Below are 56,240 nucleotides of genomic sequence, written 5' to 3' on the forward strand. Positions count from 1 at the left end.
GCCTGCGACCGACATCACAGGCATAAGGATGGAAGAGCGGGAAAGTATGCTTTTTGGTTCAGAGACAGATGATCCGGTTGTGAACCAGCTTCCGGATCCGACAGTTGTCAAAGACTGTCTCTTTCTGGACCAGATCAAGCGCGAGAAGGGCGTTTGGTGAATGCCTTGGCAGTAAGAGGCGATGAAGGACGTGATACTCTGCGATAAGTCATGGGGAGCCGAGAATAGGCTTTGATCCATGAATTTCCGAATGGGGGAACCCACCTGACAGTTCGATATTGTTACCACGGTAGCCAATATCTTGCTGAACCAGGTACTTAAAACCTGAATACATAGGGTTTTAAGAGCAAACCCGGGGAACTGAAACATCTAAGTACCCGGAGGAAAGGACATCAATTGATACTCCCTTAGTAGCGGCGAGCGAACGGGGACCAGCCGAGCCAGATAAGTGACTGGAATGCGTTGGGAAGCGCAGCCATAGCGGGTGATAGCCCCGTACAGGAAGCTTTGATGGACGTATTAAGTAGGGCGGAACACGTGAAATTCTGTCTGAAGATCGGAGGACCACCTTCGAAGGCTAAGTACTCCTTACTGACCGATAGTGAACCAGTACCGTGAGGGAAAGGTGAAAAGCACCCCGACGAGGGGAGTGAAACAGTACCTGAAACCGAACGCCTACAATCAGTTGGAGGCCCCTTGAGGGCTGACAGCGTACCTTTTGTATAATGGGTCATCGACTTGGTCTCACGAGCAAGCTTAAGCCGCTAGGCGAAGGCGCAGCGAAAGCGAGTCTTAATAGGGCGAATGAGTTCGTGGGATCAGACCCGAAACCGAGTGATCTAGGCATGGCCAGGTTGAAGGTGCGGTAACACGCACTGGAGGACCGAACCCACATCTGTTGAAAAAGATCGGGATGAGCTGTGCCTAGGGGTGAAAGGCCAATCAAACTCGGAGATAGCTGGTTCTCTGCGAAATCTATTTAGGTAGAGCGTCATCCGAATACCCCGGGGGGTAGAGCACTGGATGGGTAATGGGGCCCCACAGGCTTACTGATCCTAACCAAACTCCGAATACCCGGGAGTACTAGATGGCAGACACACTGCGGATGCTAACGTCCGTAGTGGAGAGGGAAACAACCCTGACCTCCGGCTAAGGCCCCCAATTCATGGCTAAGTGGGAAAGCAGGTGGGACGACCAAAACAACCAGGAGGTTGGCTTAGAAGCAGCCATCCTTTAAAGATAGCGTAACAGCTCACTGGTCTAAATAAGTTGTCCTGCGGCGAAGATGTAACGGGGCTCAAGCCATGAGCCGAAGCCGAGGATGCACATAGTGCATGGTAGCAGAGCGTAGTGTGACATAGTCTCATGTCTCCTTACTTCCTTCGGGAAGATTGGAGACAAGAGGCTTTCGATGAAGCCGGGGCGTGAGCCATCCGGTGGAGAGATCACTAGCGAGAATGATGACATGAGTAGCGACAAAGAGTGTGAGAGACACTCTCGCCGAAAGTCCAAGGGTTCCTGCTTAAAGCTAATCTGAGCAGGGTAAGCCGGCCCCTAAGCCGAGGCCGAAAGGCGTAGGCGATGGGAACCAGGTTAATATTCCTGGGCCAGGAGGATGTGACGGATTGCGACTGTAGTTCAGCCTTATCGGATTGGTTGGGCTGCTGAGCAGTCCCTGGAAATAGCCCTCCATCAGACCGTACCCTAAACCGACACAGGTGGACTGGTAGAGAATACCAAGGCGCTTGAGAGAACGATGTTGAAGGAACTCGGCAAAATACCTCCGTAAGTTCGCGAGAAGGAGGCCCGGGTTCAAGGCAACTTGGATCCGGGGGCACAAACCAGGGGGTGGCGACTGTTTATTAAAAACACAGGGCTCTGCGAAGTCGTAAGACGACGTATAGGGTCTGACGCCTGCCCGGTGCCTGAAGGTTAAAAGGAGGAGTGAGAGCTCCGAATTGAAGCCCAGGTAAACGGCGGCCGTAACTATAACGGTCCTAAGGTAGCGAAATTCCTTGTCGGGTAAGTTCCGACCTGCACGAATGGCGTAACGACTTCCCCGCTGTCTCCAACATCGACTCAGCGAAATTGAATTGCCTGTCAAGATGCAGGCTTCCCGCGGTTAGACGGAAAGACCCCGTGCACCTTTACTACAGCTTCGCACTGGCATCAGGATTGTGATGTGCAGGATAGGTGGTAGGCATCGAAACCAGAACGCTAGTTCCGGTGGAGCCTCCCTTGAGATACCACCCTTCGCACTCTTGATGTCTAACCGCGGTCCGTTATCCGGATCCGGGACCCTGCGTGGCGGGTAGTTTGACTGGGGCGGTCGCCTCCTAAAGCGTAACGGAGGCGCGCGAAGGTTGGCTCAGAGCGGTCGGAAATCGCTCGTTGAGTGCAATGGCAGAAGCCAGCCTGACTGCGAGACTGACAAGTCGAGCAGAGACGAAAGTCGGCCATAGTGATCCGGTGGTCCCGAGTGGAAGGGCCATCGCTCAACGGATAAAAGGTACGCCGGGGATAACAGGCTGATACTGCCCAAGAGTCCATATCGACGGCAGTGTTTGGCACCTCGATGTCGGCTCATCTCATCCTGGGGCTGGAGCAGGTCCCAAGGGTACGGCTGTTCGCCGTTTAAAGAGGTACGTGAGCTGGGTTTAGAACGTCGTGAGACAGTTCGGTCCCTATCTGCCGTGGGTGTAGGATACTTGAGAGGAGTTGCCCCTAGTACGAGAGGACCGGGGTGAACGATCCACTGGTGGACCTGTTATCGTGCCAACGGTAGTGCAGGGTAGCTATGATCGGAAAGGATAACCGCTGAAGGCATCTAAGCGGGAAGCCCCCCTCAAAACAAGGTATCCCTGAGGGCCGTGGAAGACCACCACGTCAATAGGCCGGAGATGTAAGTGCAGCAATGCATTCAGTTGACCGGTACTAATCGCCCGATAGGCTTGATCTGTTCCAGTAACAGACAGTCTCATAAACACCAAAAAGCAAAACGAAACCTGGACAAAACGTTGATCTGAAACCTTCCGCTTTTGGAAAGCGCCCCGTGACACAACGGAGCTCGCAATACCAAAAGCCGGAAGCTTTTGGTATTTACTCGGTTTGGTGGTCATAGCACGAGCAAAACACCCGGTCCCATCCCGAACCCGGAAGTTAAGTGCCGTCGCGCCAATGGTACTTGGGCTTAAGCCCTGGGAGAGTAGGTCACCGCCAAACCTAGTAAATACCAAAATAAATTCTCTCTAACGATCATAACCAACAATCTCCGCGGGATGGAGCAGCCCGGTAGCTCGTCAGGCTCATAACCTGAAGGTCGCAGGTTCAAATCCTGCTCCCGCAACCACTGAAATCTGCAAAGCAGACAAGCCAGCGTCCCAAGGGGCGCTTTCTTGTGTTCCACCAGTGCCTTGAAACATCCGGGACACCTCTCCCCGGATCTCAATCGCAACACCACCCTCTGCCTGCGGGTCGCCCCAGAAGCGGACTTCGCCCAGAAGCTCCCGCAAAAGCGCATTCGCCTCGACCATATGATCGCTGCCGGTCAGCAGCTCTTCCAGACGTGCGACCTGGGCACGGTAGATCTCCTCCAGATCCTCCCGGGAAGGCACAGTGAAACTGTTCTCTTCGGAAATCTCCGCGAGTTCCGCCCGGAGCGCATCGCGCTCCGCCTCCCTCGCCTTCAAGCGCTCCATGAGGGCGGCGCTGGCGTCATCTCCTTCGAGCCGATCCAGCAGGCGTTCGATTGCGCCTTCCGCTGGATTGATCGCGATCAAATCGCGATTGGCGGGCCGCTGTTACCAATAAACTTGGACAGATCATTTCATGCGAAACATTGCGATGCGCAGGAGAGTGAATATGGCTGACACCGACAAAAATGGCTGGGATGCCATCATCATCGGCTCTGGTATGGGCGGCATGGCTGCAGCTGCCGCGTTGTCGAAGCTCGGGCACAAGGTGCTTTTGCTGGAGCAGTACCAGACGCTCGGCGGCCTGACCCACAGCTTTTCCATGGAGGGTTTCTCCTGGGACGCGGGTATCCACTACCTCAACTGCGTCGCGCCCGAAGATCGTGAACGCCACATGCTCGACTGGCTCTCGGATACGCCGATCAAGTTCACCTCCATGGGGGCCATATATGATAACCTGCACATCGGCGACGCCCCGCCGCTGTCCCTATCGCGGCCCTTCGGGGCGCAGGAGCGCGATCTCAAAGACCGCTTTCCGGACGAAACCAAGGCCATTGAGGCCTGGATCGCGGCGCTCAGAGAGGGCAGGCAGGCGGCTTTTACGGTAACTTCGACACGCGCCATGCCCGGGATCATCGGGTCGGCGATGAAGTGGTGGCACGGCCATGCCATCGACCGATGGTGTAAGCGGACAACGCAGGAAGTCATTGACGAGATCACCGACAACCCTGACCTCGCTGCAGCTTTCGCCGCGCAATGGTTCGACCACGGCGGCAGGCCCAGTAAGGCAAGCTTTGCGATGCACGCACTGATCACAGGCTCCTATCTGGAGAGTGGTGCCTGGTATCCGGTGGGCGGCGGTGCGGCTTTTGCCCGACACATCCTGCCGACGATCACCAAAGCCGGGGGGGCGGCACGGGCGAACACACGGGTTGAAACACTGGTCATCGAGAATGAGCGGGTCGTTGGGGTACGCACGGCAGCGGGAGAGGAAATCCGCGCCGGAGCCGTGATTTCTGATATCGGTGCGCGGGAAACGGTGAATAGCCTCCTGCCCGAGGGCTGTGGACATCAGGACTGGATTGAGCAAATCCACGCCTTGCCTCACTCGGTTGCGCATTTCAGCCTGTTCATCGGCTTTGAGGGCGATATCGAGGCTGCCGGAGCGACCCGCTCGAACCACTGGATATACCCGGGCGGAAAGGTCGATGTCGTCTGGGCCGACGCACCAGACACTCCGCCCGAGGGCATGTTTGTTTCTTTTGCGTCGCTCAAGGACAGCGCCCACGATCCCGGCCCATCCCGGAAATACGCCGGGGAAATCGTGGCGTGGACCGATTGGTCAGTCGTGGAAAAATGGGCCTATCTGGAGCCGGGCGCACGAGGGGCGGACTATCAGGTCTTCAAGGAAGCGGTCGAGGAAACCCTCTTTGCGCAGTTCGAAACACATTTTCCTGACCTCGCCAAGCTCGTGGTGTTCCGTACTCTTTCGACGCCACTCTCGACCGAAGCGATCACTGGGCATCACCATGGTGGGTTCTACGGAATCGATGTCACACCCGAACGCGTGCTAAGCGACGCGCTTCAGGCAAAGACCCCGGTGCCGGGCCTCATCCTCGCAGGTCAGGACGTATTGAGTCCGGGAATCCCCGGTGCCCTCTGGGGGGGGATTTTCGCTGCGGCCAGCCTCGATCCGAAAGTTTGGCGCGAACTCCCAGGTTAGACGGTGGTTTAAGTTGGAGTGCATCTCTCTGAGGTTCGCCACAGTGGGCTTTCAAGCAGACTGGACCTGTCGCAGATTTTTTGATGTCGGAAACCAATAAAGATAGCAGGCCAGGCCCATATGGCAGTGACAGTGCTCACATACGCGCCGAGCCCTTTCAGCGGCAACGGCGGGGTAGAGGAAAGCCTCATGATCTTTTAGGTTTACGCGGCTCTAGTGAATGCCTGAAAGCACACGAAAACGTGATGTGACCTATCTCTTTCATTCGCAGCCTTCTGGCGCGTAGTCTATCAGGCCGTTAGCAAGTTCGACATTTTTCCGCACAGAAAAACAGTTCCAAGCCGCGTCCGACACTGTCGGCGGAGGCCCATCCATTTTGCGGCGTGCACTTTGTATGCGCGCCTTTAGACAAGACCCATTTTCTATAGGAACCCTGTCCACATGGTCACACGAACCTCATCGCAAACCTTCCCGACCCTGGGGTCTGAATTCCTAGTCAATACCGAGACGGCTTCCAGTCAAAGGCAGCCCAGCGTGGCGGCGCTGTCGGGTGGCGGATTCGTCGTGACATGGGAAACAAGAGATCAGGACGGCGATGGTGCTGGAATCTATGGCCAACGCTATGACGCGGATGGGGCTGTGATCGGTCCTGAATTCCTTGTCAATACATATACAGTTGGCGATCAAGCTATCCCAAGCGTGACGGGGCTTAATGCTGGAGGCTTTGTCGTCACATGGCACTCAGCCGACGGGATCGGGAATACCGAGGGCATCTTTGGCCAGCGCTATGATGCGGCCGGGGTTGCCGTCGGTTCTGAATTCCAGGTCAATACTGAAACCACAGACAACCGGTATTATCCCAGCGTCACGGCCCTTTCGGATGGCGGTTTCGTCGTAACATGGCAATCAAGTGCTCAGGACGGCGACGATTTTCTCTACGGTGGAGAAGGGGCGGATACTCTTGATGGAGGCCGGAGGCATGACGCGCTTTTCGGAAGAGCCGGTGACGATAGTCTGATCGGTGGCTGGGGTCAGGATACCCTGAAAGGGAACTCCGGCTCTGACACTCTGAGGGGGTCGCAGGGTAACGATGTACTGTTTGGCGGCAAGGACGACGATCTTCTCTACAGCGGCCAGGGGAGGGATAATCTTGACGGTGGTAGCGGTCATGATGAACTTCTTGGCCGACGCGGCGATGATACCCTGCACGGTGGACGTGCACAGGACACGCTCAAAGGCGGTTTCGGGGATGATCTGCTCACCGGGAGCTTCGGGGCGGACAGGTTTGTATTCGGCCGTAATGTCGGCAACGACACGATCACGGATTTTGATTACGGCTCCGACACCATTGAAATCACCAGGGGGGCAGAGGCCATGAACGAAATCACGTTTGCCCAATCGGGTGACGACGTCCTGATAACGTTTGCCGAGACCTCTGTGCTGGTGGAAAACATCGCGGTCGATGACCTGAACCTCGCGGAGACTTTCCTCTTCACCTGATCGGACCAGCAGCCCGCTGATGAAGCCTCGCGGCAGCCTCCTATACTGAAGGCTGCCAGTGGGATGCTGGCAGCACACAGCAAACCTACAAGCACGACGTCTCGTGCTGCCAAACCTACCCGGAAGCCCGCGCCCAGTTTGCGAAGTGCTCCACTTCGGCAAAGCGCGGATGATCGGCGCGGCTCACTGCCCAGAAGGTTCTGCCGGGCAAGTCCGTATCGGATAGGCGCACCAGCTGCCCGGTGGTCATAGCAGAGGCGGCCAGAACGCTGGACGCCAGCACCACGCCCTGACCTGCAAGCGCCGAGTCAATGGCATGGATTTCCTCGGAAAAGTGCTGTGTAACCTCTGGTGCCTCCCCCGTAAGCCCGGCAGCGCGGCACCAGCGTTGCCAGCTGGGCGCCGCTTCTGCGCCGCCACTCCAGCGGTATTCGATCAGCGGCAGGCGCAGGATACCGGCATCGTCGTTGACCGGACAGCGGCGCAGCAGGTCAGGTGCGCAGAGCGGGATCAGGCTGTCTTCGAACAGTGGCAGCCATCGGCCCAGCGGTTCGGGTTGGACGGCGTAGCGCACCGCAAAATCGACATCGCCACCGGACAGGTCCACCGGTCGGTTGTCAGCCTCGACCTTCAGGTTCATCCCGGCCTCGCTGCGCAATGCAGGCAGCCGCCGCATGAGCCAGAGACTGGCGAAAGCCACCGTGACGGAAACCGTCAACGGGCGGTCCGTATCCCGCTCGGAAATCCCGGCGATGGTGTCGGCTATTCGGTCGAAACTCTCGCGCAGCACCGGATACAGGGCCTCGCCTTCTGCCGACAGGCGGATCGGGCGCGGATAACGATGAAAGAGTTTCACCTCTAGGATCTCTTCCAGCTGGCGGATCTGGTGGCTGATCGCGGTCGGCGTCAGGTGAAGCTCAGCGGCGGCACGGGCAAAATGCAGGTGTCGGGCAGCGGCTTCAAAGGCGCGGAGTGCGTGTAGCGGAGGCAGTCGCCGCATTGATCTTGTCCTTTCCGTTTGGGTGCAGCCTGGATGAATCCTATTCATCCAGACCCTGAGATATTCGCTTTCGCCAGTGGGTTGGCCACTTGGTAGGCATGGCGCGAAGTGGAAAAACTCAGGAGATTTCCCATGCCCACTCTGTTGCGAATTGATGCAAGCGCCCAGCTTGAAGAACGCTCCCTCACGCGTCATCTGACCGGGCTGTTCACGAAAAACTTTCTGGCTCAGGCACCGGAGACGAAAGTCATCACCCGCGATGTCGGCTTGAACCCGATCCCGGCGATCGACCATAAATTCATTCACGCGGCCTTCACCTCACCCGAAGAGCGCGAGCCGTGGATGATCGAGCGCCTGGCGCTGTCTGATGAGCTGGTCGATGAGGTGATCGCGGCGGATATCGTCGTCCTGGGCGCGCCGATGTACAACTACGGCATGCCGACCGCCCTGAAAGGCTGGATCGATCATATCGCACGGATCGGCCGGACCTTTTCCTTTGATCTGGCGCGCGGCGACACCCCGATTGAACCGATCCTGTCGGGCAAGCGGCTGGTGGTGCTGTCCTCGCGCGGCGAGTTCGGCTTTGCCCCGGGCGGTGTGCGGGCGCATCTCAACGCGCTTGACCCGGCGCTGGCGGCCTGTGCGCATTACTTCGGCGTAGCGCAGGCGGATATCGATACCATCGCGATCGAATATCAGGAGTTCAAGGACGCGCGTCACGAGGCCTCGGTTGAAGCGGCAGAGACCCGCACCCGCGCGCTGGCCGCGAAACTGGCCGGTGCAGCGGCAGAGGCCGCCTGAGACACCCGTCTGGGGCGGTAAAATCGGGGGGTGCGGATTTCGATCCGCGCCCCCTGTGTTTTGTGCAATCCGCTGCAAACCGGTTCACTCAGCGTCCTGATGCAACAGGACTTCCAGCGCGCTCGGTTGCGCATCCTCGCCATTGATCGGCAACAGGTCCATCGGGCAGCAGGAAATCACCACCACGGCGTCCATTTCCGCACGGAACAGCACGTGATCGCCCTTGCTCGAAACCGGAGCCCGCCACTCCATCGCGCCGTCATCGACCACCGGCGTGTTCATCCAGAGGTTCAGCGGGCAAGGCACCGATGTCGGGCGCAGGCCGATGGCCCCCAGCGCCATGCGCAGGTTGTCGGTGCAATTGTCGTGATAGCCCTCGTGGCCTAGTTGCGCGTAGCGGTGCACATCGCAGGAAGCGACCAGCGTGTCGTGCACGCCGGGCGAAGTGTCCTCAACCAGCGTGAGGATCGGGCGGCGGCGGTTGGTCACCAGCGCATCGCCGGGGCGCGGCGACACGCGCCGCAGCGTCGGGCGCAGGTGCTCCATCGACAGGTATTCGTTGCAGTCGCCCTCGGCAAAGGCCCAGAAATCGCCGATCTGGCTGCCGTCGCGGTTGATGACCGACAGCAGTTCGCCCTTTTTCACGCGCATTGCCCGGCCCTGACGGGCGGGAATGGTGTAGGTGGTACCGGCACTGAGGCGACCATCCTCCGCAAGGGTCTGATGCGCGCTCGGGTTCTCACCGTCGGGCCGTGCGGCATCAAAGGGGGTGTTGAGGGTATCCATCTTCATTTCTCCATCAGGACAGGATGTGGGTAGGGGACGGCAGGCTCGCGGTGCGGCTGCCAGGCGCCTTCGGCCTCCTGGCTGGCGGCATAGGCGGCGATCTCTTCCAGCGGTGCGAACCAGACATCGCCGCGCGACAGCACCTCTTCGAGCCAGCGCTCCACCACCCGCCAGCGGGCCAGCCGCCCGGTCAGGAACGGGTGCCAGATGCCGATCCAGAGGCCACCGGCCTCGTATTGCGCTTCGAACTCGTCAAACGAGGCCTCCAGCCCGCGGCGCGGCGACATCACCGGCATCTTGTAGCCGATCTCGTCGAAATGCGCGAAAGGCGGCCAGTCGTCGCTGCCCCAATGCACCGGCAGCTCGTAGAGAGAGCCGGATGCGGTGTCGATCCGATAGGGCAGATCGTCCGCCATCATTGAGCTTTCATAGGTCAGCCCGTGTTTCACCGCGAGCGACAGCACCTCCGGGGTGACGTTATAGACCGGGGCGCGATAGCCGCGCGGGGTGCTGCCGGTCATCTTCCGGTGCACCTCGAGCGCCCGTTCGAACCAATAGGTCTGTTCCTCGGCGCTCTGTTCGGCGGGGTCTTCGTGCAGATACCCGTGGTGGCCGATCTCATGGCCCCCCGCAAGGATCGCCTCGACCGTCGCGGGGTATTGCTCCATCACCCAGCCGGGTATGAAGAAGGATTGTTTCAGCCCCAGCCGCCGGTAGGTGTCCAGAATGCGTGGCACGCCGGAATTCGGGCCATAGCGGCCCATGCTGATCGGGTAGAGGCGGCGGTGCCCGTCGTCGGGGCGGGCGATCTGGATCAGGCTGTCGGCATCGACGTCAAAGGTGATCGCACAGGCACAGCGGGCGCCGTTCGGCCATTTTATCGGGTTTCGGATCATGTCACACTTCCTTTTGCATCAGCAGCGTTTCGACCATTACGGCGGTGGCGAGCAGAGTGCGGTCGCTGTCCGGCGCGCCGACCAGTTGCAGGCCGACCCAGCAGCCCGCGTCCGTCTTGCCGACGGGCAGGGAAATGGCGGGCAAATCCAGCAAGCTGGCGGGCATGGTCAGGCGGAGCGCCGCAGCATTCGTTGCGGCAAAGCTCTCGGGATCTTCCAGCAGCGGCGCCAGATGCGGGGCCTCAATCGCAGCCGTCGGCAGAACGTAGATGGCATCGGAGGCTCGTACGGTTTTGCGCAGCGCCTGCGCTCCCTCTTTGACGCGGGCGATCTTCTCGGGGTCCAGATCGGCGGAGGCGCGCAGCCGCACCGCGACAAAGGGATCGAGGTGGCGGGCGTTCTCGGTTTCCAGCAGATGCCCGTAGGTCTCAACCGCTTCGACAGCGCCCGGCCAACCGCCCGCACGGATCAGCGCCAGCGCCTCGGCGAGCGGCGACTGCCTGAAGTGCTCCATCGACACGCCCGCCTGCGCGAGCGCCGCGACTGCCTCTCTGCAGCGCTGAGCGACCGGCGCGGCAACACCGCCTTCGTCGAGCACATCGCTGAGAACCGTAAAACGTCTGGCGGCCTCCGGGCGGGCGCTGTCGCCGGACAGAATGGCATCCAGCTCGATGATATCGCTGACCGAGCGGGCAAAGCTGCCAACCGTATCATAGCTGGGCGCGAGCGGCATCACGTCGCTGATCGGATAGCGGCCGCGCGTGGGGCGAAAGCCCACCACACCCTGAAACGCCGCAGGCACCCGGCAGGAGCCAGCGGTATCGGTGCCGACAGCGAGGCGGGTGATCCCGCGCGCAACAGAGGCCGCAGCCCCCGAGGAGGATCCGCCCGGCACCCGGCCGTCGAGAAGCGGGGTGCCGTGATGCGGGTTGTAGCCGATGCCGGAGAAGGCCAGCTCGGATTGATTGGTGATGCCGATGCTGACCAGACCGGCCTTGCGGGCGCGCGTCACGACCTCTGCATCCGCTGTGGCGGGGGCTGAGGGACGCCAGTGGGCGGAGCCAGCCCGCGCGGTGACGCCGTTGAGCGCGAACATGTCCTTCCAAGAGAGTGTGGCCCCATCGAGGGGGCCTAATTTCTCTGTGCGATCATCGCTTTGACGGGCTTCCGCGCGGGCACGGTCCGGTAGGAGGGAGAGGAAAATCTCTCCCTCCTGTCCGGCTCTTTTCAGAGCCTCCATGGTATTGTCGAGAACAGAACTCATGCGGCCCTCACCTTGGCGCCTGCTTCCGATCGCTGCGCGCTCTCCAGAATAAAGCCGTCGCAGGGGTGCCAGGAGGCATAGACCCGCGCCCCGGTGCTTGCGTCCAGCTGCTCGAGCTCGCGCTGCTGGACTTGCGCCACCAGGCTGTGGCCGGATGCGGTTTCGAGATGCAGATTGACGACCGCACCGGCGAACTCCTCGGACACCAGCGTGCAGGCGATTTCGTTCTCGCCCCAGCCCGGGTTGACGGTCACAGAGATCCTGTCCGCCCGTACAGCCAGATCGGCGCTGTCGCCTTGTGTCAGTCCGCTGCTGTCGGCAAGCTGGACCTTGCCGTCGCGTGTTTCCAGAAAGCGTTTGCCGTCCTCCTTGCCGGAAATCCGTCCCTCCAGCAGGCTGATCCCGCCGACGAATTGCGCGACGAACTTGCTGCGTGGGCGCAGGAAGATGTCCTGCGGGCTGCCGATCTGCTCCACCCGGCCGCCGTTCATGATCACCACGCGGTCCGCGAGCGAGAAGGCCTCGGAGTGGCTGTGGGTGACATAGACGAATGTGATGCCAAGCTCGCGCTGAAGTTTTTTCAACTCGCCCTGCATCTTGATCGCCATATGAGCGTCCAGCGCCGAAAGCGGCTCGTCCAGCAGCAGCACTTTGGGCTCCAGCACAAGGCTGCGGGCCAGAGCGACGCGCTGGCGCTGACCGCCTGACAGCCGCGCGACATTGCGGTCTGCGTAGGTGGAAATGCCCAGCCGCTCCAGCCAGTCATCGGCGCGACGACGGCGCTCTGCAGCGGCAACGCCGCGCATCTTGAGCCCGAACTCGACGTTTTCCCGCACGGTCATGAAGGGGAACAAGGCCAGGCTTTGCCAGACCATGGGGGTTTCCCGTTCCCAGACCGGCAGTTGGTCGATCCGGTTGCCCGCAAGGGTGATCTGGCCACGGTCTGCGGTTTCAAGACCGGCAAGCATGCGCAGGCTCGTTGTCTTGCCACAGCCGGACGGCCCCATGATTGCGATGAACTCACCTTGCGCAATGTCCAGCGAAAACTCTTCGACGGCGACGAAGTTGCCATAGGACTTGGCAAGCCCGTCCAGTTTCAGATGTGTGTTGGTCATGATGTCTCCTCCTTGGACATGGCGCCGCCGCTCTGGCTCAGGACCACGGCAAGCGCGATCAGAACCAGCGTCAGCGTGACGGAAAAACTCAATGTGCCGATAACGTGGATGGTGGGATCGACCTGCCCCTGAAGGGTGGTCAGAACCGCAACCGGAATGGTCTGGTTCAAACCGCCCGTGAACCAAGAGATCACATACTCGTCGAATGATACTGCAAAGGTGATCAGGAAGGCAGCGAGAATGGCGGGCAGCGTGTGCGGCAGCACGATGCGGGCGAGCGCGGAATGCGGCAACGCACCCAGGTTCTGCGCTGCAGTTTCCAGCGTCTCATCCAGCTGCGCCAGCCGCAGACGGCAGACCGCCATCGCAAAGGGCGCGGCGATCACCACATGCGCGGCAACTACGGCCGCAAGCGTGCCGGCTATGCCGATGCGGGAGAAGAAGGCCAGCATGGCGAGGCCAAGGATAACCAGCGGAACCGTCGGCGGCAGCAAGGCCAGCGCGAGCACGGCCTTCTGTCCAAAGAACCGGAAACGATAGTCCGCGTAGGCGGCGGCAAATCCCAGGGTTGTGGCGATCAGCGCGGTAATCCCGGCAACCGTCAGGCTGTTCCAAAGGGCCTCTAGCATGGCACGATCGGTCAGGACCTGCGCGTACCATTTGGTGCTGAACCCGGACATATCGAGGCTTGGGAAACGGTCGGCACTGAAGGAAAACAGGACCGCCGACAGGATCGGTGCGTAGAGCAGCAGGAAAACCAATGCGAGTCCGGCAATCCAGAAGGCTTTTGGCAAGGCGTGTTTCAGATGCGGAGGCATGTCTTATCCTTTCTCGCGATAGGCCCAGAGGACGGTTACAAAGGCGGTGACCAGCAGGCTGGCGATCATCAGCAGCGACACCACGGCGGCGCGCGGCCATTGCTGACCGGCCCGGACAAGGTCGGTCACGAGGATCGGCAGGGTCTGGAAGGTGCCACCGCCCAGATAAGAGGCGCTGACGAACTCGGCATAGGACAGCAGGAAGGCGAACAGCAGCCCCAGCGTCAGCCCGGGCCGGGCCGCAGGCAGGATGACGCGGAACAGGATGGCTCCGGGACGCGCGCCAAGGTTGGCAGCAGCCGAAATTCCGGTCCGGTCCACATTGGCAAGGGCGATGGTTTGCAGGATCAGTACGACCGGCAGCGCCAGAGTTGCGTGGCCGAGGAACAGCGCGAAATAGGTGTTGAGAAGGCTCTCCCCCTTGCCGCCCAACGCCTGCACGATGGAGGAAATCACGCCGCCCTCGGTCAGGAAGACCTGCCAGGAATAGATGCGGACGAGGTAGCTTGTGAAAAACGGCGCAATCGCAAGTCCCAGCAGCACCAGTCGCTGGCGCGGCGCTGCGACAAAGGCCATCGCGTAGGAGGCCGGAAACGCCAGCAGCGAAATCGCGACAGCGCTGGCCATCGACAGCCCGTAGCTGCGCCAGAAGCTGGCCCAGAGGAAATCAAGGCCCAGAACATAACGCCAGGCCGACAGCGTGGCGTCCGGTGTCAGCCGATAGTTCACCACGGACCAGAAGGAAATCGCCACCAGAAGGCCAAGCGGCACTGCAAAGAACAGCAGCAACCAGGCAGGCAGCGGCAGGACCCAAAGCGCCTGCCAGGCACGATTGAAGAAGAAGTGGAAGCGGCGCCCCGAGGTGCGGGCCGGGAAAGCAGGGGAAGTCATGTCGATATCTCCGATAGGGCTGCGGCCCCGGCGAGTGCGCCGGGGCCGGACCGGACATCAGGCGTTCTTGTAACGCGTCCAGGCGTCGTTCCAGGTCTCCAGCGATTGCTGGACCGGAAGCTCCCGCAGGCGGATACGCCCGGCGCGGATTTCATCGAGCGCATTGGGGCCGTTAAGCACCATGTTCTGACGCTGTGCCTCGCCCGGCAGTTCATCATTCAGTCGCGCCCAGCCCGCCCGTGTCGGGATCATCGCCGGATAGGCCTTGAGCGTGGCGGTCTTCACCTGTCCTTCGGGGGACAGCATGTACTGGATGAATGTTCGGGCCAGATCCTGGTTTTCCGACCGCGTGCCAATCGACAGCGACTCGGTCCATTGCAGGCCGCCTTCCTCGGGGATGGTCGTGGTGACATCCGCGCCATCGCGCGCCAGCACGCCGGTGATCCAGTCCCCGATGCCGGGGATTGCGGAAACCTCGCCCGAGCGCAGCGCTGACAGCATCCCGCCGTAGTCATAGAAACCGCGCACCTGCGGTCGGAGCGACATCATCGTCTCGGTCAGTTCCGTCCAGTGCGCCTCATCCAGATCAAACGGTGACGCGTTGCCATTGAGAAGGCTCAGCGCGCCCAGGTTGGGCAGATGCCAGTCAAAATGGCCGATCCGCCCCTCATGCTGAGAACCCCACATGCTGCGATAGCTGCGGGCTTCCGCCTCGCTCATCGCGGCGCGGTTATGGGACAGGCCGAGGAAGCCGAACCGCAGGAAGACCGCATAGGGCTGACCGTCGAACCAGTGACCGCGGAAGTTCTGGAACTCCGGGAAAAAATCGTCGAACGGGTAATCCTCGGGTGTCAGCGGTTCAATGAAACCCGCCTGCTGCAATTGGACGACGTATTCCGCGTCCGACAGGATTACATCGTAGGTTCCGGCCGGAGACTGCGCGATTTGCGCGAGCATCTGGTCGCCGCCGACATATTCCTTGGCGCGGATGCGAACGTTATGCGCCTCCTCGAAGGCGCCGATCACATCCGGGTCGGCATGGCCCGCCCAGGTGAGCATCGACAGGGTGCGACGGCCCTGCGCACGCAGGATGGCCGGGCTGGCGATGGCGGCGGCGGTTGCAAGCCCCCCCTTGATCAACTGGCGCCGGGTGGTGATAATGTTACGTGTCATTTGTTCCTCCCTTTTCATTCCACAAGCTTCAGAAAGAGGAGGCCGAAAAACAAATGACCATTCTTCAGGCCATGCTGAGATTTCCTTTCGCCGGTGAGAAACACCATGCGTAAACTACTGCCGTTAAACGCAATTCGCGCCTTCGAAGCGGTTGCCCGGAGGCTGAGCTTTGCCGATGCAGGGGACGAACTCGGCGTCACCGCGACCGCTATCAGCCATCAGATCAGGCATCTTGAAGCCTACCTTGGGTTTCAATTGGTGGAACGCCGTCCGCGTCAGATCGCCCTCACGCCTGCGGGGCAGGAGTTGTTTCCCAAGCTGCAGACTGCCTTTGATACCCTTGGCGAAGCCTTCGCGATGCTCGACAAGGACGTCGAGCAATCTCTGGTCCGGGTCACGACAACGTATGCCTTTGCGGAACGCTGGCTGGTTCCGCGTCTCTCAGATTTCTTCGACAAGCATGGCGACATCCGGGTCGAAGTCGAAACCGATGACGACGTTCTGGACTTGCGGACTGGTCGACTGGACCTGGCGATCCGATATGGCCCCCAGTCCGCCGCGAATGAGGAGGCCGAGATTTTGGTCTCGGACCGCTACCTCCCAGTCAGCCTGGCCGATCAACCGGAGACCGGCGCGCAGGACAGTCGGTTGCTGGGGTATCGCTGGCGCAATGCCGACATGGGAGGCCCCACCTGGGAGGAATGGTTCAAGGAAGCCGGGGAAACCTTCCCGCCCGATCGCATTACCCGTTTCAGTGATGAAAGCGCGGCGTTCAATGCGCTGGATCAGGGGCTGGGGTTGCTGTTGTCCAGCAGCGTGCTTGTCGATGAAGGTCTGAAATCCGGTCGCTACCGGCAAATCCAAGGGCCTGAGCTGCAAGGGTTTGACTATTGCCTCGTGCTCAATCCGCTGTCGCGCAACAAACACGGCGTCAAGATCTTCGCCGAATGGCTCAGGCAAGCCGCTAAATAGGCTTGAGACCAAACATCTGGCCGTAATCCGCCACCTATTAATGGCTGGTACTATCCGAGATCGATCTACGTGATCGGCAAGCACATCATTTCTGGTGAAGCCTCGACACGCTCTATCAGACCTCGCACAGGCCCCAGTGTCTCCTTTGCAGTATTGCAGGTCCGCACCCACAGACTTGTTTGTCCTGCTATTTTTCTCCTATGCGGAGTGCCTCGATCTCTGATGCCAGGCTTCGGGCAAGGGCTTCGATTTCCCGCTCGTCCGTTCCCTGATGATGCTCGAGGCGCAAGACATTTACGTAGGCCTGAAAACGGCGGGCGAGGGTAGAGCAATCGCTATCGGCAGGGATCTCCCCGCGTGCTCGCGCGGCTTCGAACATCTGCCGGAACCCGTCCCGCATCAGGGTCAGGTAGACCTCAGATTGGGCCGCGATGGCCGGTTCGGTGGATCGTGTCGCAACGATGGTCTTGACCAGCATGCAGGCTTGTCGGGCGGCATCCTCCTCGGGCAGGGCTGCAAAACCATGCAGGTAATCTGCCATCCCCTGCAACGGTGAAGAGGCCTTGGCGATCCGCTCCCGGAACAGCGCCCGGAACCGGTCAGTATAGCGCTCCATGGCAAGGAGATAGAGGTTCTCCTTGCTCTTGAAGGCGGCATAGATGCTGCCGGGTTTCATCGACAGCGCCGCTTCGAGATCCTTGAGAGAGGTCGCGTGATACCCCCGTTCCCAGAATAACGACATCGCGGCGTCCAGGGTCGCGTCTCGGTCATAGGGGGCAGCACGCGCCATAATCAGGCCTCTTGTTTTGCCAGGTGGTCCAGAATGCGTGAGTAGTTTTCAACGCCTTGTGCACCGGTGACAAGATGCTGACGGTCAAACACCATGGCAGGCACCCCGCGCACGCCCTGTTGCAGCCAGAACCCTTCGCGTTCGCGGACTGTGGTGGCGAAACGTTCATCCTGCAGCACGGCCAGCGCCTCTGCCCGGTCGAGCCCGATTTCGCCTGCGACATCGGCCAGAACCTCGGGATCCGACATATTGCGGCCATCGGTGAAGTGAGCGGAGAAAAACGCCATTTTCAGGTCGTGCCCGCGCCCCTGTTCCTCCGCCCAATGCAGCAGCTGATGCGCGGCAAAGGTGTTGTGCATGCGGGTGTCTTCGGAAAAGGCGAAGCTAAAGCCAAGGTCATTGCCAAGCTCAGTCATCTGAGCCCGGGCCTGTTCCGATTGCTCAGGCGTGGAGCCGTATTTTTCGATGATATGTTCGCGCATGTTCTGCCCTTCGGCAGGCATCTCGGGGTTCAGCTCGAAGGGATGCCAGTGGATCTCGTGGTCTGTTCCGGTCTCTTTCAGCGCCTGTGCCAGCTGACTGAAGCCGATAATGCACCACGGGCACATCACGTCTGAAATGATATCGATGCGAAGGGGCTGATCCGTCATGTTGAGTCTTTCGTGTTTGTGCGTGTTGTTGGCCAGGGGCAGAGCGCCCCTGGCGCATAGTGCATGGATGATCAGAACCGCAAGTCAGGTTTTCACGCCAAAGATCGGCCAGGGCCATAGCTAAGGCACGGACACGCCGCGTGTCACCCTGTGCGGTATGTCCGGGGAGATCGCATCCCGACCGCCCCGGACAGTGTCATCAGGCGGCCTTTTCGTCAGCGGACCATGCGAATTTCTCGAACACGCTGTCGACCGGAGTATCGGCCAGGTGGTTGGTATAGTTCGACATGATTTTCTGGCTGTAGCCAAGGACGACTTCTAGGATCTGACGCTTGGTGAAGCCCGCATCAAGGAAAGCCTGAACCTCTTCCGGGCTCAGGACACCGCGCTGACGCACGACCTGCAGGGTGAAGGTCCGCAGGGCTTCGAGATGGGCATTGGGCAGCGGCGTGCCGTTGCGCAGCGCGTCGGTGATCGCATCATCGACGCTCATGCTCTTGGCGATCCCGGTATGGGCCGGAACGCAGTAGTGGCATTCGTTTTCGACATTCACCGTCTGCCAGACAACCGTCAGCTCATCTGCGTCGAAACTGGAGTTGGAGAATAGTTCATGCACGCGCTGGTAGGCTTCCAGCAGGCCGGGCGCTTCGGCCATCACGGCGTGCAGGCCAGGGATAAAGCCAAATGCAGCCTTGGAGTTGGCGAGCATGGGCTTGGCGTCTGCGGGGGCGGTTTCTTCGGTGTGCAGCTGGAAGTTGGTCATGGTTGGTGCCTTTTGGTTGGATTGGAGACGTCAGATCTCTGCGCGGCTGCGATCGCCGCGTGGCGACCTATCTAAAGAGTTTGAGTGATCACTCAATGTGGAATTTGAGCAATCACTCAAATGTGACTCGTGAGGTTGCGACTTGGTGGAGAGGTTATCCCCCTGAGGCTCCTTTGGGCGCACAGCTATAACAATTCGGCATATCTGGTTGATTTTCGCGTCTCGGCGAAACGGCGGTAGGTTCGAAGCATCGCCAGCATTGGTGATGCTCAACAATGATCGGTGGCCTGGCCTTGCGTGCCGGACCCAAAAATCGCCGCCGAACCGCTATCAGGGAGATATCCGAGATGAAACCTCAATCCAAGCTGACCGGGATCGGCGCCGCTCTTGCGGTTGCATCGCTCGCAGCAACCGCAGGCCAGGCCGAAATCCAGAGCGTCCAGATGAATGTCCTGGGGTCTGTTTCCTTCTTGTCGTCCTATGAAAACTACGAACAGGCATTCTGGGACAAGCACTTGCCCGAAGCCTCGGGGGGACGGATCACCGCCAATGCCCGCGGCTTTGACCAGATGGGTTTGAAGGGCGGCGAAATCTTGCGCCTGACCGGCCAGGGGGTGGTGGATGTCAGCACCACGGTGCTTGGCTATACTGCGTCGGATGATGCCCGCAACGAGGCCGCCGATCTTGCCGGTCTGGCCCCGACTGTGCACACTGCCCATGCGATCGCCGAAGCCTATGAGCCGGTTCTGGATTCCTATTTTGCGGACAAATACGGCGTGAAGGTCCTGGCCACCTGGCCCTATCCGGCGCAGGTTCTTTACTGCAACAGCGAGATCAAGGACCTCAGCGATCTGTCCGGCAAGAAGGTCCGCACCGGCAATCGCACCCTGTCGGAATTCGTGTCGGCGCTGGGCGGCACCGGGGTAACGATGGCCTTTGCGGATGTGATCCCCGCGCTGCAGACCGGGGTGGTGGACTGCGCCATCACCGGCACCCTGTCAGGCAATTCGGCCAAGTGGTTCGAGGTTTCGACCCATCTTTATGCGCTGCCCGTCGGCTGGAGCACGATGGTCACCACTGCGAATCTTGGTTTCTGGAACCGGCTCAACCCGGAGACCCAGTCCTTTTTGCAAGAGGAGCTGAACACGCTGGAAGCCGACATCTGGAAAGGTGCGGGCGAGGAAACCCAGGACGGCATCAATTGCAACGTGGGCATTGAACCTTGCGAGGTCGGGACCAAGGCCGACATGACGCTCGTCTCGGTCACCGAGGAAGACTACAAGCTCCTGGAGAAAATTACCCGGGACGTCATCCTGCCGAAATGGGCCGAACGCTGTGGCAAGGATTGCGTGGACGAGTTCAACCGCACGATCGGTCCGGTCGTCGGGATGACCGTGGAAGTGAACTGAGATGTCGCGTCACGAGACGACAGATACCCAAACTCCAGAGGCGGGAACGCCTCTGGACCGGGTGCTGAACGGCGCCCGCAGGCTCAGCCGCCTTGCCACCTGGGTTTCCGGCCTTGCGCTGGTCGTGATCTGTTTCCTGGTCATGGTTGAGGTGCTCCTGCGCAAGTTCTTTGGTGTGACCCTTGGCGGTATGAACGAGATCACCGGCTATGTGCTGGCGGTCACGGTCTCCTGGACCCTGTCATTTGCTCTGCTGGAACACGCCCATATCCGCATCGACGTTCTCTACAATATCGCGAACCGGCGTGTCCGCGCGCTGCTGGATCTTCTAAGTCTCGGCGCAATGACCGGCTTCATGCTCCTGGTGACCTATTGGGCCGGACAGCTGTTGAAAAACAGCATTGATTTCGGATCGCGTTCCAATTCTGCGCTGCAAGTGCCGCTGTGGTTGCCGCAATCCCTGTGGGTGGCTGGGCTTGTCTTCTTCGTTCTGACGTTGCTGCTCTTGTGTCTGCGCTCGCTAGGATATCTCTGGCGCCGTGATACCGAAGGCATCAACCGGATTGCAGGCATCAAACCCGTGGATGATGAGGTCGAGGAACATGCCATGCTGACCGACCTCAACCACGCGAGACAAGGATAACGGCTATGCTCGCCACTGCTCTTACCACATTGATCGTCCTGATCCTGCTCAGCCTGCCAGTGGCTGCAGTCATGGGCGTCCTTGGCTTGATCTTGGCCGAAATCTACTCTCCGATGCCCTTGGTGCGCACGCTGGGCGATCTTGCTTGGTCCACAAGTACCAATAATCTTCTGGTCGCTATCCCGATGTTCGTTCTGCTGGGCGAGATCCTGCTGCGCACTGGCGTCTCCTCGCGGATGTATATGGCATTGTCGCAATGGCTGGGCTGGCTTCCCGGGGGGCTGATGCATTCCAATATCGGCACCTCCGCCATGTTCGCGGCAACCTCGGGGTCTTCGGTTGCCACTGCGGCCACGGTCGGCACCGTGGCGCTGCCCGAAGTGCCCAACTATGGCTATAACGAACGACTGTTCCTTGGCACGCTGGCCGCCGGCGGGACGCTTGGCATCCTGATCCCGCCTTCGATTAACATGATCATCTATGCGGTGATGACCAATACCTCGCTGCCGAACCTCTATCTCGCCGGGATCCTGCCGGGGTTATTGCTGGCCGGGCTGTTCATGGCGCTGATTGCGGTGGCTTGTCTCTTGAACCCCAAATGGGGCGGGAAACGCATTGCCACCAGCTGGGGCGCGCGTCTCAGGAGCCTGCCACATCTGCTGCCTCCGGCGGCGATCTTTGCCGTGGTTGTCGGGTCGATCTACGCCGGCTTTGCCACCCCGACCGAGGCGGCGGCGCTGGGTGTGATCGCGGCCCTGATCCTGGCGGCGGGTTTTGGTGCGCTATCGCGCCCGGTTCTGCTGACCGCATTCGAAGGCACCATGCGCACCACCGCGATGATCATCCTGATCATCATCGCTGCCTATTTTCTGAATCTTGTGTTTGCGGCAATCGGTCTGGCGGCCGCGATGGAGCATTTCGTCAGCACCCTGGGTCTTGGCCCTTATCAGACGATCCTGGTGATCGCGATCTTCTATATTGTGCTGGGCTGTTTCATGGAGACCCTGTCGATGATGATTGCCACCGTACCGGTCGTTACGCCGATCGTGGTATCGCTGGGGTTCGATCCGGTCTGGTTCGGCATTATCCTGATGCTGCTACTGGAGACTGCGCTGGTGACGCCACCCATCGGCCTGAACCTGTTCGTGGTGCAAAGCACCCGTCCCAATGGCGGGTCGATGAATGATGTGATGTCCGGGACCCTGCCGTTCGTGGGGATGATGCTGGTGATGATTGGTCTGGTCGTTGCCTTCCCGCAGATCGCATTGTGGCTGCCGGACATGATGAACTGATCAGACGCCGCGTCTTACAGGAAGGATAGTTTCATGGATGCCATCGCAATCCTCGCCGATCACGTCATCGCAACCCGTTATGATGTATTGTCCGAACAGACCCGCGCGGCGGCGCGGCGGCTGATCCTGGACACGGTCGGCGTCGGGCTTGGCGGCAGCACCGGGCAGTGGACCAGCGATCTTTTTGCATCGAGCGCCGGGTGGGGGCAGGGCGTAGATGCGCATGTCTTTGGCCGGGAGGGGCGCTTCCCTGCAGGTCTGGCAGCGCTCTATAACGCTTACTGCATTCACAATTCAGAGTTCGACTGCCTGCACGAGGATGCCGTGGTGCATGCGCTGACGGCCGTGTTGCCCGCAGCCCTTGCCGTCGCCGAGGCGCGCGGCGGCGTCAGCGGACGCGCCTTGATTGAGGCTGTGGTGGCGGGCGTCGATGTCGCTGCAACCCTGGGGCTGGCGGGCACGGCCCCGATGAAATTTTTCCGGCCCGCCGTCCTGGGCGGTTTCGGCGCGGTGGCGGCGGCGGGAAAGATCGCAGATCTGGACCGTGCCCAGTTGATCAACGCCTTTGGTGCACAATATGCGCAATCCTGCGGATCAATGCAGGCCCATGAAGAGGGCACCATGCTGCTCGCCCTGCAGATCGGTTTTAATGCGCGCGCTGCGGTCGAATCCGTCGATCTGGCCCGCGCCGGTCTTCTGGCTACGCAGGATACCCTGGAAGGACGTTTCGGTTATTTCAACCTCTTCGAGGATGGCGCCGACCTGCTCACGGCCCTTGCGGCCATGACAGGCATCCGCCGGATCGAGGACGTGGTCGAAAAGCCTTTTCCAACTGGTCGGGCCACCCATGGCGCGATCGAGGCGGTGTTGCGTTTGTTGCGGCGCCGTGCCTGCAGCGAGGAGGATCTGCACCGCGTGACCGTCACCGTATCGCCGGTGGCCCATTCTCTGGTAGGGCGTCCGGTCGGGCCGGAGATGCCTGCGAATTACGCACGCCTTTGCCTCTCATATTGCGTTGCGCGTTGTCTTCTGGCGGGTGATGTGGCGGGCGCGCATTTCTCCTCGCAGGCCCTGCGCGATCCGCAGGTCCTGGCCCTGGCTGCGCGGATCGAAGTGGACACCTTTGACATGGCAGAGCCAAGTGCCTTTGGCCCCAGCCGTGTCTCTATCACCTATGCAGATGGCACCCGGGCTGAGGAAACCATTGGCCAGGCGCTGGGCCATCCGTCGAACCCGGTTTCGGAAGGGCAACGTTCTGACAAGTTTCGTGCCAATTGCCGCGCGGCCCTGCAGCCGCTTGAGGAGGCGCGGATTGTGGCGCTGGAAGACCGTATTGCAGATCTCGACAGGCTTCAGGACGTGCGGCAGTTGATGGAGCTGGCGTGCCCGGCGACCTAGCGCGGTCAATCGGCCTGCCGCTTTGACAAGATGCCCTGCCATTCGCTGCTGGCGGCCATATCATGCACGATATCACCGCAGAGCTGGGCGACGATGCGCATCGACGCCCGCACCGGGTGGTGCGTGGTCGTGGCCAGAACCAATGTCCGACGCAGATGCATGGGATCGATCTGAGTGGCGACTATGCGTCCCTCCGCGATCTCGCGCTGTACCGCGTTGAAGGGCAGAATGGTGGCGACATTGCCGGTTTCCACCATGCGCACGATGGTCATCAGAGAGTCCACCTCGTGTTCCACGGTCAAGGAGCCGCCCATATCGTTGCAGACTTGGTCAAGCAGCGCGCGCAGGCCGTGGCGGCGGCTGGGCAGCACCATCGGGTAATCCTTAAGGTCCGTGATCTGGATCGGCGTCTCTGGCGGGGCGGTCGTGTCTCCGCGTTGCAGCAGGTAGAGGCTCTCATGCAGCAGCTCATCAGCGATATAATGCTTGGTCCGCGGTGCCTTGTAGAACAGGGCGACATCGATAAGGCCGGTGGTCAGAAGTTCGCTCACATCACCGCTGAAGGCCTCGACGATGCGCAAATCGACGCCCGGGTGTTCACGCCGCAGGGTGTCGAGCAGGCGCGGTAGCAGGATGTGGCTTTCCGTCGGTGGCACGCCAAGCGTGACCTTGCCTTCTATAACGCCTTTCAAGGCACGGACATCGTGCTCCATCTCTCCGATATCCGCCAGAATCTTGCGCACGCGGCCATCAAAGACACGGCCTGCGCTGGTCAGTTTCATACCGCGCCCGGTACGATGGAACAGGGGCACGCCCAGTTCCTCTTCCAGAAGTCTCAGCTGACGGCTGATCGCAGGTTGCGCCACCGACAGTTTGACGGCGGCGCGTGACACGCTTGCCTCGTCCGCAAGCGCGACAAAATAATGTAATTGGCGCATTTCCATGGAAAAAAGTCCGGCGGTTCGTGATGGTCCGTTGCGATCTGTCGGCCGGACTGATGCCCGGGGCAGGCATAGTTTAAACCAGAAAGATCACGGAACAAAACGAAACCGCCGGACTGGGGGGATCAGCCGTTCACCAGATCCAGAAGGCCGCGCGCACTGGGCAATGTGTCGAGCGACCAGATGCTATCGAGCACCTTGCGGGTCTGTGTGTCGGACAGGATCCCCGAGACGCAATCCATGAATTTGCCTTCCAGTTCCTCATCGGACAGCGGGTTGTCCGGCCCGCCGCGATAGCGGTCGTCCGAGAAGCGTTGAATGGTCTTGCCCGATTTCGTCACCACCTCAATCCGCGACAGGATCTTTTCGTGCCCCATCGCCGCGATATCGGGATCGAACTGCGTCTCGACGCGCTGCTGCATAGCCTGGCACTCCGGGCTCTGCACGAAGGCATCGGTGAATTCAGCCTTGCCTGCCCGACCGGTCAGGATGATCGCCGACAGCAGGAAGGCCATGCAGAATTTGCCTTCCAGTTCGGTCTGGGCAATGCGGAAGCGGATCGGATGCAGGATGTTGTTTGAAGCAAAGAGCGTGACGCTTTCGATATCCTCTGGGGACAGCGCGTGCTCTTCCATCAGCGCCTTCATGGTATCCATCGACGGATGGGTCAGAACTCCGCAGGGATAGGGTTTGATGCTGACGCCCGGTTCGCCCAGCGAGAACGGGTTGCCAAAGCGACCCATCACAAGGTCCGGCTCGCCGCCGCGCCCCGCCACCGACAGATAGCCCCATTTGCCATCGAGCGCCTCACCGTTGAAGGTAAAGCCTTCCTGCGCCAGCAGCGCGCTGGTGACGCCGTTCTCCGACGAGCGTCCTACGTGCATCGGTTTGCCCATGCTGCCAAAGTTGGCGCGGATGCCCGCAGCCATCGAGGCCGCGCCGCCCAGGGCCTGCGCGGTACGACCCCCATCCAGGCCGATCATCCGCGCTGCCGCAGCCGCCGACCCGAAGGTGCCGATTGTGCCGCTGGTGTGGAAGCCGAGGTTATAGTGGTCGGGATTGATCGCCTCGGCGATCTTGCACTCGACCTCGACCCCGGCAACAAAACTGGTGATCAGGTCCTTGCCACTGACCTTAGGATTGGTTTCGGCCAGCGCCAGGGCGGCGGCCAGCGGCGGCACGGTCGGATGGGTCAGCAAGCCATAGGGCCGGTTTGGACCTTCGGCGACCTGGGTGTCGTCCCAATCCATCGCATGCCCGGCCAGCCCGTTCCAGAAGGCCGCCTGCTGCGCCGAAAGCTGCAGATCCGGATTGCCGACAGGCCGGGCCACCGGTCGCGCTCCGGCCTTGCGCAGGTAACGGTCGGCGACCTGCAGAGCTTCCTGCTCGGTGCCTGCCAGCATGACGCCAAGCCCGTCGATGATGCAGCGTTTGGCGATATGCAGCGTTTCTGCGGGAATATCCTCATAGGCCAGGCTGGCGGCGAAACCTGCGGCTTCGGCCGTCAGGCTGTCCTGTTTGGTCATTGCGTCTTTCATTGGGGGGCTCCTTTCCAGGCCTTGATCAGGTCGGCGCTGTCGCAGACCAGTCCAAAGCGGGCATTGGCGGTTTTGAGGGTTGCTTCGTGCAGTTCCTGATTCCACGAGGCGCAGCCGTCGCGGGGCAGGGCGGTGTAATGTCCGGTCTCGAATGCATCGCGCAGTGTGCTTTCGACACAAACGTTGGTCGAAACGCCGGTTGGCACTACCGACCGTATCCCCCGGGCGCGCAGCACGGTGTCCAGATTGGTGCCCTTGAAGGCGCTGTAGCGGTGCTTGTGGATCACCGGCTCTCCCGGTTCCGGGGCCAGTTGCGGGATGAACTCGGCACCTTCGCTGCCTTCCATCGCGATCCGGTCCGAGGCATAGGTGGCGCGCCTGCGCTGGGCCAGCCAGGGCGCGGTATCGCTGCGGTGCCGCTCCAGCGTCCAGAACCCAACATGGCAGACCAGAACGCCTGCCGCGCGGGCTGCGCTCAGCAGGTCTTGCAAGGTGGGAATGATGGCCCGCGCGGCATCCAGCGGTCGCCCGGCCTGGCTGGTGGCATAGCCGTCGAGACAGAAATCCTTCTGCATGTCGATGATCAGCAGCGCAGTATGATGCGGTGCGAAGCGCGCGGCGAAACCGTCCAGAATTTCGGGCTCATCTCGGTTCATCGGGCTGCCTCCTCTGTGTACCAGTCGGCAATCTGCGATCCGGTCATGAAGGTGACGTCGTCTCGGGCCTGCAGCAGGTCGATCATCTGCACCAGATAGGGGAAGCGGTGGGGCACGCCGATCAGATGCGGGTGCAGACCTATCCCAAGCACCCGTGCCCCTTCGGGTTCCTCGGGGCTGTCGAAACAGGCCAGCGTCGCCTGCAGTCGCTTCAGCATTTCGGCAGAGCTGTGTTTTTCCACGGCGTAGACAACCGAGTCGTTGATCTCCAGCGTGTAGGGCATGGCAATCAGCGGGGTCGGCATGGCCTGCATCCGCTGCGGTACGTCATCAACGTTCCAGTCGCAGAGGTATTCCACACCATGGGCCGAGAGGATGTCCGGGGTGTCCGTGGTTTCCCGCAGTCCCGGGCTCAGCCAGCCGCGCACGGGGCGTCCGGTGAACTGCTCAAGCTTGTGCAATGTGCTGCGGATGACATCCGTTTCGCTGCGGCCGCCCTGCAGACTGGTCTGATGCATGCCGTGACCGATGAATTCCCAGCCAGCATCGCGGATCGCTTCGGCGCAATCGGGGTAGGCGTCGATGACGGTCGCGTTGACGCTGGCGGACACCGGCAACCCGCGCGATGTCAGCAATGACAGAAGGCGCGCCATCCCGGCCCGCATGCCGTAATCCGCCCAGCAGAAATTCGGCACGTCCGGGACCTGCTCCCGCCCATGCGGTGCGGTCAGCACCTTGCGCGGCATGTCCTGATCAAACGGCCAGTATTCGACGTTTACCACCAGGTTGACGATCAGGCGTTTGCCGCCCGGCCCCTGCAAAGGGGGCTGCTGATGCGCCAGCCGGTAGGGAATGCGGGGATTGGCCTGAAGCGCGCTGGAAAGCGCCCCAGGCGGTGACAAGACGTCGTCCATGTTCCATCCTGAATTTATTCGACGATTGCGTCGGAGTTTTCCGGTAACCCGCGTGGGATGCGGATCCTGCGGCAGCTTTGAAAAGATGCCGTCGTCAGAATGTCAGCAGGGGGTCACAGGTACCAATCCCATTGGGTGCAAGCGGTTATAACAAAACGCGATGGCAGCTTTCCGGAGCTGGTGAGTATGGCCGTGAACCGGTCCGACAACGGCAGCGCCCCGGCCTTAACGGGGCCGGGGCGCTGCGCATCCGAGTGTAGTTTTGTGGTCTGGGCCTTGTGTCTTACTCCAGCTCGATGAGGAGGTCCTTTGCATCGATCTGGCCGCCGGGCTGGACGTGCACGGCCTTGACCACCGCGTCGCGTTCGGCGTGCAGGCCGGTTTCCATCTTCATCGCTTCGATGGTCAGCAGCATATCGCCCTCATGCACCTGCTGGCCAACTTGGACCGCGACCGAGGCGACGACGCCGGGCATCGGCGCGCCGATGTGGTCGGGGTTGCCCGCTTCGGCCTTGGGACGGGCAGCGGTGGTGGATTTCACCAGACGGTTCGGCACCCGGATCACCCGCGGCTGGCCGTTGAGTTCGAAGAACACCTTCACCTCGCCGTTCTCATCGGTCTCGCCGATGGCCTGCAGGCGGATCTCCAGCGTCTTGCCGGGGTCGATCTCGGCCGAGATTTCCTCGCCCGGTTCCATCCCGTAAAAGAACGCCCGTGTCGGCAGGCTGCGCACCGGGCCGTACTGGCGATGGCGGCCCATGTAATCGAGGAACACCTTGGGATACATCAGGTAGCCATTCAGATCCTCGTCATCGACTGCCTTGCCTTCCAGCTGCTGGGACAGCTCGGCGCGGGTGGCTTCCAGATCGACCGGCTCCAGATGTTTGCCGGGGCGCTCGAGGTTGGGCTTTTCGCCTTTCAGCACCTTGTCCACGATACCCGCCGGAAAGCCGCCCGGCGGCTGGCCGAGGTTGCCGCGCAGCATGTCGACAACGGAATCGGGGAAGGAGAGATCGGTCTGCGGATCCTCCACCTCTTCGCGGCTGAGGCCCTGGCTCACCATCATCAGCGCCATGTCACCGACCACCTTGGAGGAGGGCGTCACCTTGACGATATCGCCGAACATCTGGTTCACATCCGCATAGGTCTGGGCGACCTCGTGCCAGCGCTCTTCCAGTCCCAGGGAGCGCGCCTGCGCCTTGAGGTTGGTGAACTGGCCACCCGGCATCTCGTGCAGGTAAACTTCCGAGGCCGGAGCCTGAAGGCCAGACTCAAAGGCTGCGTATTGCGCCCGCACCTGTTCCCAGTAATCGCTGATCTCGCGGATCTTGGCGATATCCAGCCCGGTGTCGCGGTCGGTGTTGCGCAGACCTTCGACGATCGACCCCAGACAGGGCTGCGAGGTGCCGCCACTGAACGCATCCATCGCCGCATCCACTGCATCGACGCCCGCATCGGCGGCAGCCAGAATGGTCGCCCCGGCGATGCCGGAGGTGTCATGCGTGTGGAAGTGGACCGGCAGGCCGACCTCTTCCTTCAGCGCCTTCACCAGCTGACGCGCGGCGGCGGGTTTGAGGAGGCCCGCCATATCCTTGAGGCCCAGAATATGGGCGCCCGCGGCTTCCAGATCCTTGGCCATGCCGACGTAGTACTTGAGGTCATACTTGGCCCGGTCCGGATCCATGATGTCGCCGGTATAGCAGATGGTGCCTTCGCAGATCTTGCCGCTCTCCACCACCGCATCCATCGCGACGCGCATGTTCTCCACCCAGTTGAGGCTGTCAAAGACCCGGAAGACATCGACGCCGGTGATCGCGGCCTGTTTCACAAAGGCCTGCACCACGTTGTCGGGGTAGTTGGTGTAGCCCACCCCGTTGGAGGCGCGCAGCAGCATCTGGGTTATCACGTTGGGCATCGCCTCGCGCAGGTCCCGCAGCCGCTGCCAGGGGCATTCCTGCAAGAAGCGATAAGCCACGTCAAAGGTGGCTCCGCCCCAGCATTCCACCGAGAACAGCTGGCTGAGGCTTTGTGCATAGGCGGGTGCCACGCGGATCATGTCGATGGAGCGCATGCGGGTGGCGAGCAAGCTCTGGTGGCCGTCGCGCATGGTGGTATCGGTCAGCAAGAGCTGGCGCTGCGCCTTCATCCAGTCGGCCACCGCCTGGGCGCCTTTCTGCTCCAGCAGGTTGCGGGTGCCATAGGGCAGGGCGCCGGTCTCGACCTTCGGCGGGCGCGGATCCTTCAGACCCGCTTTCGGCTCGGCGCGGCCCTCGGTCTCCGGGTGACCGTTGACGGAGATGTCGGCGATATAGGTCAGCACCTTGGTGCCGCGGTCCTGGCGCTTGGCGAAGTTGAACAGCTCCGGCGTCTCGTCGATGAACTTGGTGGTGTATTCATTGCTGAGGAAGGTCGGGTGCTTCAGCAGGTTCTCGACAAAGGCAATGTTGGTGGAGACCCCGCGCACCCGGAATTCGCGCAGGGCCCGGTCCATCCGCGCGATGGCTTTCTCCGGGGTCGGCGCCCAGGCGGTGACCTTGGTCAACAGGCTGTCGTAATAGCGGGTGATCACCCCGCCCGCATAAGCGGTGCCGCCATCAAGGCGAATGCCCATGCCGGTCGCGGAGCGATAGGCGGTGATACGGCCGTAATCGGGGATGAAGTTGTTGAGCGGATCCTCGGTGGTGACCCGGGTCTGCAGCGCATGCCCGTTCAGGCGGATCTCGGACTGATCGGCCTTGCCGGTGGCCTCGGCAATGCTCTTGCCCTCGGCGATCAGGATCTGCGCCTGCACGATGTCGATGCCGGTGACTTCCTCGGTGACGGTGTGTTCCACCTGAACGCGGGGGTTCACCTCGATGAAGTAGAACTTGCCGGTTTCCATATCCATCAGGAATTCGACGGTACCGGCGCATTCATAGTTCACATGGGCACAGATTCTGCGGCCCAGATCGCAGATCTCGGCGCGCTGGTCTTCGCTCAGATAAGGCGCCGGGGCGCGCTCCACGACTTTCTGGTTGCGGCGCTGGACTGAGCAATCCCGCTCGAACAGGTGATAGATCTCACCGTGCTTGTCGCCAAGGATCTGCACCTCGACGTGGCGGGCGCGGGTGATCATCTTTTCGAGATAGCCCTCGCCATTGCCAAAGGCGGCTTCGGCCTCGCGGCGGCCTTCCAGAACTTTCTCTTCCAGCTCAGCCTCGGAGAGGATCGGCCGCATGCCGCGACCGCCACCGCCCCAGGAAGCCTTGAGCATCAGCGGATAGCCGACCTCACCCGCTTCCTTGCGGATGGCGTCCATGTCATCGCCCAGAACCTCGGTCGCGGGAATGACCGGCACGCCTGCCTCGATGGCGACGCGGCGGGCCGAGGCTTTGTCGCCAAGGGCGCGCATCGTCTCGGCCTTGGGGCCGATGAAGGTGATGCCATTGCGGGCGCAGGCATCGACGAAATCAGGGTTTTCCGACAACAGACCATAGCCCGGATGGATCGCATCTGCGCCGCTTTCCTTGGCAACGCGGATGATCTCATCAATCGACAGATAGGCCGCCACAGGCCCCAAGCCTTCGCCGATCCGGTAGGCCTCATCCGCCTTGAACCGGTGCAGGCCAAGCTTGTCCTCCTCGGCGTAGACCGCAACGGTCTTCTTGCCCATCTCATTCGCAGCCCGCATCACGCGGATCGCTATCTCGCCGCGGTTGGCGATCAGAATTTTCGAAAAGCGCTGCATGTGTGGCCTCCATCAGGCAAGTTGGTCGCCCGCCCTTGCAATCGGGGCATGGGCGGGCAGAACTGGGATTTTAGCCCAGTTTTTCGGTGAGTTCGGGGACGGCCTGGAACAGGTCTGCCACGAGGCCATAATCGGCAACCTGGAAGATCGGTGCCTCTTCGTCCTTGTTGATGGCGACGATGATCTTGGAGTCCTTCATGCCCGCCAGGTGCTGGATCGCGCCGGAGATGCCGACCGCGACATAAAGCTCGGGGGCGACGACCTTGCCGGTCTGGCCCACCTGCCAGTCGTTCGGCGCATAGCCGGAATCGACCGCAGCACGCGAGGCACCAACTGCAGCGCCCAGCTTGTCCGCCAGACCTTCGATCAGTTTGAAGTCCTCTTCGGAGCCGACACCGCGACCACCGGAGACAACAACGCCAGCCGAGGTCAGTTCGGGGCGGTCGCTTTCGGCAACCTTGTCTTCGACCCATTCGGACAGGCCGGGGTTCTCGGCTGCGCCGGTGGTTTCAACAGCGGCAGAGCCGCCCTCACCAGCCGCGTCAAAGGTCGAAGTCCGGAAGGAGATGACCTTTTTGGCGTCTTTCGACTTCACGGTCTGGATCGCGTTGCCGGCATAGATCGGACGCTCGAAGGTGTCGGCGTCGACAACCGCGGTCACATCCGAGATCACCATCACGTCCAGCAGCGCCGCGACGCGCGGCAGCACGTTCTTGGCGTCGGTGGTCGCAGGCGCCACGATGTGGCTGTAATCGCCAGCCAGCGACACGATCAGCGCTGCAGTCGGCTCGGCCAGGCGGTGACCCAGCGTGGCGTCCTCGGCGACCAGCACCTTGGCCACGCCGTCGATCTTGGCAGCAGCGTCGCCCGCGGCAGCAGCCGATGCACCTGCACAAAGCACGGTCACATCGCCCAGCGCCTTGGAGGCGGAGACAGCCTTGGCGGTGGCGTCCATCGCCAGTTCGCCATTATTCACTTCAGCAAGGAGAAGAACAGCCATTACACAGCCCCCGCTTCTTTGAGTTTCGCAACCAGTTCGTCAACCGAACCGACCATGATGCCAGCCGAGCGGGCCTGCGGTTCGGTGGTGGAGACGATTTCAAGACGCGGGGAGACGTCGACGCCGTAATCGGCAGCGGTTTTCTCGTCCAGCGGCTTTTTCTTGGCCTTCATGATGTTCGGCAGCGAGGCATAGCGCGGCTCGTTGAGGCGCAGGTCCACGGTGACGATGGCGGGCATCTTGACCGAGATGGTCTGCAGACCGCCGTCCACCTCGCGGGTGACCTTGGCGCTGTCGCCGTCGATGTCGACTTCGGAGGCAAAGGTGCCCTGCGACCAGCCCAGCAGTGCGGACAGCATCTGACCGGTGGCGTTCATGTCGTTGTCGATCGCCTGCTTGCCTGCGAGCACCAGACCGGGCTGCTCTTCCTCGACGACCTTGGCGAGGATCTTGGCCACGGCCAGCGGTTCGATATCGGTGTGCACGTCATCGGCGGCGACAACCAGGATGGCGCGGTCTGCGCCCATGGCCAGTGCGGTGCGCAGGGTTTCCTGTGCCTGTTTTACGCCGATCGAGACCGCAACGACCTCATCCGCCTTACCGGCTTCTTTCAGGCGAATGGCCTCTTCGACGGCGATTTCGTCAAAGGGGTTCATCGACATTTTGACGTTGGCGAGATCGACACCGCTTCCGTCCGCTTTGACGCGGACCTTCACGTTATAGTCAATCACGCGTTTGACAGGCACGAGTACCTTCATGTTCAGACTTCCTTTCGCTTTGGGCGGTGGGGTGGGATCAGGCAGTTGCGAGCGCCCCAAGAATGGCTCGCGCGCGCAGGCGGACGGGTTCATCGACCATGGCGCCATCGACGGTCGTCGCGCCGTCGCCAGAGGCAAGGACCCGTTTTGCCCAGTGGATTTCATTCGCCGAGGGGGCAAAGGCGCGCTGCACCTCACCGACCTGCCGCGGATGGATGCAGAGTTTGCCAGACATGCCGAGGGCGCGCGCATGGGCGGCATCCGCCTGGGTTTCGGTCAGATCGTCCAGCCGCGCGGTAACCCCGTCGATGGGTGCGCAGATCCCGGCCAGACGGGCGGCAAGAACCAACTCGCTGCGGGCGGGCAGCAGCACCTCGCGCTGATGTGCAGCACCGATGTCGGCGCAGAAGTCGATCGAGCCGAACACCAGATGTGTCACGCCGGGCACCGCCGCGATGTCGCGGGCCGCCGCCAGCCCTGCGGCGCTTTCGATCAGGGCCAGCAGCGCCACATCAGGGCCGAGCGTTTCGGCCAGATCGGTAATCAAGGCGGGATCTTCGGATTTGGGCAGCATGAGACCAGCCACCGGCAAGGATGCGACGGCTGCGAGATCGGCCGCGTGCCAGGGGGTGCGGGGGGGATTGATGCGTACAATGACGGGCAGCTCGGTGAAATCGCATATCAGAGCGGCACGGGCGGCCTCCTTGTTGTCGCGTGATACCGCATCTTCGAGATCGAGTATGATCGCGTCGGTTCCGGACCGGGGTGCCTTGGCGAAAATGTCCGGCCGGTCAGCCGGAACGAACAACGGGGCGCGGATTGCGTCGGACATCACCATTGCGCCTGTGCCTCCATCGCGACAGGGCCACCGGGCGCGGCGGTCCACAGTCTGATCCCAGCCTCAGCCTCGGCGGCGCGCAGGCCAAGCCCTTGCGTGTCGTAGACAGGCGACAGGCTGCGGAAGCTGAAGTGGGCGGGCGCGGCGCCGCGCAGGTCGGCGGCGAATTGCGCCAGCAGGGTTGCCTGCATCGGGCCGTGTACTACCAGCCCGGGATAGCCTTCGTCCTCCTGGCAATAGGGGCGGTCGTAATGGATGCGATGGCCGTTGAAGGTCAGCGCCGAATAACGAAACAGCAATGTCGGCGTGGTGGCGATGTCGCGATTATGGGGTGCTGCCGGGGCCGTCGCAGCGGGGGAGGGCGGCTTGGCTGTGCCGGTGGGGGCGCCGCGATAGACGATATCCTGTCGTTCCGTGATCAGATCGCCGCTATTGCTGTTGAAATGATGGCGCACGGTTACAAAGCACAGGTCTCCGCTGCGGCCTGTCTTCAAAGCAACATCTTCGATCACTGAACGACGGGTGACAGTATCGCCGATGCAAAGCGGCGCGTGAAATGTCATCTCTCCGCCCGCCCACATGCGCCGGGGCAGGGGCACGGGTGGCAGAAAGCCGCCGCGTGCCGGATGCCCGTCGGGCCCGAGGGCTGCCGATGGGGCCACCGGCTGACACAGGCAGAGGTGGATCATAGGGGGGGCTTCGGCGCCTTCATCAAGCGGTCCGTCGCGGTCAAAGGTGGCGTTGAAGCGTTCCACAAGGGTCGGCATCAGCACTTCGGAGCGGGTTTCCTCGTGGCCAATCCAACTGCGCAGGTGGTCAAGATCGATATTCATTTCAGGTCTCCTGTGGTCGGAGTGCGGGCACCGGACCATAATGCGGCGTCTCGCCATGCCAGATCGGGGCGGGCGCCGGGTAGGACACTACGCCGTTCGGAGTCTCGACCGAGATACGGCGCAGGTGCGGGTGGTTTGAGAGGCCTTCCATGTCGTTGACCGAAGCGAGGGCGACATCTGCCACGCGCAGGGCCTCTATGGCCTCGGCGCCAGTTCTGCGGACGAATCCCCAGGCGACAAGGGCGTCGGTCTGATCCCGGTTCGCCACCCGCGCCACATTGGTAGCAAAGCGGGGATCATCGGCCAGATCGGGCTGATCGAGAAAATCGATGCAGAGTTTCTTCCATTCCCGGTCGCTTTGGATCGAGAGCAGAATCTGCGCGCCGTCGCTGGCCGTGAAGACCCCGTAGGGCGCGATTGACGGATGCGCCATCCCGATCCGCTTGGGTGGTTTGCCGCCTTCGTGGTTCAGCAGCGGCACGGTCAGCCAATCAGCCATGACGTCGAACATCGACAGCGATATCCGTGCGCCCTTTCCGGTCTTGTAACGCCGCAAGACCGCTTCGAGAACGGCGGAATAGGCGGTTGCCCCGGTGGCAATATCGACGATGGAAATGCCGACACGGGAGGGATCTGATGGCCCGCCGGTGATCGAGCACAGCCCGGATTCCGCCTGGATCAGCAGATCGTAGGCCTTGCGCTCTGCCATCGGTCCAGCTTCCCCATAGCCGCTGATCGAACAGGTGATAAGACGCGGGAAGTCCTCGGCCAGCCGATCAGCGCCAAATCCCAGCCGCTCCAGCGCGCCTGTCTTGAGGTTCTGGATCAGCACATCGGCATCGATCAGCAACCGCTCCAGTTCCGCCTTGCCCTCGGGCGCGGCCAGATTCAGCGTTACCGAGGTCTTGCCGCGGTTGAGCCAGACAAAATAGCTCGATTGGCCCTTCGCGACATCGTCATAACCACGGGCGAAATCTCCCTCGGGGCGTTCGATCTTGATCACCTCGGCGCCCGCATCCGCAAGGCGCGCAGTGCAGAAGGGGGCGGCTACGGCCTGTTCGATGGCCACCACCTTCAATCCTTCCAACGGGCGGCTCATCAGAACGACCTCGGCAGGCCCAGCACGTGTTCTGCCACGTAGCTGAGGATGAGATTGGTTGAAATCGGCGCCACCTGATACAGGCGGGTTTCGCGGAATTTACGCTCGACATCGTATTCGCAGGCAAAGCCGAAACCACCGTGGAATTGCAGGCAGGCGTTCGCGGCCTCCCAGCTGGCCTTGGCGGCGAGGTATTTCGCCATGTTCGCTTCGGCGCCACAGGGCTGGCCTGCATCATAAAGCCGACATGCCTTCTGCCGCATCAGGTTGGCAGCTTCGATTTCGACATAGGCTTCGGCGATGGGGAATTGCACGCCCTGGTTCTGGCCGATGGGGCGGCCAAAGACCGTACGTTCAGAGACGTATTGCGTCACACGGTCGGTGAACCAGTAGCCGTCCCCGATGCATTCGGCGGCGATCAGCGTGCGTTCGGCATTGAGCCCGGTCAGGATGTATTTGAAGCCCTTGCCTTCTTCGCCGATCAGGTTCTCCACGGGGATTTCCAGATTGTCGAAGAACAGCTCGTTGGTTTCGTGGTTGACCATGTTAGGGATCGGCCGGACGGTCATGCCCGACTGCATCGCTTCCTTGATGTCGACAAGGAAGATGGATAGGCCTTCGGATTTCTTCTTTACCTCGGACAGCGGCGTGGTGCGGGCAAGCAGGATCATCAGATCCGAATGCTGGACCCGGCTGATCCAGACCTTCTGGCCGTTCACAACGTATTTGTCGCCTTTCTTGACCGCGGTGGTCTTCAGCTGCGTCGTGTCGGTGCCGGTGGTGGGTTCGGTGACGCCCATGGATTGCAGACGCAATTCGCCGCTGGCCAGTTTTGGCAGGATGCGGCGCTTCTGATCCTCGGACCCATGCCGCACAAGGGTGTTCATATTATACATCTGCCCGTGGCAGGCGCCCGAATTGCCGCCGGCGCGGTTGATCTCTTCCATGATAATCGCCGCTTCGGTCAGGCCAAGGCCGGATCCGCCGTATTCTTCGGGGATGAGCGCCGCCATCCAGCCGGCACGGGTCAGGGCATCGACAAACTCTTCGGGGTAGGCGCGGGCCTCGTCGACTTTGCGGTGATATTCATCCGGGAACTCGGCGCATAGCGCGCGCACCGCATCGCGGATATCCTGAAATTCGTCGGTCTGCTGCTGGTACATTTGGGGTCTCCGGTTTGAGTCTTGCGAAGTCTTCGCTATTGCTCTGGATATGCCCGGCTTGCCCTGTATACATCAAATATCTATTAGTGCTTATAGGTATAACGTTTCTGTATATGGGGCGCGGATCGTGGATCTGAGACAGCTGCGATACTTTCTAGCCATCGTCGAAGAGGGTTCTTTTACTCGGGCAGCGCAGCGGGTGAATGTGGCGCAACCTGCCTTGTCCCTGCATGTGCGCAATATGGAAGAAGCCCTTGGAACGCCGTTGTTGCTACGCGCGCCACAGGGGGTTACCGCAACAGAGGCCGGAGAACTACTTGCCCGTCGCGCCCGAACGCTTCTGATGGATCTGGAGCGCACCGAAGAAGATCTGCGCAGTCTGGGCCGGGAGCCGACAGGAACGGTACGTCTGGGGCTGCCGGGGACCATCAGCGGTATTCTGTCGGTGCCGCTGATCGCGCGGTGCCGCGCGCGCTATCCAAAGATTAAGATCGTCATCGCCGAAGCGATGAGCGGCTTTGTCCGCGAATGGCTGCTGGATGGCGGTGTCGATCTGGCGGTTCTATATGCTGAATTGCGGGAAGCCGGGGTGCGGTCCGAACCGCTGCTGGATGAAGAGCTGGTGATGCTGGCCCCGCCTGAACAGGCCGGGGCAGGGCCGACCCCGCTTGACCACCTTGCGGATATTCCGCTGATCCTGCCTAGCGGCGCGCATGGGCTGCGCGCCATGCTGGAGGAAAAGCTGCGCGTGAAAGGCATCTCGGTCGCACCCGATATCGAAGTCGACAGTTACAGCAATATCAAACGGTTGGTTGAGCAGGGCTATGGGTGTTCGGTGTTGCCGTTCCACGCGGTGGCACAGGAGGCCTCCGCCGGGCGCTTGTCGGTTAGCCCGTTCGACGCACCGGGGCTGTGGCGCCGAACTTACCTAGCCCACACTACCGCGCGGCCGCTGACCCGCGCGGCATCGGCTGTCAGTGAAATCCTGACAACCGTTTCCGCAGAATTGATTGCTGATGGAACCTGGGCCGGGGCGCAACCAATTGCGACAAAGGCTGCGGATATCACTTCCTGACGGGGCAAGACCTTTTGGCAACTGGGCTGCGCTTCCTGCCTGATGGGGAGACCTGTGGGCATTCTTGAAGCTGATGAGAGATTGTCTTTCGAATTTCACGGTTAATCTTCTGGGTGGATCTGCGGATTGTCTTGCCTTCCCTTTGAAACCGTCAGCGAGGCCCGCAATGTTCGCTTCTCCCCCTGCCATTTTACTCCCCCAATCGAACCGCAACCGCGGGCTGCCGCAGATCCGTCCGGACGCCGCTGATTGGCACATCCGGGGGATGTTCAAATGAGCAGGCCGATCAAGATCGAATTCTTCCACGACACGGTGTGCGCCTGGTGTTTCAATCTTTCATCCCGCTTGCACATGGTAGCACATGAAATCAACCTCGACATTCGTCACCGGACCTTTGTGCTGCAGGCCAGCCGCCAGGAAATGGCACAGCGTTGGGGCAGCCCTGAGGCGGCGCGGAGTACCATTCTGGATCATTGGCGCCATTGCCGTGCGGCCAGCGATCAGCCGGAACACATCAATATTAACGCGATGCGGGCGGCCCGTTTCGATTATCCCCATGGCATGAACGCGGCGCTCGCGTGCAAGGCGGCGGAAACTTTTGGTGGTCAGGCACTGCACTGGGAGATGTTCGACCGGATCCAGCGGGCTCATCTGAGCGAAGCCCGCAATATCGCCGACCCGAAGGTGCTGGTGGATCTGGCGCAGGAACTGGGTCTGACCCCGGATCAGTTCAAGTGTCGCATGGAGGATCCGGCGGTGGCCCGGCAGGTCGACGCTGATCGGCATTTTGCCCGGGTGAACGGCGTGCAGGCCGTACCGACGCTGATCATCGCTGCAACGGGCACGCGGTTGCTGACTGGTTCTGTCGATGAGTTGCGGTCGCATCTGCGTGTTGTCGCGCGGCAAGTGGAGCATCTCTGAGCAGGTTACGCCTGGAGCGGTACGCGGGCAAAGCGCTTTGCAGAGCTAGCCCATCGTGTTTTATTTCTGGGAAGCAACGGAGAGAGCCATGGACAAGTTTGGTGTCATGCGGGCCTTCTGCCGCATTGTCGACCGTGGCAGCATGGCGCGCGCGGCAGAGGATCTGGGCGTGTCGTCCAGCTTGCTCAGCCGCGATCTGAAGCTGCTGGAAGAAAGCCTCGGCTGCAGGTTGATCACGCGCACCACCCGCAGCATGTCCCTGACCGAACACGGTCGGCTATATTACGAGCAGGCCGACCGCATCCTGCAGGCCGTTGATCTGGCCGAGCAGCAGGTGCGGTCTGGGGCGCAGGTGATGCGGGGCGAGTTGCGGATCAATGCGCCGCATTCCTTTGGCACGACGGTTCTGGCTGATTTGTTGCCCCGGTTCGCCAGTCGCTATCCTGACGTGCAGCTGTCGCTTGTGTTTGACGACAACGTGCTGGATCTGGTTCAGGGCGGCTTTGATGTGGCGATCCGCATCCGTGCCAGTCTGCCGGATTCGGGGTTGATCGCGCGCAAAATCATGCCCGTGCATCAGGGTGTTTTCGCCAGCCCCGAATATCTTGCAGATTGCGGCCAGCCTGAGGCTCCGGAGGATCTGAAAAGACACAGAACACTGTCCTATAGCCTTGCTGAAACTCCGCTGACTTGGGAATTTAATGGGCCGCAAAGACGGGTTACGGTGCCGATTTCGCCCCAGCTGCGCCTTGGCAGCAGCATTGTCCTGCGTGACATGATCAAGGCCGATATGGGGATTGGCAGCTTGCCGAATTTCCTGTCAGCCCCGCTTGAGGCGACGGGCCGGATTGTCCGGGTTCTGCCAGACTGGCATCTGCCAGAACGCACGGTCTACACGCTTGCCGCGTCACGCCTAAGCGCGGATGCTAAGGTGATGGCTTTCAACGATTTCCTGGCTGCGGAATTGGCGGGTCGGCCCTGACAGCCAGCAAGGATGCAGTTGCGGCGCTCCTGGTCGGCGACCGGTCCAAACACCCTGATTTCCGAATTGACCGTCAAACTTCTGATCGTACCCAACGACAGGAGCGCCGCGTGACAGATAGCGGGGCTAAAGAGGGGCTTATGGCCCATAGAGTGAGCTCTCGGCACTCGTTTCGAGTCCGATGCTCAACACCCAGCACCCTACATCCGAAGCGAGACGTTCCGGTCACAATTTTCCCGGAAAAGGATGCGAGGGAGGCTTTGGAACGTCGCTGGCCGCCGGGATGCGCAGCCTGAGATTGCATCGATTGGCTGCAAATAGGCGATAATTCGCCGTATGCGCGAGTTATTTTGAACATTGGTCATCATTTGGCCGTAATCTCAACGTAGAGTTTTTCAGTTGCCCGTGGTCCGATGGGCGATTGAAGACCTTCGGCGTCCGTTAGCCATCACAAGGAACGAGGGAACGGGCAATGGAAGGAGGATGCGTATGTTTGCTTTGCCGCCAGACGTCAAAAGCGCCATAGCTACCCAGAACGATCTCGTCCGCGCGGATCTGCCATCCCGTTTCGCGTCGATTACGCTTGTCTCGCTCCTGTCCCTTTTCTTCGTGCCAATCCCAGTGGTGGCCACCATATATCTGGTCTATGGGCTGATCGAGATCATCGGTGTCTACGTCTACAAGAAGCTGAGTAAAGAGGTCACAATCGGTTCGGTGCTTCTGTTTGCCGGATCTGCCTTTGCCGGCGTCTGGGTTTTCAATGCGATCCCGCTGCTTCTGTTTCTTCAGTCAGAACCCTTTCCCAAGCTGATGGGCTCAATGCTGTTGATCATCGCGCTCAATCACAGTGTGGTGGCGCGATCTGCCTGGATGTTCTTTGGCATTCTGACGGCGGTGCCAATCCTCTGCGTGTTTGGCTATATGATTGGTAGCTTCCTCTATAATTTCGCAAGCCCGGTGGAGATTGTGATCGCGACCATCGTGGTGGTTCTGGGGTCGGCCTATATGCTGCATGCCATGTGGGTGCAGCACCGGCTGACCGGCCGCCTGCGCGAGGCCTTGCGCGAAGCAGAGGCCGGAAGCCGTGCCAAGAGCCGGTTCCTTGCGGCGATGAGCCATGAGATCCGCACCCCTCTCAATGCCATTTGCGCCATGTCCGAACTGATCGAGGATGAACGCACCGACCGGCAGACGCTGCGTGAACGCACCCATCTGCTGCGTAAGTCTGCCCAGGCGCTGACCGGTATTCTGGACGATGTTCTGGATCACGCGAAAATCGAATCCGGACAGTTCGAGCTGAACCTGACAAATGCGGAGCCAAGGTCCGAAATCTCCAGCGCGGTGGAAATGTTTCGGGCGCCCGCCGATGAAAAGGGGCTGCAACTGATCGTCGATATCGAAGACAACGTGCCTGCCTATGCGGAATTCGATGCGCTGCGTGTCCGCCAGATCATCGGAAACTTGGTGTCCAATGCGGTCAAGTACACCGAGACGGGTCAGGTGCTGGTCGGGGCGCGCGGCGAACAGGTCGATGGTCAGACGGTTCTCACCGTTGAGGTGTCGGATACCGGACGCGGCATGACGCCGGATCAGACCGCACAGCTGTTCACGGAGTTCTACCGGGCAGAGGACAAGAACGCCCTCAGCGTGCCGGGCACGGGTCTTGGTCTGTCGATTGCACGGCGTTTTGCGCATATGATGGAGGGTGAAATCACAGTCAGGAGCAGCCCCGGCCGCGGAAGCTGTTTCACCTTTACATGCCCGGTCCGGGTTCTTGATAATTCGGAGATCGAGGCCCTGTCGCCGCAAACCCCGGATGAAGACCGAAGCGATCTTGGTGTTCGCTCGATCTTGCTGGTGGATGATACCGCGTCGAACCGGGTGGTGGTGCGTGCCTTCTTGAAAAACAGCGATGTTGAGATTGTCGAGGCAGGGAATGGTGTCGAAGCTCTGGCCTGTCTTGAGAAACAATCGGTGGATCTTGTGCTGCTCGACATGAAGATGCCGGTGATGGACGGCCGCGAAACCCTGGCGGAGCTGGCACGCCGTGGGGGTAGGATCGGCAATACGCCGGTGATCATGCTGACGGCCAACGCTGCGCCAGAGGACCAGGAATTGTTCCTCAAGCTAGGGGCGGCTGGGTATCTGGCAAAACCGGTCAAGAAGTCCGTGCTGCTATCTGAAATCCGAAGGGTTGCAACCGAACGCTTCATCCGCGCCGCCTGATGGCGTCCCGCTGGCCATGGCGCGCCGGGCGTTGGTCAGAGGCTCCGATCCTGAACAATGTCATGGGGAATGATCTGGTTCCGGTACTGAGCGTGCCTGCTGCCTGATCGTTCCGCCACGGTATACAGGTCTGCTGGTAAAGTCTGTCCGCGTCCGACGGCGCTTTCATATTCTCTGAAATAGATCTGTCCGGTCGGACCTGTGCCGGTTTGTTGCCTCGGCTTCGGCGGAACTGCGCCCATCCTTGAGCGGCCTTTAGAGAAAAGGCGCGTATAACGCGCACTTGCCCAAAAGTTGTGCGTGATGAGGTGGGAAACCCTCATCACGGTTAATTTAAAATTTACGATTTCTTGTGAAAGTTGATTCAAATTTGCTGAAAGTTTTCAGCGTCACATTGAGATTATGGAAAAAGGCGGCGGGACAGCCCGATGCAGTCGACAGAAATATCGTTCGACAACTTAGGAGAGACCGGTGCTTTGTTCACCGAGCTCCTGCGCGCGCGTTATCATCATTTTATCGAGGCGCGCGGCTGGGACCTGCCCAACGTGCGCGGGCTTGAGTTTGATCAGTATGATACCCCGGAGAGCATCTATTGCGCGATTCATGATGGCATGACGATCCATGGCGGTTTCCGGGTGACGCCCACCACTGCAAAATGCGGCAGCGCCAGCTATATGCTGCGCGATGCGCAACTGGGCCTGTTGCCGGATCTTCCTGCGGACATTCTGGATGCGCCCGCGCCACAGGACCCGAAGATCTGGGAGGTCAGTAGGGTCTTCGTCGATGATACGCTCAGCAGCCGCGAACGCATGCGTGTGCGCGGACAACTGGGGGTGAGCTTTGCCCGGATGGCCAAGGACTGGAACATTGATGCGTTCCTTTGCCTGACCTCTGTTTCGGCTGCTTTGCTGACGCGTCAGGCGGGGATCAACATCACCCCGGCCGGATTGCGCTTCGAAATCGAAGGGGAAACCTGTCAGGCTTACCATCTTAAGGTCGATGCCAAGAGGCTGCGTCGCAGCCGAGCGGCGTGATTCACAGCGGCAGGACTATGCGTCAGGGGCAGGACACTCTGCGCTGACTGTCTGATGACAGGCCCGCAGGGCAAACGAGACGGCAACGCAAAAGGGAGCCCTGATAAGGGCTCCCTTTCCTTTTTTTTTCACATGTGGGCGTTGTCTACGCCCGGGTTTCAGCGATCAGACCGCGCCAGATCGCCCAGCACATCAGAAGCAGCACCACGGTAAATGGCAGGCCTGTCGAGATGACCATCGCCTGCAGCGAAGCCAGTCCGCCGCCGATGAGCAGCGCAATCGCCACGGCGCCCTCGAAGACGCACCAGAACACACGCTGCGGGACCGGCGCATCGACCTTGCCGCCTGCGGTGATGGTATCGATCACCAGCGAACCGGAGTCCGAAGAGGTGACAAAGAATACGACCACCAGGATGATCCCAAGGAAGCTTGTGATCGAGGCCAGCGGCAGTTCGGCCAGCATCTTGAACAGTTTCAGCTCAAGCGGCGCTTCGGTCACGGTGGTGACGCCATCCTGAATGACCTGCTGGATGGCTGTGCCGCCAAAGACGCTCATCCACAGAACGCAGACCATCGAGGGGATCAGCAGTACGCAAATGATGAACTCACGCACGGTGCGGCCACGGCTGACGCGGGCGATGAACATGCCGACAAAGGGCGACCAGCTGATCCACCAGGCCCAGTAGAAGGCGGTCCAGCCTTGGCTGAAGTTGGTGTCTTCGCGGCCAATTGGGTTGGACAATGCGGGCAGATACTGGATGTAGGCGGCAAGGCTGTCCACGAAGCCGGTCAGGATCGCGATCGTGGGTCCGGCGATCAACACGAACAGCAACAGCAGGGCCGCAAGCCCCATGTTGATTTCGGACAGCACTTTCACCCCGCCGTCGAGGCCGCGGATCACGGAGATCAGTGCGATTGCCGTAATGCCGGTGATCAAAACAACCTCGGTCGTCGATCCCACGGGGATGCCGAACAGCTCATTCAGACCTGCATTCGCCTGTGTCGCACCAAAACCAAGCGAGGTTGCAAGGCCAAACAGGGTGGCGAAAACCGCCAGCACGTCGATGGTGTGCCCCGGCCAGCCCCAGACACGTTCGCCCAGGATCGGGTAGAAAGCCGAGCGAATGGTGAGCGGCAACCCCTTGTTGTAGGAAAACAGCGCCAGCGCCAGAGCGACAACCGCGTAGATCGCCCAGGGGTGCAGCCCCCAGTGGAAGATCGTTGCTGCCATGCCCAGGCGGACCGAAGCCGCCTGATCCCCGGCGGCTGCCCCCAGCGGTGCCCAATCGGTCCGCGCGCCATCCTCACCAGTGGAAATGCCGCCCATTGAGGTCGAATAATGGCTCATCGGTTCGGAGACGCCATAAAACATCAGGCCGATGCCCATGCCGGCGGCGAACAGCATCGCGAACCAGCCGATATAGCTGTAATCCGGTGTCGCATCCGCACCGCCAAGCCGCACCTTGCCCAAAGGCAGCACGATCAGCAACAGGCAGAACAGGACAAAAATGTTGGCAGCGCCCAGGAAGAACCAGTCAAAGGTGCTGGTCAGATAGGGGCGCAAGCTGCCGAAGATGTCGGCGGATTGCTCTGGCAGGGCCAGCGCATAGAAAACGAAGGCTACGATGGAAAGCCCGGAAATCAGGAAAACCGGGTTGTGAACATCGAGCCCGAACGGTCCAACTGTCGTTTCGATATTGTCCTGACCAATCGTGTAGTCGGTATCGATGATTTCTGCTGTCCCTTCGGGCTCGGGTATGCCCTGGTTGGTCGTTTCGTCGGCCATTTTGGAGGCCTCCCTTTATCAGATCTTACAAATGCTGTTCGCGGCTCTGTGGTCAGCCGCGCACGACAAACACCGAACATTTCGCATGCTCGGCAATTTTTCCGCCATTCGAGGGCCAGATATAGTCGAGCACGTTGGGCAGATGGCTGGCCATCACTACCAGGTCTGCACCCGTGTCCTTGGTGGCTTTCAGCAGCGCATCGTCGACATCCGTGGTCGGATCGTGGCTGACCACCGGCACTGCCGATGCGGTGAACCCGTGCTCTGCCGCTTGTGCCTTGGCGAATTCATCGAGTTTGACGGCATATTCGGCCGGATTATGCGCAGTGGCGCTGGGCGTAGAGGCGGTCACCCCAACAAACACGACTTCTGCCCCGTAATGCTTTGCGAGATCTGACGTGCACTTTAGGGCCTTCTCAAGATGCCCTTGATGCGCCAAGTCCACCGGCGCCATGATTTTCTTGAACACTCGGTTGTCCTTTCTCTCAGTTTGAAATTTTCGGCGGCTCATGTGTCGCAGCCGACCCCGGCGGGGGTGAAAAACCGCCCATCACATATCGATCACTGGGGTGAAAGTGATTTTTGATCTGTCTCCTCCTTGAGGAGCGTAACATCAAATCTGAGCCGCAGACAAACGAGGCGTTGAACTTTTGGTAGGGAATGCGGACCTGACGCTTTGGAATTTGCGGACGTTTAACAAAAATATATTCTTGAAAAACAATGTTTTGTTCGAAGGTCACGGGCTGCTTCAGGGCAAGCCGGGCCGGTGAAACGATTTCCAGAGGCGCGCCATCAGGCGCCGCGATCTGACAAATGCAGCCCATTCCAGTGGTCGAAATGAACGGGCTGCATTGGTTTTCTGCGGATGGGTTGGTCCGGAGTTCGGGGTGGCGAAGAGCGCCATCCCCATCCTGATCTGGCGCATCCGTGCCGCGGAGAGACCGCCGCCTCAGCCCATCGCGTCGAGCAGGCCCTCACCGGCAGAGAGTTCGCACTGGCCGGGGTTTTCCTCGCGGTTGAGGATCGTCACCTTGCCATCCTCGACCAGCATCGCATAGCGCAGCGAGCGGCCGATCAGCCCGGCGGGCGGCGCATCAAAGCGCATGCCGATGGCATCGGTAAATTCGCTTTGGGCGTCGGCCAGCATGGTGATACCTGCTTTGTCCGCGCCGGTTGCCTCGCCCCAGGCCTTCATCACGAAGGGATCGTTTGCCGATATGCAGATGATCTCATCCACGCCCTTGGCATCGAACTGATCCTTGGTGCGGATAAAGCTGGGCACATGGGCGGAATGGCAGGTCGGGGTAAAGGCGCCCGGAACGGCAAAGATGGCAACCTTACGGCCCTTGACCCTCTCGGCCATCTGCACCGGCTCGGGCCCTTCGGCCCCCATTTGCACCAGGGTGGCGTCCGGCAGGGTGTCTCCGACTGAAATCATCGCGCGTTCCTCTTCTGTCGTGATTGCGTTATCTATGGTCCCCCATATAGGGTCCGGTCAGACCGTGACCAGAACATGCGCAGGAGGCAAGAGGGGACATGAGCCACATCGTGGTAATCGGAGCAGGGCAGGCGGGATCGTCTCTTGTGGCCAAATTGCGCAAAGATGGATTTGACGGTGACATCACCCTGATCGGAGCCGAAACCGCGCTGCCTTACCAGCGGCCACCCCTGTCCAAGGCCTACCTGCTGGGTGAGATGGAGAAAGAGCGCCTGTTCCTGCGCCCCGAGAGTTTTTACGCCGACAATGACATCACCCTGAAACTGGGCGCCACCGTCACAGGGATTGATCCGGCGGCAAAGACGGTCAGCCTTGGGGATGAGGTGATCACCTATGATCAACTGGCTCTGACCACCGGTTCCGACCCGCGTCGCCTCCCGGCGGCCATCGGCGGCGATCTGGACGGGGTATTCGTTGTCCGTGGCCTGTCCGATGTGGATGCCATGGCGCCGCATGTGACGACAGGCAAGCGGGTGCTGATCGTGGGCGGTGGCTATATCGGGCTGGAGGCCGCAGCGGTCTGCGCCAAGCGTGGCTTGTCGGTGACCCTGGTCGAGATGGCAGATCGCATCCTGCAACGGGTGGCAGCGCCCGAGACCTCCGATTATTTCCGCGCCCTGCACAAGGGGCACGGTGTCGACATCCGCGAAGGCACGGGGCTGGAGCGGCTGGAAGGCGAAGACGGAAAGGTCGCGCGGGCGGTTCTGGGCGATGGTAGCACGCTGGACGTGGATTTCGTGGTGGTTGGTGTCGGTATCGCCCCGGCGACCACCCTGGCCGAGCAGGCCGGGCTGACGATTGAAAACGGCATCCGGGTCGATGCGCAGGGGCGGACCTCGGACCCTTCGATCTGGGCGGCGGGCGATTGCGCCTCGTTCCCTTACAAGGGGGAACGTATCCGGCTGGAAAGCGTGCCCAATGCCATCGACCAGTCCGAAATCGTGGCGCAGAACATGCTGGGCGCAGGCAAGGATTACGTGGCACAGCCTTGGTTCTGGTCCGACCAATATGATGTGAAATTGCAGATTGCGGGCCTCAACAGCGGCTATGACAACGTGGTCACCCGTCAGGGCGAGGGGAAAAGCGTGTCCTTCTGGTATTACAAGGGCGATCAGCTGGTGGCGGTCGACGCGATGAACGATCCGCGCGCCTATATGGTCGGCAAACGGCTGATCGATGCGGGCAAGACGGCTGACAAATCCGTGGTCGCCGATCCTGAAGCAGACTTGAAACCGCTGCTGCGGGCATGAGGATCATCGCAGGTGAGTTTCGCGGCCGCGCGCTGGCGGCCGTGGGCAAGGGCGATGCGGGTGCGCATCTGCGTCCGACGACCGACCGGGTGCGCGAAAGCCTGTTCAACGTGCTGATGCACACTGGTGCCATCGGCGGCGCCCGGGTGCTGGATCTCTTTGCCGGAACTGGCGCGCTGGGGCTTGAGGCGCTGTCGCGCGGCGCGGCTTTGGTCACATTTGTCGATGATGGACGCGTGGCGCAGGGGCTGATCCGCAAGAATGTCGGTATTTGCCGGGCCGAGGATCGCACGGCCCTGATCCGCCGCAGCGCCCTGAAGCTGGGGCAGAACCCCGATGCCCCCTATGACGTGATCTTCCTCGATCCGCCCTATGGCAAGGATCTGGGTCAAAAGGCGCTTGCCGTAGCCGATGCTGGCGGCTGGATCGCGCCTGGCGCCCTGATCGTGTGGGAGGAAAATGCTCCGATGACGCCGCCCGAGGGATACGAGGCGCAGGACAGCCGCAAATACGGCGATACCCATATCTCCCTGATGTGGCGAAGTGTTTCAGGTTGAAATGGGGTGGGCAGGAAACGGCCTGCGTTAGATTTGCTATGTGACGGTTCAGGCAATAGCCCTTAGCGGTATTTGTTCAGGTTGCATTGAAGGAGCCTCAGATGCCCAAGACATTTCCCACGCCGCAATTGGTGATCTTTGACTGCGACGGGGTGCTGGTGGACAGCGAAACCGTGTCCAATCAGGCCATGGTGGACAATTTGGCGCGCCACGGCCTGTCGCTGACCCTGCCAGAGGCCATGGGGCATTTTGTCGGCGGCACCATGATGGGGGTGATGGACAAGGCGCGAAAGCTTGGCGCGGATCTGCCACAGGACTGGGTCGAGGAAATCTACGCCGAAACCTATGCGCGGCTGCGTGCAGGCGTTGGGCTGGTGCCGGGGCTCCTGGATCTATTGGCGCGGCTCGATCAGCATAGCATTCCCACTTGCGTTGCCTCCAACGGCAGCGAAGAGAAGATGCGCATCACGCTCGGACAGAACGGGCTGTGGGAGCGGTTCCATCCGCAAGCGATGTTCTCGGCCCATGCGCTGGGCGTTGCGAAACCGGAACCGGGGTTGTTTCTGGCCGCAGCCAGCCATTTCGGGGTAGAGGCGCGCTCCTGTCTGGTGATCGAGGACAGTGCGACCGGTGCGCAGGCCGCATCCCGGGCCGGGATGCGCTGCCTTGGCTTTGCGCCGCACGGGCAGGGCGCGGCGCTGGCTGATCAGGGTGCAGAGGTGTTTACCGGCATGCAGGAGGTGCCAGCCCTGATTGGGCTGACCTAATCAGCCGTAGGTCGGGTGGAACTTGCCCGCAGGCGACAGGGTGAAGATATCGAACCCATCCGCGGTAACCCCGATCGAATGTTCGAACTGTGCTGACAGCGATTTGTCGCGGGTGACGGCGGTCCATTCATCGGCGAGGATCTTGGTCTCGGCGCGGCCCAGGTTCACCATGGGTTCGATGGTGAAGAACATGCCTTCCTCTAGAACCGGACCGGTGCCGGGACGGCCATAGTGCAGCACGTTCGGCGGCGCGTGAAACACCTGTCCCAGACCGTGACCGCAGAAATCGCGCACCACGCTCATGCGCTGGGCTTCTACATAGGCCTGAATGGTGTGACCGATATCGCCAAAGGTGTTTCCGGGTTTCACCGCTTCGATCCCCTTCATCAGGGCGTCATGGGTGACCTGGATCAGCCGCTCGGCCTTGCGGGACAGCTTGCCTGCAACATACATGCGGCTGGTGTCGCCAAACCAGCCATCGACGATCACCGTTACATCGATGTTGAGGATATCGCCGTCCTTGAGCTTCTTGTCACCGGGAATGCCGTGGCAGACCACGTGGTTCACCGAAATGCAGCTGGCGTGCTGGTAGCCCTTGTAGCCGATGGTGGCGGATTTCGCGCCTGCATCCTCGACCATCTGGGTGATGATGCGGTCAATTTCGCCAGTGGTCTGGCCGGGAAAGACATGGGGGGCAATATCATCCAGAATGCGCGCGGCCAGAGCGCCTGCCGTGTGCATGCCCGCAAAATCGGCGGGTTCGTGAATGCGGATGCCGTCCTTGGTGGTGCGGCCGTCTTTCGATCTCATCGGGCGGAGCTCCCTCGGGTGTTGTTATCTTGCTATGTAAGCGGTCTTGGCCAAAAGGGCCAGAGGGGGCGGTGCAGTGACTACAAGGCCGCTGCATCCCCTGCATATCAGGCAGGCAGGGGCGGACCTGCAGGTGCCGGTTTCGTGATTTGAATACGCCACAGCTTTCCCCGAGCGTGCGACCGAATCTGAAATCAACGACAGGAAAACATCATGATCGGCTACGTCACGATTGGTGTCTCGGATATGGAGAACGCCAAAAATTTCTACACTGAACTCTTCGCGACTGAAGGCGCCCAGGTCCTGATGGACGCAGGCCGCATCGCCTTTATCGGCAAGGACCGTACGGCGCCGATGCTGGCCGTCTGCACCCCGCATAACGGCGATGTCTGCACCAGCGGCAACGGCGGCATGCTGGCCTTTCCGGCCGGGGATAAGGACAACGTGCAGGTGATGTATGACAAGGCGATCAGCCTTGGCGCCACCGACGAAGGCGAACCGGGCGAGCGTGTGCCGGATTTCTTCTATGGTGCCTATGTGCGCGATCCGGACGGCAACAAGCTCTGCTTTTACGTCATGGGCTGAGCACAGCCCTTTGCAATTTCTCAGGAGGGCAGCCTTTTGGCTGCCTCCACCCACACGCCATCGGGCGAAATCCGCGTGGTGCAGACCAGCCGTTCGACACCATTTGCCTGCGCGTCATCAAAGGCCGCGGCGTAGGCCGGGTCGATATCCGCCGCCAATTGGAAGTGGTCGCAATCGGTGCGCTGCACGAGGTAGAGCATCACCGCCCGGTGCCCTTCGGCCACCATATTGGCCAGCTCCCCCAGATGTTTGGTGCCTCGCGCGGTAACGCTGTCGGGGAACTCCGCCAGACCTGGCTGACGCGACAGCGTCACGCTTTTCACCTCGACATAGCAATCGGGCAGACCTGGCTGGCTCAGCAGGAAATCGATACGGCTCTTCTCGCCGTATTTCACCTCGGCCCGCACGGTTTCATAGGCGGCAAGCTCGGCAATCTCGCGGGCCTCCAGCGCGGCTTTCAATGCGCGGTTTGGAACCGAGGTATCGACGCCGGTGAAATGGCCGTTTTCGTGATCGACCAGGCGCCAGCCGTATTTCAGTTTCTTCTTCGGATCGTCGTTCGGCTCCAGCCAGATTTTCATCCCAGGTTCGGCCAGCCCCATCATCGATCCGGGGTTGGCGCAATGGGCAGTGATCTCGCGTCCATCCTCCAGCCGACAGTCGGCAAGGAAACGTTTGTAGCGGCGGATCAGCCGGGCGGGGATCAGAGGGGTTCCAAAGCGCATGTTCTTGGGCCTATACCTGCCTTAACACCGGATCAAGAGGAGAGGCGCCATGGGCAATCCAACCGCTGCAATGCTGGTTATCGGGGACGAAATCCTGTCGGGGCGCACGCGCGATTCGAACATGCATTTTCTGGCCGGAGAGTTGACCAAACACGGCATCGACCTGCGCGAAGTTCGCATGATCAGCGACGACGAGGTGGCGATTATCGCAGGTGTCACCGCGCTGTCAGAAACCCATGACCATGTCTTCACCAGCGGCGGTATCGGGCCAACCCATGATGACATCACCGCCGATTGCATCGCCAAGGCATTTGGCGCGCATCTGGATGTCCGGGATGACGCCCGCGCGATCCTGCAGGCCCATTACGACAAATCGGGAACCGAGCTGAACGAAGCACGCCTGCGCATGGCCCGCATTCCGGATGGCGCTGCGCTGATCGACAATCCGGTTTCGGCGGCGCCGGGCTTTACCCTCAAGAACGTGCATGTGATGGCCGGGGTGCCATCGGTGTTCGAGGCGATGGTGGCCAGCGTCCTGCCCACCCTGACCGGCGGCAGCCCGCTGTTGTCACAGACCCTGCGCGTGATGCGCGGCGAGGGCGAGATCGCAGGCAATCTTTCGGCACTGGCAGCGGATTTCTCTGATCTGTCGATCGGCTGCTACCCGTTTCAGAAGGACGGGGCTTTTGGGGCCAATGTGGTTGTGCGCGGCGCCGATGGCGCCCGCGTCGACGCGGCGGTCACGCGCCTTGCACGGGAGCTGGACCTGTGAGCACCGATCCCCTGTATTACGCTGTGGTTGATGGCACCTGGCCAGCGGCCTCAAAACGCGATCTTGGCCCAATCACCCTGCGCGAAGGGCAGGGTGGCGGTAGCCGGGTATCGGCGGCCACCACCAATGGTCCGGTCAATAAGGATCAGATTGCCGCTGCCGAAGAGGCCATGCGCGCCATGGGGCAGGAGCCCCTGTTCATGATCCGCGATGGCGATGATGTGCTGGATGCGCAGTTGGCGGCGCTGGAGTATGAGATCAAGGATCCGGTCAATATCTGGACCTGCCCACCGGCAAAGCTGACCGATGTGCCGATCCCGCGGGTCACCACCTTCTGCGTTTGGGAGCCGCTGGAAATCCAGCGTGAGATCTGGACCGCGGGTGGCATCGGGCCGGGGCGTATGGCGGTGATGGAGCGCGCACCGGGGCCGAAGACGGCGCTGCTTGGGCGGTTCAACGACAAACCCGCCGGGGCGGGGTTCGTGGCTATCCACGATGGGGTTGCCATGGTGCACGCGCTGGAAATCCTGCCGCATCAGCGGCGCAAGGGGATGGGCGCCTGGATGGTGCGGCAGGCGGCCTTTTGGGCGGCCGAACAGGGCGCGCGCGAGTTGGCGCTGGTCTGTACCAAGGCGAACGCCGGGGCGAATGGTCTTTATGCCTCACTTGGAATGACCTGCAGCGGGCAGTACCACTACAGGCACAAACCTTGAGGGAGGAGAAAGAAGACCATGACCGATCAGCAAAACCCAACAGCGCTTGACCTGCCGCAGGTGGATCCGCTGCCGCCTGCGACGCAGAAGTATTTCGATATCTGTCAGGACAAACTGGGCATGGTGCCCAATGTGCTGCGGGCGCATGCCTTTGACATCGACAAGCTGAACACATTCACCGCGCTTTATAACGATCTGATGCTGGGCGACAGCAACCTGAGCAAGCTGGAGCGGGAGATGATCGCGGTTGTGGTGTCTTCCTACAATCGCTGTTTCTACTGCCTTGCGGCACATGGCGCGGCGGTGCGTCAGTTGTCGGGTGATCCGAAGCTGGGCGAGATGCTGGTGATGAACTACCGGGTCGCGCCGCTGGCCGCGCGGCAGCGGGCGATGCTTGATTTTGCCCTGCAACTGACTCGCGCCAGCGCCGAGGTCGAAGAGGCAGACCGGCAGGCCCTGCGCGATGTTGGTTTCAGTGATCGTGACATCTGGGACATTGCCAATGTGGCGGCCTTCTTCAACATGACAAACCGGGTGGCCAGCGGCACCGCTATGGTCCCGAACGACGATTACCACGCCCAGTACCGGTGATTGGGCGGTTTTTCATATCATTGGCGGCGGCCCTGTTTGTCGGGGCCGCGCTTTTTGTCTCGGCACCTTTGGCCCGGGCTGAAATGTCCTTACCGGTCGGCGCCCAGGCGCTGGCGCTGCGGGAAACCCCACTGGGCACCTATGCCTTGCCAACCGGCCCTGTGGGCGCCGATGGGGTGCCGTCCCGCGCGATCGAAGGGCGGATTTTGCGCCGCACCTATCGGATCCGGGGCGAGGCGACTGTTTTGCAGGTTCTGGCGCCCTTGCGAGAGCAGTTGCTGGAGACAGGATACGAGCTGCTCTTTCAATGCGAGGCGCGCCAGTGCGGCGGCTTTGATTTCCGATTCGGTATCGAGGTGGTTCCGGCCCCGGATATGGCCGTCAGCATTGGCGATTATCACTTCCTGTCCGCCGTGAAGGGGGCGAGCGCCGTAACTCTGCTGGCCTCGCGCAGTGGCACCTCAGCCTATCTTCAGATCATCGAGGTCTCACCGCCCGAAGCCGCGGCGCTGGAACTGGCACCATCCATCCCGGCAGGGCAGGCCGAGACGGCAGAAGCTGTCGGAGCAGGCACCGAAAGCCTGCCAGATGGCAACCCAACCGATCTGGCGCAGGCATTGCTGGAGCAAGGCCGGGCGATCCTGCCGGGGCTTGATTTCGGGACCGGAGATGTGGCGCTGGGCCAGGAAAATTATGAAAGCCTGAAAGCACTTGCCGAATTCCTAGCCGAATTTCCAGACTATTCCGTGGTTGTGGTTGGTCACACCGATACGGTTGGCGGGTTGCAGGACAATACCGACCTGTCGCGGCGCCGGGCCGAGGCCGTGAAGACCCATCTTGTGGAGAAGTCCGGGGTGGATGAAACCCGGATTGAGGTGGCCGGTGTCGGCTATCTGGTGCCGGTCGCATCGAACCTCACGGCCGAAGGGCGGGAGGCAAACCGCCGGGTCGAGGCGGTGTTGCTGCCACGGCAAAAACCCTGAGGCAGGGCCATCACTGGCCGCCGGAAAAGGGCTTGACCGGCGCAAAAGCCTGCTCTACCCCAAGAGCAGGCCGCAGACGCCCGCCCCCCGCAGACGTGTACTCGTCGAGGTGAAGTTCTGCTTATTGCTATCGTTTCTGTCACCTTCTCCGCGTCTCGCGCGGGTGGTAACGCGGGTCCCATCCATTGAGCGAGATCGACGCATGAGGGCTTCAGAGCGATGCAAGATCCGACTCCCAATACATTTCTGACCGGGCGATTGCCGGTCATTTTCGCGAAAACCGCGATACCCATCATATTCGTCATGAGCATGAACGGCCTTCTGACGGTCGCCGATGCCCTGTTTCTGGGGCATTTCGTCGGCCCGCAGGCGCTAGCGGCGGTCACCGTGGTGTTTCCGTTTTACATGCTGATCGTGGCCTGCGCCACGCTGGTCTCTGTCGGCATGTCGAGCCTTCTGGCCCGCCACCTTGGCGGCTCCCGCTTTGATGAGGCCGAGCGTATCTATGCCGCTGCGCATTGGCTGGCCCTAGTCGTGGGGGGCATACTGATCCTGCTTTACCTTGGCTTGGGTGGGCAGTTGATCTGGCTGGTCACCGGCGGCGACAGCGCGCTTGCCGAATTGTCGGCCAGCTATCTTGGCATCCTGATCTTTGCCACGCCGCTGACCTTTGTGCTGGCGGTCAATTCTGACGCCCTGCGCAACGAGGGGCATGTGGGCATGATGGCCGCGATGAGCCTGTTGGTGTCGATAGGCAATATCGGTTTCAACTACCTGATGATCGCGGTGCTGGATCTTGGCGTTGCCGGTTCGGCCTATGGCACGATCGAGGCGCAGCTTTTGGCGCTGGGCGTGATCCTTGCCTATCGTCACAGCCGTGGCACCCTGCTGCATCCGGTTATGGTGCTGCGCAACGTGATCCTACAGGGCAGCGGGCGCATTCTGGCGCTGGGCGCTCCGCAAAGCCTTGGCTTTATTGGTATTGCGCTTGGCTCCTCGGCGATCCTGACGGCTTTGCAGATGGTGGGCAGTCCGGACTACGAGGTTACGGTCACAGCCTATGGAATCGTGACGCGGGTCGTCACCTTTGCCTTCCTGCCGCTCTTAGGGGTGTCGCAAGCGATGCAGACGATCACTGGCAACAACTTTGGCGCGGGGCTGTGGCAGCGCAGTGATAACAGTCTGCAGATCGCCGTTCTGGTGGCACTGGGGTTCTGCCTGTCTGTGCAGGCGGTGTTCAGCCTGTTGGCATCTCAGATCGCAGCGGCCTTTGTGACCGACCCTGCCGTGGTCGCAAAGGTGGCCGTTATCATGCCGGTAATGCTGGCCTTGTTTGTCCTGTCGGGACCTCTGATGATGCTGGCGGCCCATTTCCAGGCCATCGGTGACGCGCGACGCGCCGCGGTGCTGAGCCTGTCAAAGCCCTTTGCCTTTGCCATTCCGCTGACCTTTGCCTTGCCGCTGTGGTTTGGTGAAATGGCGATTTGGTGGGCGGGGCCAGCGGCTGAGGTTCTGCTGCTGCTGTTGGCGGTCTGGGTTCTGTGGACTCGGGCGCGTCGCACCCGGCTCAGCTGGGGCGTATTCACGACAACCGAGGAGGCGCGGTCATGAGCGCAACACTTCCGACACTGGTTGAGGCCAAAGCACAGGCCAAACGTCTGCGCACGGGGCTGGAGGCTGAAGGGCGCGAGATCAGCCACAGTCAGAGCCTTGAGCTGGTGGCACGTCAGCATGGGTTTCGCGACTGGAATACCTTTCACGCCGCGATGGGCAACCGGCCGCCAGAGGGATTTACCCCCGGCGGGCGGATTGAGGGGACCTATCTGTCGCAGCCCTTTGCGGCGACGGTGCTGGCCGTTGAGATGCTGCGGCCCGGTTGGTTCCGGCTAGAACTGGATCTCGACGAGGCAGTCGACGTGGTC

General features: G+C 61.0%; 52 protein-coding genes, 1 tRNA gene and 2 rRNA genes (1 of these 55 cut by a window edge). 27 read left to right on the top strand and 28 right to left on the bottom strand.

Annotated elements, in window-relative coordinates:
- Positions 1-132: 132 nt before the first annotated feature.
- The 6 genes from AC5SSZ_RS00405 to AC5SSZ_RS00430 all read left to right on the top strand — a co-directional run bounded on the left by AC5SSZ_RS00405 (position 133) and on the right by AC5SSZ_RS00430 (position 6,915).
- Positions 133-2,959 (top strand): 23S ribosomal RNA (locus AC5SSZ_RS00405).
- 148 nt (positions 2,960-3,107) lie between these two features.
- A 5S ribosomal RNA gene (gene rrf / locus AC5SSZ_RS00410) occupies positions 3,108-3,222 on the top strand.
- A gap of 50 nt (positions 3,223-3,272) precedes the next feature.
- Positions 3,273-3,349 (top strand) — tRNA-Met (locus AC5SSZ_RS00415).
- A 46-nt stretch (positions 3,350-3,395) separates the two neighbouring features.
- The gene (locus AC5SSZ_RS00420; protein WP_495436089.1) at positions 3,396-3,869 is read left to right on the top strand and encodes a hypothetical protein; all 474 of its coding nucleotides are present in this window, start codon (positions 3,396-3,398) and stop codon (positions 3,867-3,869) included.
- Positions 3,862-5,415 carry a phytoene desaturase family protein gene (locus AC5SSZ_RS00425; protein ID WP_495436091.1) on the top strand — a complete coding sequence of 518 codons (1,554 nt, stop codon included), beginning with the start codon at positions 3,862-3,864 and terminating at the stop codon, positions 5,413-5,415. Before AC5SSZ_RS00420 ends, AC5SSZ_RS00425 begins: the two co-directional genes overlap by 8 nt.
- A 441-nt stretch (positions 5,416-5,856) precedes the next feature.
- Complete coding sequence (locus AC5SSZ_RS00430) at positions 5,857-6,915, top strand: calcium-binding protein (protein WP_495436093.1); 1,059 nt, start codon at positions 5,857-5,859, stop codon at positions 6,913-6,915.
- A 115-nt stretch (positions 6,916-7,030) separates the two neighbouring features.
- On the opposite strand, the gene AC5SSZ_RS00435 is transcribed toward AC5SSZ_RS00430, so the two are convergent.
- Entirely contained in the window at positions 7,031-7,915 is an 885-nt protein-coding gene (locus tag AC5SSZ_RS00435; RefSeq protein ID WP_495436096.1) for a LysR substrate-binding domain-containing protein, read from the bottom strand.
- A gap of 132 nt (positions 7,916-8,047) precedes the next feature.
- On the opposite strand from AC5SSZ_RS00435, the gene AC5SSZ_RS00440 reads away from it, so the two are divergent.
- A complete protein-coding gene (locus AC5SSZ_RS00440; RefSeq protein ID WP_495436098.1) occupies positions 8,048-8,716 on the top strand; it encodes an FMN-dependent NADH-azoreductase in 669 nt (222 codons plus the stop codon).
- A gap of 84 nt (positions 8,717-8,800) precedes the next feature.
- On the opposite strand, the gene AC5SSZ_RS00445 is transcribed toward AC5SSZ_RS00440, so the two are convergent.
- From AC5SSZ_RS00445 to AC5SSZ_RS00475, 7 genes are read right to left on the bottom strand one after another with little or no spacing between them, the layout of a single operon-like run.
- Positions 8,801-9,502, bottom strand: a complete 702-nt coding sequence (locus AC5SSZ_RS00445; RefSeq protein WP_495436101.1) for a DUF1989 domain-containing protein — start codon at positions 9,500-9,502, stop codon at positions 8,801-8,803.
- Between the two features lie 2 nt (positions 9,503-9,504).
- Positions 9,505-10,398: a polysaccharide deacetylase family protein gene (locus AC5SSZ_RS00450; protein ID WP_495436103.1), complete on the bottom strand. Its 894-nt coding sequence runs from the start codon at positions 10,396-10,398 to the stop codon at positions 9,505-9,507.
- 1 nt (position 10,399) lies between these two features.
- Complete coding sequence (locus tag AC5SSZ_RS00455; RefSeq protein WP_495436105.1) at positions 10,400-11,662, bottom strand: amidase family protein; 1,263 nt, start codon at positions 11,660-11,662, stop codon at positions 10,400-10,402.
- On the bottom strand, positions 11,659-12,777 hold the full coding sequence (locus AC5SSZ_RS00460) for an ABC transporter ATP-binding protein (RefSeq protein ID WP_368981902.1): 1,119 nt from the start codon (positions 12,775-12,777) through the stop codon (positions 11,659-11,661). The genes AC5SSZ_RS00455 and AC5SSZ_RS00460 overlap by 4 nt, the downstream gene beginning before the upstream one ends.
- Positions 12,774-13,595 carry an ABC transporter permease gene (locus tag AC5SSZ_RS00465; RefSeq protein ID WP_274836548.1) on the bottom strand — a complete coding sequence of 274 codons (822 nt, stop codon included), beginning with the start codon at positions 13,593-13,595 and terminating at the stop codon, positions 12,774-12,776. Before AC5SSZ_RS00465 ends, AC5SSZ_RS00460 begins: the two co-directional genes overlap by 4 nt.
- A 3-nt stretch (positions 13,596-13,598) precedes the next feature.
- On the bottom strand, positions 13,599-14,486 hold the full coding sequence (locus tag AC5SSZ_RS00470; protein ID WP_082996032.1) for an ABC transporter permease: 888 nt from the start codon (positions 14,484-14,486) through the stop codon (positions 13,599-13,601).
- A 57-nt stretch (positions 14,487-14,543) separates the two neighbouring features.
- The gene (locus AC5SSZ_RS00475) at positions 14,544-15,659 is read right to left on the bottom strand and encodes a polyamine ABC transporter substrate-binding protein (protein ID WP_495436108.1); all 1,116 of its coding nucleotides are present in this window, start codon (positions 15,657-15,659) and stop codon (positions 14,544-14,546) included.
- Between the two features lie 105 nt (positions 15,660-15,764).
- Between AC5SSZ_RS00475 and AC5SSZ_RS00480 the strand changes: the two genes are divergently transcribed.
- Positions 15,765-16,631, top strand: a complete 867-nt coding sequence (locus AC5SSZ_RS00480) for a LysR substrate-binding domain-containing protein (protein WP_495436110.1) — start codon at positions 15,765-15,767, stop codon at positions 16,629-16,631.
- Positions 16,632-16,818: 187 nt separating this feature from the next.
- Here AC5SSZ_RS00480 and AC5SSZ_RS00485 read toward each other — a convergent pair whose 3' ends face one another.
- The 3 genes from AC5SSZ_RS00485 to AC5SSZ_RS00495 all read right to left on the bottom strand — a co-directional run bounded on the left by AC5SSZ_RS00485 (position 16,819) and on the right by AC5SSZ_RS00495 (position 18,834).
- The gene (locus AC5SSZ_RS00485) at positions 16,819-17,421 is read right to left on the bottom strand and encodes a TetR/AcrR family transcriptional regulator (protein WP_495436112.1); all 603 of its coding nucleotides are present in this window, start codon (positions 17,419-17,421) and stop codon (positions 16,819-16,821) included.
- Between the two features lie 2 nt (positions 17,422-17,423).
- On the bottom strand, positions 17,424-18,071 hold the full coding sequence (locus tag AC5SSZ_RS00490; RefSeq protein WP_274866840.1) for a DsbA family oxidoreductase: 648 nt from the start codon (positions 18,069-18,071) through the stop codon (positions 17,424-17,426).
- Between the two features lie 199 nt (positions 18,072-18,270).
- Positions 18,271-18,834: a carboxymuconolactone decarboxylase family protein gene (locus tag AC5SSZ_RS00495; RefSeq protein WP_495436115.1), complete on the bottom strand. Its 564-nt coding sequence runs from the start codon at positions 18,832-18,834 to the stop codon at positions 18,271-18,273.
- 347 nt (positions 18,835-19,181) lie between these two features.
- Here AC5SSZ_RS00495 and AC5SSZ_RS00500 point away from each other — a divergent pair, with 347 nt between their 5' ends.
- Genes AC5SSZ_RS00500 through AC5SSZ_RS00515 form a run of 4 tightly spaced genes read left to right on the top strand, consistent with a single transcriptional unit; the run spans position 19,182 to position 23,576 of the window.
- Positions 19,182-20,243: a TRAP transporter substrate-binding protein gene (locus AC5SSZ_RS00500; RefSeq protein WP_065271401.1), complete on the top strand. Its 1,062-nt coding sequence runs from the start codon at positions 19,182-19,184 to the stop codon at positions 20,241-20,243.
- A gap of 1 nt (position 20,244) precedes the next feature.
- A complete protein-coding gene (locus AC5SSZ_RS00505; RefSeq protein WP_065271400.1) occupies positions 20,245-20,886 on the top strand; it encodes a TRAP transporter small permease subunit in 642 nt (213 codons plus the stop codon).
- Between the two features lie 5 nt (positions 20,887-20,891).
- The gene (locus AC5SSZ_RS00510; protein WP_495436117.1) at positions 20,892-22,178 is read left to right on the top strand and encodes a TRAP transporter large permease; all 1,287 of its coding nucleotides are present in this window, start codon (positions 20,892-20,894) and stop codon (positions 22,176-22,178) included.
- A 33-nt stretch (positions 22,179-22,211) separates the two neighbouring features.
- On the top strand, positions 22,212-23,576 hold the full coding sequence (locus AC5SSZ_RS00515; protein ID WP_495436119.1) for an MmgE/PrpD family protein: 1,365 nt from the start codon (positions 22,212-22,214) through the stop codon (positions 23,574-23,576).
- 5 nt (positions 23,577-23,581) lie between these two features.
- Here the strand turns inward: AC5SSZ_RS00515 and AC5SSZ_RS00520 are convergent, their stop codons facing one another.
- The 11 genes from AC5SSZ_RS00520 to AC5SSZ_RS00570 all read right to left on the bottom strand — a co-directional run bounded on the left by AC5SSZ_RS00520 (position 23,582) and on the right by AC5SSZ_RS00570 (position 37,043).
- Complete coding sequence (locus tag AC5SSZ_RS00520) at positions 23,582-24,520, bottom strand: LysR family transcriptional regulator (RefSeq protein WP_495436121.1); 939 nt, start codon at positions 24,518-24,520, stop codon at positions 23,582-23,584.
- Positions 24,521-24,642: 122 nt separating this feature from the next.
- A complete protein-coding gene (locus tag AC5SSZ_RS00525; RefSeq protein WP_495436124.1) occupies positions 24,643-26,055 on the bottom strand; it encodes an MmgE/PrpD family protein in 1,413 nt (470 codons plus the stop codon).
- Positions 26,052-26,711, bottom strand: coding sequence for a cysteine hydrolase family protein (locus AC5SSZ_RS00530; RefSeq protein ID WP_495436125.1), 660 nt, complete (start codon positions 26,709-26,711; stop codon positions 26,052-26,054). Before AC5SSZ_RS00530 ends, AC5SSZ_RS00525 begins: the two co-directional genes overlap by 4 nt.
- Entirely contained in the window at positions 26,708-27,625 is a 918-nt protein-coding gene (locus AC5SSZ_RS00535) for a polysaccharide deacetylase family protein (protein ID WP_495436127.1), read from the bottom strand. Before AC5SSZ_RS00535 ends, AC5SSZ_RS00530 begins: the two co-directional genes overlap by 4 nt.
- Before the next feature lie 283 nt (positions 27,626-27,908).
- Positions 27,909-31,352 (bottom strand): pyruvate carboxylase, encoded by a 3,444-nt coding sequence (locus AC5SSZ_RS00540; protein ID WP_495436129.1) that lies wholly within the window; start codon positions 31,350-31,352, stop codon positions 27,909-27,911.
- Between the two features lie 70 nt (positions 31,353-31,422).
- Positions 31,423-32,352: an electron transfer flavoprotein subunit alpha/FixB family protein gene (locus tag AC5SSZ_RS00545; protein WP_495436131.1), complete on the bottom strand. Its 930-nt coding sequence runs from the start codon at positions 32,350-32,352 to the stop codon at positions 31,423-31,425.
- Positions 32,352-33,110 (bottom strand): electron transfer flavoprotein subunit beta/FixA family protein, encoded by a 759-nt coding sequence (locus tag AC5SSZ_RS00550; RefSeq protein ID WP_065271505.1) that lies wholly within the window; start codon positions 33,108-33,110, stop codon positions 32,352-32,354. Before AC5SSZ_RS00550 ends, AC5SSZ_RS00545 begins: the two co-directional genes overlap by 1 nt.
- Before the next feature lie 37 nt (positions 33,111-33,147).
- A complete protein-coding gene (locus tag AC5SSZ_RS00555) occupies positions 33,148-33,942 on the bottom strand; it encodes an HpcH/HpaI aldolase/citrate lyase family protein (RefSeq protein WP_495436134.1) in 795 nt (264 codons plus the stop codon).
- A complete protein-coding gene (locus tag AC5SSZ_RS00560; RefSeq protein ID WP_495436136.1) occupies positions 33,942-34,781 on the bottom strand; it encodes an HTD2 family dehydratase in 840 nt (279 codons plus the stop codon). The genes AC5SSZ_RS00555 and AC5SSZ_RS00560 overlap by 1 nt, the downstream gene beginning before the upstream one ends.
- Position 34,782: 1 nt before the next feature.
- Positions 34,783-35,880, bottom strand: a complete 1,098-nt coding sequence (locus tag AC5SSZ_RS00565) for a CaiB/BaiF CoA transferase family protein (protein ID WP_495436138.1) — start codon at positions 35,878-35,880, stop codon at positions 34,783-34,785.
- Entirely contained in the window at positions 35,880-37,043 is a 1,164-nt protein-coding gene (locus AC5SSZ_RS00570; RefSeq protein WP_274832614.1) for an acyl-CoA dehydrogenase family protein, read from the bottom strand. The genes AC5SSZ_RS00565 and AC5SSZ_RS00570 overlap by 1 nt, the downstream gene beginning before the upstream one ends.
- A gap of 127 nt (positions 37,044-37,170) precedes the next feature.
- On the opposite strand from AC5SSZ_RS00570, the gene AC5SSZ_RS00575 reads away from it, so the two are divergent.
- From AC5SSZ_RS00575 to AC5SSZ_RS00595, 5 genes are all read left to right on the top strand, one after another.
- Positions 37,171-38,118 (top strand): LysR family transcriptional regulator, encoded by a 948-nt coding sequence (locus tag AC5SSZ_RS00575; RefSeq protein ID WP_495436140.1) that lies wholly within the window; start codon positions 37,171-37,173, stop codon positions 38,116-38,118.
- A 273-nt stretch (positions 38,119-38,391) separates the two neighbouring features.
- A complete protein-coding gene (locus tag AC5SSZ_RS00580; protein WP_274829799.1) occupies positions 38,392-39,039 on the top strand; it encodes a DsbA family oxidoreductase in 648 nt (215 codons plus the stop codon).
- Between the two features lie 88 nt (positions 39,040-39,127).
- Positions 39,128-40,021: a LysR family transcriptional regulator gene (locus tag AC5SSZ_RS00585; protein WP_065271385.1), complete on the top strand. Its 894-nt coding sequence runs from the start codon at positions 39,128-39,130 to the stop codon at positions 40,019-40,021.
- A gap of 489 nt (positions 40,022-40,510) precedes the next feature.
- Positions 40,511-42,247, top strand: a complete 1,737-nt coding sequence (locus AC5SSZ_RS00590) for an ATP-binding protein (protein WP_495436143.1) — start codon at positions 40,511-40,513, stop codon at positions 42,245-42,247.
- Positions 42,248-42,675: 428 nt separating this feature from the next.
- Positions 42,676-43,281: an acyl-homoserine-lactone synthase gene (locus AC5SSZ_RS00595; protein WP_495436145.1), complete on the top strand. Its 606-nt coding sequence runs from the start codon at positions 42,676-42,678 to the stop codon at positions 43,279-43,281.
- A gap of 145 nt (positions 43,282-43,426) precedes the next feature.
- On the opposite strand, the gene AC5SSZ_RS00600 is transcribed toward AC5SSZ_RS00595, so the two are convergent.
- The 4 genes from AC5SSZ_RS00600 to AC5SSZ_RS00615 all read right to left on the bottom strand — a co-directional run bounded on the left by AC5SSZ_RS00600 (position 43,427) and on the right by AC5SSZ_RS00615 (position 46,505).
- Positions 43,427-45,067, bottom strand: coding sequence for a BCCT family transporter (locus tag AC5SSZ_RS00600; RefSeq protein WP_495436147.1), 1,641 nt, complete (start codon positions 45,065-45,067; stop codon positions 43,427-43,429).
- Between the two features lie 52 nt (positions 45,068-45,119).
- Entirely contained in the window at positions 45,120-45,536 is a 417-nt protein-coding gene (locus AC5SSZ_RS00605) for a universal stress protein (RefSeq protein ID WP_065271382.1), read from the bottom strand.
- 16 nt (positions 45,537-45,552) lie between these two features.
- A complete protein-coding gene (locus AC5SSZ_RS00610) occupies positions 45,553-45,891 on the bottom strand; it encodes a hypothetical protein (RefSeq protein ID WP_495436151.1) in 339 nt (112 codons plus the stop codon).
- 125 nt (positions 45,892-46,016) lie between these two features.
- Complete coding sequence (locus tag AC5SSZ_RS00615; protein ID WP_065271381.1) at positions 46,017-46,505, bottom strand: peroxiredoxin; 489 nt, start codon at positions 46,503-46,505, stop codon at positions 46,017-46,019.
- Between the two features lie 98 nt (positions 46,506-46,603).
- Between AC5SSZ_RS00615 and AC5SSZ_RS00620 the strand changes: the two genes are divergently transcribed.
- From AC5SSZ_RS00620 to AC5SSZ_RS00630, 3 genes are all read left to right on the top strand, one after another.
- A complete protein-coding gene (locus AC5SSZ_RS00620) occupies positions 46,604-47,815 on the top strand; it encodes an NAD(P)/FAD-dependent oxidoreductase (protein ID WP_495436154.1) in 1,212 nt (403 codons plus the stop codon).
- Positions 47,812-48,372 (top strand): 16S rRNA (guanine(966)-N(2))-methyltransferase RsmD, encoded by a 561-nt coding sequence (gene rsmD, locus AC5SSZ_RS00625; RefSeq protein WP_274834938.1) that lies wholly within the window; start codon positions 47,812-47,814, stop codon positions 48,370-48,372. Before AC5SSZ_RS00620 ends, rsmD begins: the two co-directional genes overlap by 4 nt.
- 101 nt (positions 48,373-48,473) lie before the next feature.
- Positions 48,474-49,139, top strand: coding sequence for an HAD family hydrolase (locus tag AC5SSZ_RS00630; RefSeq protein WP_495436156.1), 666 nt, complete (start codon positions 48,474-48,476; stop codon positions 49,137-49,139).
- On the opposite strand, the gene map is transcribed toward AC5SSZ_RS00630, so the two are convergent.
- A complete protein-coding gene (gene map, locus AC5SSZ_RS00635) occupies positions 49,140-49,949 on the bottom strand; it encodes a type I methionyl aminopeptidase (RefSeq protein ID WP_065271377.1) in 810 nt (269 codons plus the stop codon).
- A 213-nt stretch (positions 49,950-50,162) separates the two neighbouring features.
- On the opposite strand from map, the gene AC5SSZ_RS00640 reads away from it, so the two are divergent.
- Positions 50,163-50,534 (top strand): VOC family protein, encoded by a 372-nt coding sequence (locus AC5SSZ_RS00640; RefSeq protein WP_495436158.1) that lies wholly within the window; start codon positions 50,163-50,165, stop codon positions 50,532-50,534.
- A 20-nt stretch (positions 50,535-50,554) separates the two neighbouring features.
- Here the strand turns inward: AC5SSZ_RS00640 and sfsA are convergent, their stop codons facing one another.
- Entirely contained in the window at positions 50,555-51,259 is a 705-nt protein-coding gene (gene sfsA / locus AC5SSZ_RS00645) for a DNA/RNA nuclease SfsA (RefSeq protein WP_495436160.1), read from the bottom strand.
- A 49-nt stretch (positions 51,260-51,308) separates the two neighbouring features.
- Here sfsA and AC5SSZ_RS00650 point away from each other — a divergent pair, with 49 nt between their 5' ends.
- The 6 genes from AC5SSZ_RS00650 to AC5SSZ_RS00675 form a co-directional block, all read left to right on the top strand.
- Complete coding sequence (locus tag AC5SSZ_RS00650; protein ID WP_274832624.1) at positions 51,309-52,031, top strand: competence/damage-inducible protein A; 723 nt, start codon at positions 51,309-51,311, stop codon at positions 52,029-52,031.
- Positions 52,028-52,744 (top strand): GNAT family N-acetyltransferase, encoded by a 717-nt coding sequence (locus tag AC5SSZ_RS00655; protein WP_495436163.1) that lies wholly within the window; start codon positions 52,028-52,030, stop codon positions 52,742-52,744. The genes AC5SSZ_RS00650 and AC5SSZ_RS00655 overlap by 4 nt, the downstream gene beginning before the upstream one ends.
- 18 nt (positions 52,745-52,762) lie before the next feature.
- Positions 52,763-53,335, top strand: coding sequence for a peroxidase-related enzyme (locus AC5SSZ_RS00660; RefSeq protein ID WP_495436166.1), 573 nt, complete (start codon positions 52,763-52,765; stop codon positions 53,333-53,335).
- Between the two features lie 83 nt (positions 53,336-53,418).
- Positions 53,419-54,318: an OmpA family protein gene (locus tag AC5SSZ_RS00665; protein ID WP_495436168.1), complete on the top strand. Its 900-nt coding sequence runs from the start codon at positions 53,419-53,421 to the stop codon at positions 54,316-54,318.
- 219 nt (positions 54,319-54,537) lie between these two features.
- On the top strand, positions 54,538-55,929 hold the full coding sequence (locus AC5SSZ_RS00670) for an MATE family efflux transporter (protein ID WP_495436170.1): 1,392 nt from the start codon (positions 54,538-54,540) through the stop codon (positions 55,927-55,929).
- A protein-coding gene (locus AC5SSZ_RS00675; RefSeq protein WP_274834931.1) for a glyoxalase superfamily protein crosses the window boundary here: on the top strand, positions 55,926-56,240 show its 5' portion. 114 nt of this gene lie beyond the right edge of the window; the window shows 315 of its 429 coding nt (coding positions 1-315); the start codon lies at positions 55,926-55,928; the stop codon falls past the right edge of the window. Before AC5SSZ_RS00670 ends, AC5SSZ_RS00675 begins: the two co-directional genes overlap by 4 nt.

It is taken from the genome of Phaeobacter sp. CC-HEC084 (assembly GCF_059429255.1).

Coding starts and splice junctions, on each gene's coding strand:
- AC5SSZ_RS00600 (WP_495436147.1), bottom strand. CDS start 45,067: ATGGCCGACGAAACGACCAACCAGGGCATACCCGAGCCCGAAGGGACA.
- AC5SSZ_RS00440 (WP_495436098.1), top strand. CDS start 8,048: ATGCCCACTCTGTTGCGAATTGATGCAAGCGCCCAGCTTGAAGAACGC.
- AC5SSZ_RS00590 (WP_495436143.1), top strand. CDS start 40,511: ATGTTTGCTTTGCCGCCAGACGTCAAAAGCGCCATAGCTACCCAGAAC.
- AC5SSZ_RS00640 (WP_495436158.1), top strand. CDS start 50,163: ATGATCGGCTACGTCACGATTGGTGTCTCGGATATGGAGAACGCCAAA.
- AC5SSZ_RS00540 (WP_495436129.1), bottom strand. CDS start 31,352: ATGCAGCGCTTTTCGAAAATTCTGATCGCCAACCGCGGCGAGATAGCG.
- AC5SSZ_RS00580 (WP_274829799.1), top strand. CDS start 38,392: ATGAGCAGGCCGATCAAGATCGAATTCTTCCACGACACGGTGTGCGCC.
- AC5SSZ_RS00570 (WP_274832614.1), bottom strand. CDS start 37,043: ATGTACCAGCAGCAGACCGACGAATTTCAGGATATCCGCGATGCGGTG.
- AC5SSZ_RS00585 (WP_065271385.1), top strand. CDS start 39,128: ATGGACAAGTTTGGTGTCATGCGGGCCTTCTGCCGCATTGTCGACCGT.
- AC5SSZ_RS00530 (WP_495436125.1), bottom strand. CDS start 26,711: ATGAACCGAGATGAGCCCGAAATTCTGGACGGTTTCGCCGCGCGCTTC.
- AC5SSZ_RS00525 (WP_495436124.1), bottom strand. CDS start 26,055: ATGAAAGACGCAATGACCAAACAGGACAGCCTGACGGCCGAAGCCGCA.
- AC5SSZ_RS00425 (WP_495436091.1), top strand. CDS start 3,862: ATGGCTGACACCGACAAAAATGGCTGGGATGCCATCATCATCGGCTCT.
- rsmD (WP_274834938.1), top strand. CDS start 47,812: ATGAGGATCATCGCAGGTGAGTTTCGCGGCCGCGCGCTGGCGGCCGTG.
- map (WP_065271377.1), bottom strand. CDS start 49,949: ATGAGATCGAAAGACGGCCGCACCACCAAGGACGGCATCCGCATTCAC.
- AC5SSZ_RS00480 (WP_495436110.1), top strand. CDS start 15,765: ATGCGTAAACTACTGCCGTTAAACGCAATTCGCGCCTTCGAAGCGGTT.
- sfsA (WP_495436160.1), bottom strand. CDS start 51,259: ATGCGCTTTGGAACCCCTCTGATCCCCGCCCGGCTGATCCGCCGCTAC.
- AC5SSZ_RS00430 (WP_495436093.1), top strand. CDS start 5,857: ATGGTCACACGAACCTCATCGCAAACCTTCCCGACCCTGGGGTCTGAA.
- AC5SSZ_RS00490 (WP_274866840.1), bottom strand. CDS start 18,071: ATGACGGATCAGCCCCTTCGCATCGATATCATTTCAGACGTGATGTGC.
- AC5SSZ_RS00505 (WP_065271400.1), top strand. CDS start 20,245: ATGTCGCGTCACGAGACGACAGATACCCAAACTCCAGAGGCGGGAACG.
- AC5SSZ_RS00435 (WP_495436096.1), bottom strand. CDS start 7,915: ATGCGGCGACTGCCTCCGCTACACGCACTCCGCGCCTTTGAAGCCGCT.
- AC5SSZ_RS00630 (WP_495436156.1), top strand. CDS start 48,474: ATGCCCAAGACATTTCCCACGCCGCAATTGGTGATCTTTGACTGCGAC.
- AC5SSZ_RS00560 (WP_495436136.1), bottom strand. CDS start 34,781: ATGAATATCGATCTTGACCACCTGCGCAGTTGGATTGGCCACGAGGAA.
- AC5SSZ_RS00470 (WP_082996032.1), bottom strand. CDS start 14,486: ATGACTTCCCCTGCTTTCCCGGCCCGCACCTCGGGGCGCCGCTTCCAC.
- AC5SSZ_RS00495 (WP_495436115.1), bottom strand. CDS start 18,834: ATGACCAACTTCCAGCTGCACACCGAAGAAACCGCCCCCGCAGACGCC.
- AC5SSZ_RS00445 (WP_495436101.1), bottom strand. CDS start 9,502: ATGGATACCCTCAACACCCCCTTTGATGCCGCACGGCCCGACGGTGAG.
- AC5SSZ_RS00545 (WP_495436131.1), bottom strand. CDS start 32,352: ATGGCTGTTCTTCTCCTTGCTGAAGTGAATAATGGCGAACTGGCGATG.
- AC5SSZ_RS00610 (WP_495436151.1), bottom strand. CDS start 45,891: ATGGGCTGCATTTGTCAGATCGCGGCGCCTGATGGCGCGCCTCTGGAA.
- AC5SSZ_RS00665 (WP_495436168.1), top strand. CDS start 53,419: ATGTCCTTACCGGTCGGCGCCCAGGCGCTGGCGCTGCGGGAAACCCCA.
- AC5SSZ_RS00535 (WP_495436127.1), bottom strand. CDS start 27,625: ATGGACGACGTCTTGTCACCGCCTGGGGCGCTTTCCAGCGCGCTTCAG.
- AC5SSZ_RS00475 (WP_495436108.1), bottom strand. CDS start 15,659: ATGACACGTAACATTATCACCACCCGGCGCCAGTTGATCAAGGGGGGG.
- AC5SSZ_RS00565 (WP_495436138.1), bottom strand. CDS start 35,880: ATGAGCCGCCCGTTGGAAGGATTGAAGGTGGTGGCCATCGAACAGGCC.
- AC5SSZ_RS00620 (WP_495436154.1), top strand. CDS start 46,604: ATGAGCCACATCGTGGTAATCGGAGCAGGGCAGGCGGGATCGTCTCTT.
- AC5SSZ_RS00550 (WP_065271505.1), bottom strand. CDS start 33,110: ATGAAGGTACTCGTGCCTGTCAAACGCGTGATTGACTATAACGTGAAG.
- AC5SSZ_RS00500 (WP_065271401.1), top strand. CDS start 19,182: ATGAAACCTCAATCCAAGCTGACCGGGATCGGCGCCGCTCTTGCGGTT.
- AC5SSZ_RS00520 (WP_495436121.1), bottom strand. CDS start 24,520: ATGGAAATGCGCCAATTACATTATTTTGTCGCGCTTGCGGACGAGGCA.
- AC5SSZ_RS00450 (WP_495436103.1), bottom strand. CDS start 10,398: ATGATCCGAAACCCGATAAAATGGCCGAACGGCGCCCGCTGTGCCTGT.
- AC5SSZ_RS00460 (WP_368981902.1), bottom strand. CDS start 12,777: ATGACCAACACACATCTGAAACTGGACGGGCTTGCCAAGTCCTATGGC.
- AC5SSZ_RS00660 (WP_495436166.1), top strand. CDS start 52,763: ATGACCGATCAGCAAAACCCAACAGCGCTTGACCTGCCGCAGGTGGAT.
- AC5SSZ_RS00670 (WP_495436170.1), top strand. CDS start 54,538: ATGCAAGATCCGACTCCCAATACATTTCTGACCGGGCGATTGCCGGTC.
- AC5SSZ_RS00515 (WP_495436119.1), top strand. CDS start 22,212: ATGGATGCCATCGCAATCCTCGCCGATCACGTCATCGCAACCCGTTAT.
- AC5SSZ_RS00615 (WP_065271381.1), bottom strand. CDS start 46,505: ATGATTTCAGTCGGAGACACCCTGCCGGACGCCACCCTGGTGCAAATG.
- AC5SSZ_RS00650 (WP_274832624.1), top strand. CDS start 51,309: ATGGGCAATCCAACCGCTGCAATGCTGGTTATCGGGGACGAAATCCTG.
- AC5SSZ_RS00465 (WP_274836548.1), bottom strand. CDS start 13,595: ATGCCTCCGCATCTGAAACACGCCTTGCCAAAAGCCTTCTGGATTGCC.
- AC5SSZ_RS00555 (WP_495436134.1), bottom strand. CDS start 33,942: ATGTCCGACGCAATCCGCGCCCCGTTGTTCGTTCCGGCTGACCGGCCG.
- AC5SSZ_RS00595 (WP_495436145.1), top strand. CDS start 42,676: ATGCAGTCGACAGAAATATCGTTCGACAACTTAGGAGAGACCGGTGCT.
- AC5SSZ_RS00510 (WP_495436117.1), top strand. CDS start 20,892: ATGCTCGCCACTGCTCTTACCACATTGATCGTCCTGATCCTGCTCAGC.
- AC5SSZ_RS00485 (WP_495436112.1), bottom strand. CDS start 17,421: ATGGCGCGTGCTGCCCCCTATGACCGAGACGCGACCCTGGACGCCGCG.
- AC5SSZ_RS00455 (WP_495436105.1), bottom strand. CDS start 11,662: ATGAGTTCTGTTCTCGACAATACCATGGAGGCTCTGAAAAGAGCCGGA.